The sequence below is a fragment of the Paenibacillus sp. Dod16 genome, from assembly GCF_049893405.1.
Classification (GTDB): Bacteria; Bacillota; Bacilli; order Paenibacillales; family Paenibacillaceae; genus Paenibacillus_AQ.
Window position 1 is genome coordinate 1 of the sequence record NZ_JBNDYG010000009.1, and the last position, 57,671, is coordinate 57,671.

Below are 57,671 nucleotides of genomic sequence, written 5' to 3' on the forward strand. Positions count from 1 at the left end.
TTTTCCGAGATCATCAACTCGCCACGCTTCAGCATTTCTTCGGTAACCGTTTCGCCTTCTTTTTCCGAGATCATCAACTCGCCACGCTTCAGCATTTCTTCGGTAACCGTTTCGCCTTCTATTCTGCGAAGGATCGACCGGATACGCGCGGCCAGTTCCCGGAGGGAGAAAGGCTTGGTCATGTAATCGTCTGCTCCTACCTCCAGCCCGATCAGCTTATCGGTTTCCTCAACTCGGGCGGTAACCATAATGATGCCGACCCGGCTTGATTTTCTGAGCTCCCGGCATACTTCAATGCCGCTTAATTCCGGCAGCATCCAATCCAATACGACCAGCGACGGTTTAAAGTCCCTCACTTTGGCCAAAGCCTCCGTGCCTGTCGCAGCGGTAATGATGTGAAATCCCTCCTGCCGGAGGAACGGCTCCATAAACTCAATGACTTTTCGTTCATCGTCCACAAGAAGCAAGGTATGTGCCATGCAAGGATCCTGCCTTTCCATTTGATTCGTTAGGTTCAGCCGTAAATCCACCCCATTATATACGGTTTCCAGCCGCAATTGGAAAATTTCACGGAATCCGCAAGCCATCATCACAAGATCGCAACATTTCGGTGATAGGATGATTTCGTAAAGATATTTGAATCAAGAGAGGGATGTCGACATGACGCAACAAGCTGTAGGAAAAACACCGCTGGTCGTATGGATATCGTTAGGGCTGGCATGGATATTTGTTGTTTGTATTGCCATTCAGACGCTGTTTGCCGGCATGGCGCTGTTTGACGATGGATCGATGTGGAGAAGCCATACCCTGTTTGTCCATTTTTTTGAAATCGTGCCGGTCCTCATGCTGATTTTTGGTATTGCAGGCAAACTGCCTGCCCCGTATAAATGGAAATCGCTGGTTCTGTTGTTATTGGTCTTCAGCCAATACCTCACCGCCAACCTGCCTGGCGCCGGGGACTTGCATCCGGTCATCGCCATCGGATTGTTCTGGCTTGCGGTGGATACGGCGCGTGGTGTCCTCCCGTCCGATCGACGGGAACAAAAGGGGTAGCACGAACATGAGAAGCCTTGCCGCGGTGGTTATGGCTTTAATTGGAGGTTTTGCAGGCGGGGTCGTTCTGAATGCAGCGATTGCCGTTATGTCGCACATCATATATGGAGGAGACGAGAGCGGGTTGAAGGGTCTCAAGTACCTGCCGTTTGTTACCTCGGCATGGTACGCCGCTACTTTAATGATCTGGCGGCGCCCGGAATATAAACCATAGCGCTTCGTTCCGCCTTTACCCTTCAACCGCCAGCGATACCCAAACGAACAGGAGATAGAATAGAATGGGAATCATCACTCCCATGGAAAGCAGCAGCCATACAAGCGGCGTCCGGATCATATCCTTAACAATTATGATCGGGCTGCGGACATATCGCCCCTTCTTGAGGCGGCACACCATCCGCTTGAGAATCGCAGCTTGTTCATGGGGCTCATAGCGGCTCAGCTCTGCGATCAGCTCGACTTCCAGCTGCCTGATTGGCGGTGCAGGTTCAGACTCCCTTGTGCCAGGCATGTAAATCCTCCTCTCGTTAGTACGCGTTATATGTATAACAACGATAAAGCTCCCTCGGTTATGCATATTTTATGTACAGAAGATCAAAAGTAATGAGGAATTGGGGTTTGCAGATGTGATATGGTTCCTATATGATGAGGAAAGATTAGACTAGAATCAGATTATATGGAGCGAAGGGAAGGACCAAATTGGAAAATACAGCAACGTTGATCAAGCCGGAAGCGATGATATTTGACATGGATGGAACGCTGTTTCAGACGGAGACCCTGCTGCTGCCCGCCTATCACAAATTGTTCGATATTTTGCGTGAAGAGGGGCACTATGAAGGGGAAACGCCGGATGAGGAGCTCATGCTTGGATGTCTGGGAATGCTGCTCGAAGACATTTGGAAGATTGTCATACCGAATGGAACGCCGGCAGCCCATCGACGTGCAGACGAGCTGCTGCTGCAGCTTGAGCTCGAAGGCTTAAGCAATGAAGCAGCCGTATTGTATCCTGAGGTGAAGGAGACGCTGGAGGAGCTTCATCGTCGGGGCGTCCGATTGTTTGTTGCCAGCAACGGCCTGGAGCATTATGTGAAAGGCATAGCTGAAGCGAGAGGGATCATGTCGCTCTTTGAAGGAGTCTACAGTGCCGGAGAGCATGGAACGGCTTCCAAGGTGGATTTGGTTAGGCTGCTGCTGGATGATCACGATATCCGGGACGCCTGGATGGTAGGGGACCGGTCATCGGATGTGGAGGCGGGCAAAGAGAACGGACAAACCGTCATTGGCTGCCGCTATGCAGGCTTTGGCGGGGAGCAGGAGCTTAAGGGATCAGATGTCGTTATTCATTCTTTTTCACACCTGCTGAGGCTTCACGATCAAGCCGAATAGATAGATAGGAGTCACAAAGGCTGTTTCCAAGGGTAGCAAGCAACCCTCTTGGAAACAGCCTTTGCGCGTTTTTTGGATTCTTTAATTACGGTTTTCTACGAATTAACTTAAGCATTTTTCGCGGATTTTTTCTGGCTGTACACCCACAGTGCATATTCTAAAGGCCTTACCATCGATTCACGGTATGCAGCCATATCGCCGATTTGAGAGAAGACTTCCCTTGATGGCTTCGGATTCACCTCGAGAAGAAGAACTCTTCCGGTTTTATCCACGGCCAGATCCAGGGCAATCTCGCACAAGCCTCCATACTGTCCGTCAAGAAATTGGGCCACATCCACACCGAGGGAGTCGGCTTCCTCGCGGATGCTGGCGCGCTTTGCCGGATCTGCGATCCATTTGCTTAACAATTCTTCCATCATGGTCGCACGCCCGCCGCCATGCAGGTTGGAGGTCACGCTTTTCGGCGCTCCGACGCGTCCAACGCAGCCGGTCACCTGCCATTGACCGGATCCATTTTTCTGTACGAGCATCCGGTAATCATGCACTCTTCCATCCGGCAGCTCCAGCTGGATCCCCTCTTGAACCAGATATCGATCTCTATTGCCCCAGCCCGACAGATATTGCGCCAAATGGCCTGAAGGCATTCGCTTCGGTCTGATGATGCTCCGGTTGGAATTGCGTCCCCGGATTTCATACGTGCCCGCAACACCAGGTACCTTCGTAATCCGCAGAATTCCGCGTCCGCCCGTTCCGTTAATCGGTTTAAAATAGACGGTAGGATGAACGTTGAGCATCCGGTGGATGTCGCTTGTGCTGGTTACGATCCGAGTATCCGGCAGATGGGGACGGAAGCGTTTCTTGGTGGATAATACTTGATGAATCGTCCATTTGTTGCGTAAAGGTCTGTTCAGAAACAGTAAATGCCGATAGCGTGAACGAAAGCGCAGCAGCTGTTGAAAGCGAGGGCTCTTTTGAATGCGGCAGCGATCAAAGATCATATTGGGAAACGAGCGCCATCTGCGGCCCCATCTCCGGCGATCCGGATCGTATTCCATGGCGTTGATCAGGCCTTGCGCACTGTTAACGTCAGCGGGGGTGAAGACGTAAACGTCAAGGCCCATCGCTTTTCCTTCCCTGATCATATGCTCGTAGATATGCCGCTCCTCCAGCGTTTTCCGTTCATCCAAGTATAACGTCATAATACCTAAGACGGGTTTTGACACAGAAGTTCACCTTCTTGAACAGAGTCAGCACGAGATGCTGAAGAACTGTGGAATGGGTGCAGGGGAAGGGTTCCGCTCATAACGAGCGTAGGTTTGCCCGTCGGACCTTGCTCAAGCGCTATGGCCTGTAGCCCTGCATGAAAGCACATTTGCAAACTTGCCGAATGATCGGCGGCTACTTTGCATCGCAGCCGCCCGAATTTGGATAATTGTGAGCGGATCAGGGAAGAACCGATATGCCGGTTGCGGTATAGAGGGTGTACAGCAACCATGCAGGCACCTTCCCCATAATCCGCCGCAAAGCACATCCCCACAGGTATGCGGCCGACATCGCTTCGAACCGTAGCGGCCATGATCGAGGTACCGGGCTGCAGCAGCTCGTCATAGGATAGCAAGGCCAGGCGCTGGTAACCTTCGCGGGTTAGGCGTTTGTTGCTGTACCGCCGGAAGAATTCGCTGCACTGCTGTCTGGCATGCGGCCATTCTTCCGGGCTTGAGAGAGCTAGACATGAGATTTCCACACGATCCCCTCCTTTCATGTCTTTCTTAACCGTTGCTCTGGCTGATGCAGGGCCTACCTTTGATTGATCAGGTATTCGGAATATTGAAAAATCCGCTCCAGTGACTTTTTCCGGATCGCGGGTTCGTCAAATTTCATGGGTCTTGAATTGGCTTCGAAGAACCAGAGAACGCCTTCGCTATCAATTCCGAGGTCCATGGACATTTCGCCATGGATCTGACCAGAGCTCTTCTCAATCTGCCGTGCCATATGCACGGCTGCTTTTTTAACTTCGCTAAGGATGGCGTCAGACCGTTCCTGACCGAACACGATCGGCAGCAGCTTCTCCGGATCCTCAATCGTTCCTCCGCGAGGAACATGTGTGGTGATGCTTTTGGCGCCTGCCATTCGAGCTCCAATGCCTGTAACTGCCCAGGAGCCGTACTCGTTCTTTTGCACAAGTATGCGGAGGTCGAAGGCGCGACCGTGGACTTGGGCCAGCTCGATTCCTTGCTGGATCAGGTATGAGCTTCCTTTAGTCTCCTGATAAACACGGTTCCAAAGCCGCTCTAAGGAGGCTGCTTTGTAGGTGGTGCTGTTTTTGTTGTTCTGTATTTGTATGCGGTAGGGGAGCGATTTGTTTTTCTGATACCGCACCCTCATGATTCCTTGCCCGGCCTTGCCGTCCTCTGGTTTAAGATACAGGTAGGGCTTCCGCTTGATCATTTCATATAAAGTAGGGTAACCCTTCAATCGCTTTGTCAAGGGTGCCCACTTTTTGGTTAACCGTGATTTGTTCAGCCAAGCAAAGAGACGCCACTTATTGAAGAAGTGTGGGTTATAGATATCGATATGGGGATGTTTTTGGCATTCCTTGATTTTGCGTCGGACCCAGGGAAGGGCTTCATCCTCTCGGTAAGGGATCCGGTTATATATAACCTGGGGCAGAGGGCATAGCCTCTGCTCCCAGGAATGGTCGCTGTTCAGGATATAGCCTTTGACAGTACCGGTATCAAGCTTCAGATCACGTACGGTGACCACATAGACGATAAAGCCCATATCCTTTCCCGTTTTGATGATTTCCTGAAAGTTTTGCCGGTTGCCTCTGAACATCGTATGCGAGTCGTGCATGGTCAGGATGGCTACAACCGGTCTTCCATCACTCTCCACTCGGTTATTCACGAGTCATTCCCCCTGTGGAAGCCGCTGAGATACATACTGTGTTCAAATATATGCTCCACCGATGCTTTTCCTTCCCCTTTAAGAGAAGGGTGGTTGAATATCGATCGGCCCGGCTTCGAATTCGCTTCAAACATCCATATCCTCTCGTTATCATCTATTCCTATATCGAACCCGATTTCTCCTAACAGATGCGGATGATGATTCTCGATGGCCTCCGACATCGCGATGGCGGCGTCCTTGGCACGCTCCAGCACATCCCGAGCTTTGGAGCCGAAGGCCCGGCTGAGCGCCTGCTCCGGCGTCATCAAGGAGCCCCCGTTCTTGATATGCGTTGTGACGCTGCCCCGACCGGCTTTTTTGGCGCCGATACCAACCACGGACCACCGGTTTTTGCTGTTCTTATGCATATGAAATCTGAAGTCGATAGGGCAGCCATCGATTTCAATGAGGCGGATTCCTTGCTGGATAACATAGTTACGCAGCTTGGAGCCATGCTTGGCCTGTAGCATACGCATCAGACTGTTAAAGCTTGGGAACTTGAGAAGGGTGTTACCCCCGTTTCCGTGATATCGCGCAAAGTATCCTTTTTTGGGAAGATAGGTTAACCGGTAAATCCCGAGGCCTAAGCTTCCGGCTGAGGGCTTATAATATACAAAGTTATGGCGCTCCATCATATCCTTAATCCGCTCGGGACTAGGATTGTTATGCGTTTCCGGCAAATATTTGCCTGCCTGCACGTCGCCGTCCAGCTGGGAGTACACATCGGATTTATTGAAGAAGGCCCAGTTGAAAAATTTAATGTTGCGCTTCAGAAACCGATCTCTCAGTTGATTGGTAAAAGGGGAGAAGTCGGTTTTTCGGCTAGGCAGGCGATTATAGACGACATTAGGGAGCGGAACGGTTTTGCGGACAAAACCGCCGCCGGAACCGAGCATATAGGCATGCACCGTTTCGCGCTGCCAGTTGATATCCCGGGGGGCAAAGGCATATACAAACATTTTTTTGTTGCCCTCACGAAGAAGCTGACGAATATACGAGGTTCGGGCTCCAAAGGGGCTGGATGGATTATGCGGTCCGTCGGAGAGAACCCCAACCACGGGCCCCAGCTCGATTTCTCCTTCACGGGGGGAATGGATATAGACAGGGCCCTGTCTGGGAACGTGGATACCGTTGCGGACACCGTTGCTTAAATAGATGTGTTTCCCCGATCGATCGATCGGTTTTACAGCAGCGGACACCGTGTTGGTCCCGATGCGTAGCTTAATCGATTTCCTGCTTGATAGCCCCAGGCTCTTTAGAAGCGAACCGGATAAAAAGACGACTTTTTCGGGCTGCTGCGAGAAATGAATATTTCCGAAATTCAAACTCATGTATTTACCCTCCTAAGTTGTCGAAGCAATAAATAACGGGCGTATTGAATCGGATGTTCGACGGACAGCCGGGCTGCGTGACCATCTCCCGTTAGTGTAAATGCGCGGCGGCCCGGTTTGGAATTAACCTCCAGGATCCAGACCCGTCCCTTTGTATCCACGCCAAAATCGATTCCCAGCTCGCCAAGTCGGCCGAATCCTTCTTCGAGCAGAGATGGAAGCTGAGCGGACAGATCTCGGATGGTCTGAATGATCTTCATGGCCTTTTCTTCTCCGAAATCGGCCGTTAGATAGGGAAGGGCCGGAAATGCGGTGCCTCCCCCGTGAAGGTTCGAGGTCAGTCCTTGGCTTACGCCTTGCCGTGCAGCGATTCCTGTGATGGACCATCTGCCGCGGTCATTCTTTTGAACCAATGACCGAATATCAAACGGATCTCCGTTACGGTTATGAAGCTCCAGATAGGGTTGAATGATAAACCGGCGTCGACCGGTAAATCGACTCACCCATTCGTTCATCTCTTGTGCGGGAATAGTCTGCTGGAACATGCGATTGCTCCGGTTCCTTCCTTGCAGTCTGACACGCTGTTGATCTGTCAAAGCGAGGTACAAAGTATGACGACCCTGAGAGCCTCCGCTAGGCTTCATGAAAAGTCCGCTGCCAAAAGCCAGCAGGGCCCTGCTCAGTGATTCCGCTCCGGTATAACTTAAGGTTGCCGGCAGATATGGCCTTAAGGCGGAGGAGCGCTTTAATAGTTGATGCACTTTCTGCTTGCCGGGCAGACCGCGTGCCCACAGTCTTACGCCCTGCTGCAGCATTCGGTTCAGATACGCACCGGCGGCAGCCGTTTCCTCACCGTTTCGGTGCAGACATCGGTCATAGATGACGTCTGGAGGAGGAAAGGTGCCGAAACTCCAGCCTTTTCCAGGATTGAATTGATATCCTTGTATCCTGTCTATGGAGCTTTCAACACCAGAAGCAGGAGAGGCATCATCCGGACAAAAAACAAATACCTGCATGCCGAGTCCCTTGGCCTTCGAGCTAAGTTCACGGAGGAATTCCTTCTCTGCGAAGGGAGGGAAGCCCGGTTTGCGGCATACCATGACACCCAGGGTGCCTATCTTGTTTGACGACATAATGTTCTCCTTTTTTAGAACCCCGTCAAGTATTGACAGTACTGAACGAGCCGGACGGCTGACGGTCTTACTTTGGAGTCGGCATTCAGCGGTGCATTTTCACCTTTGGACGGCTTGGAGTTGACCTCCAGGAGCCAAATGCGGCCAGCCGTATCAATTGCCAAGTCAATGCCGAGCTCCCCGAAATGATAGGGAATGGCAGCCTCCAGTCCATGAGCAATATCGAGCGCCGCTTGATTCATTCGGGCGGGGGCTGTTTGTTTGGAGCTTAACGGAATACTGCTCATGGCAAGTGCGTCCTTGACGGAAGATAGCGTACCGCCTCTGGCAAGATTGGAAACAAAATGGTTTCCGCCGGCAATACGGGCCACGACCGAAGTCACTGCCCACTTGCCGTTTTTGTCTTTATGAACAAGCGCGCGAAAATCAACGTTTCGCCGGTTGATGCGGATCAAATCCAGCCCTTGCTGAATTTGATAACGCGTTTTTTTTATTTTCCCAGATAAGCTGCTGAACAGCTTTGGAAGTGAGGAGTAGGTATTCTTCTTGCTTCCTTCAAGAGAGGTGGTCATCGTTTGATATTTGCCGTTCTCTTGGCGGGATATCCGGATGATCCCTTTCCCCAGACTACCCCGCACCGGTTTCAGGAAGACCGTCCGATAAGTGGCGCACATTTTTTTGAGCGTCGGATAACCGCTGAGCAAATAGGATTCGGGCAAATATTTCTGCAGTTTCACATCAGGCCCGAGTGCCTCGAAGACATCCGATTTATCGAGAAATTTCTCGTTAAAGATTTGGGTGCCGAATCGCGATTTTACTTCTCTCATAAAATGCTGTACGCTAGGACTATTCTCCAGTTTGCGGGTAGACAGCCGGTTATTAATGACGTCCGGAGCTGGAACGCTGAGCTTTTTCCATCCCGCGTCATAAGCAATGGCTTCAAGTGTCGACGGGTTCGAACCGATCATGTCAGGTGTGAAAAAATATACATATGCGCCCTGTTTTTTGGCCGCGTTGACCATTTCCAGGCAGAAAGCTGAGATTGATCCGAAAGGTTTATCAGGTTCATCCGGTTGATATCGGCTGACCATGATCCCGATAAGCGGACCGAGCTTCAGCGTTCTTTCCGTTGGATAATATTTGACATTCATGACGGTACGAGGAAGAAGTCCCGAATGGCTGAATACCGAAGGGCTTAGGGCCAGCGAATTCGATTTTCCTCCTGAGATAACGCGGACTTCCTGCTTGAAGGAGCCAAAGGCAAGCTGTACCTTCGAATCTGTCGGGATACGGAGCTGTCTGATGAGCCGGTCACCAAGCTTGATATCGTTATCCGAAAGCTGGGCTGAGCGGATTAATTGAGTCGATATCTTGGATTTGGTGTTGGATTTGATCTTGGATTTGCGCATGATGGATCTCCTTCCGACAACAACTGGATACTTAAGTGAACAGACAAAAGACTTCATCTGATCATTGCATGTAATGCATCATATGAGGACATATATCCCTTGGTGATTGTACTGCTCGGGAAAAAGGAGTGCTGAAAATGCAGAACTGGCTGTTTATTTTGGTGAACGTGTGCGTTGCTGCTTTTGTTGGCGGCATCACGAACCACTTTGCAATAAAAATGCTGTTTCATCCCCGTGAAGAAAAAATCATCCTGGGCCGCCGCGTACCCTTCACGCCAGGGCTCATTCCAAAGCGCAAGGACGAAATAGCCGAGTCGTTGGGACGTGTGGTCTCGGATTACCTGGTGACAAGCGAGGGCTTGCAGGAGCTTATTCGAAAGCCGGTGTTTCGGGGTAAGATAGAGGACAGCCTCTATCGGAAGCTGGAGGAATGGAGCCAGTCGGAGCTGAGCTTCGGAGACTTGGCGCTTAAGGTATGGAGTTCCGAACAGTGGGAGCAATTGAAGGTCCGTGCCGAACAATCGGCCCGCCAGCTCACAGCCCGGGGTGCCGCAGCAGTATGGCACGGATACGGATTGGAGGCAAAGCCGCTGAAGGAGCTTGTTCCCGGTTGGTCCGAGGAAACGATCCAGGGCTGGAGCGGGGCTGCCGCCGATATTGTGCTGAAGGAGCTGAGGAGCACGCTGTTGTCCGCGAAGGGGCAGCTTATGCTATCGGATGTGGCTTCTTCACTCATCGATAAGGCAGGCGGATTTTTGGGGACGATGGCTTCGATCTTTGTGGATGAGGATAAACTGGTCCAGAAGCTGACGCCCATGCTGATTCAGCAGTTGGAGGGTGAGAAGATCCGCAAGACCATCACGGATATTATCTCAGGAAAGCTGTCGTATTACGGTGAGATGCCGCTGGGGAATATCATCGAACATGCCGCTGGTGAGCCGGGCCTCGCTTGGATCTCCCGCACATTGGATGACAAGCTTCCTTGGTCCAAGTGGATGAAGCAAATCGAGTCTCTTCGCGTAGGCGAGCTGATTGGACCGCGAATGCCTGCCATCGAAGCAGCTCTGCCTGGACTGCTCGATAAGGGACTGGGCTTCCTTGAGCGAAGCATCCCGGCGGCCATGAAGGCTGTAAACTTACCGCAGCTCGTTCAGGAGCAGGTGGAGAAGTTCCCGATTGAGCGGCTGGAAGAGATCATCCTGAGTGTGTCCGGCCGCGAATTCAGGGCCATCACCTGGCTTGGGGTGCTGCTGGGCGGAGTGATCGGATTGTTCCAATCCATGCTGACCATACTGTGGAGATAACAATTTTGATGGAGTAAGGATTAAGGCAAGAGGCGAATTCAAATACGGCGTTTAAGCCGAATATATTGGAGGAATTACGAATGAACATTTATGACAAGGCACATGATTTGGCAAAAGCGATGAAGGAAAGCAAGGAGGTAGAAGAAATTACCTCTGCTATGAAACTCGTGGATGCAGATCCGGAGAGCAGACGCATGCTGGATGACTTCCGACAGCGCCAGATGGAACTTCAACAGCGCATGATGTCCGGCGATATGCCGGCACAGGACGAAATGGAGAAGATGGAGAAGCAGTTTGAGGTGCTGAGCCTGAACCTGAACATCCGCCGCTTGTTCGACGCTGAGCGCCGTCTGAGTGTCATCATCGAAGACGTGAACAAGATTATATCGGATAGTCTTCAGCATCTGTATGGTCCAGCCCAACCCTAGACGTTCCCTTTTTTAAGGCTGCGGACAATAAACATCAACACAAATTCGGTACATTTTTAAAAACTTGTCTCATAAATTGCGCAAGCTCCTCATAGAGTAGAAATATAGATTTCAGAGAGTAGAGGAGCTGCGTTTACAATGAAAAAAAAGAAGAACAAGTTTAAACACACCGCTTACTTATTGGTTGCACTCGGCATGTTGATATACGCCCTTCCCAGCATTTCTTTCTCTGGCGGGTTCTCATGGGTTTCGCTGTTCGGTGCAGTCTGGGCAGGATTTGCCCTGCTTGTGATCGGTTCGCATCTCTATTACCTTATCGGTGTAGATGAAGCGAAACAGAAAGCGCTCGATGAGATCCGCAAGGAGAAATTGCGTCAATGGGAATTGAAATGGCCGGAGGAACAGAAGAGCCAAGAAGCCAATTAAGCGTTGGATCACAGCGAGAGCTGTGACGAACAAAAACCTCCCTTTAAGGGGTACGGTTGGATCGCCCATCCGTTAACCTTCAGGGGAGGTTTTTTTGTGTCTGACGGGTATGGGAGCTTCATAGGACGTGATATAATAGATACAGTATGGTACAGATAGTGTTCTGGGGGTGTAACAGTTGGACGTTCGAGATGATACGATTACCAAACACGAGCAATTGGTTCAGCATATTGAAAGTTTGAAGGTTGGAAGCAAAATCTCGGTACGACGGTTGGCCAAAGAGATGGGCGTCAGCGAGGGAACCGCTTATCGGGCGGTAAAGGAAGCGGAAAGCCTGGGCATCGTGGTCACGAAGGAACGGATCGGCACGGTTCGTGTGGAACGGAAGCCGCGTAACATATCCGAGCAGCTTACGTTTGCCGATGTCGTTGAAATTGTGGAAGGGCATGTGCTTGGCGGTGCGGAAGGGCTTAATAAAAGCCTGCATAAATACGTGATTGGCGCCATGAAAGTGGAGGCGATGATTCGATATATCGATGCCGGAAGCCTCATGATTGTCGGTAACCGCGAAGATGCCCATTCCCTGGCACTCGAGCAGGGGGCGGGCGTGTTGATTACGGGCGGTTTCGGAACCAGCCGGGAAGTGAAACAGCTGGCAGACCAGCTGCATCTGCCCATTATATCGTCCAGGCATGACACGTTTACCGTCGCCTCCATGATTAACCGCGCCATTTTTGACCGATTAATCAAGAAGAAAATTATGCTGGTGGAGGATATCGCTCATGATAAGCCGAAGAATCACCAGTTGAAAAACTCCGTCACCGTTCGGGAATTCAAACGGATTTCACAGGCGACCGGGCAAATCCGGTATCCGGTAACAGACGAATGGAACCGGGTCATCGGCATCGTCGGGGTTCGGGATGTGGAAGGGCTCGCCGAAACTCAGCCGATCGAGAAAGCGATGACCCGCAATCCGGTAACGGCAAGCATGAAAACGTCGCTCGCATCTGCGGCGCAGATTATGATGTGGGAAGGGATCGATTTTCTTCCGATTGTGGATCGGAACCGCAAGCTGCTTGCAACGGTTACTCGTAAAGAAGTGTTAGGAGCACTGCGGGATGCGCGAAACCAGCCTCAGCTTGGCGAGACGTTTGATCAGCTGATCTGGAATGGGATTGCAGAGGATCGGGATGAGGAAGGGCGTTTGTTCTTTCACGGTTTTATCACGCCCCAAATGGCTTCAGAACTTGGAACGATTTCGCAAGGGGTGCTCACGACCGTCATGAGCCAAGCTGCGGTTAAAGCGGCCAAGGATATTAGCGGCTGGGATCATGTGCTGGACCATCTGTCGACGTATTTCATCCGGCCCGTGCAGATCGAGGATCCGATCGTCATTATGCCAAAATTGCTGGAGATCAGCCGCCGTACCTGCAAGATGGAGATCGAGATCCAGCATCAGACAAACCTGATTGCAAAAGCGGTCATGACGATGCAGGCGATCGATCACGGCTAACGTTAAACTCCGGACAAAATAAAGGGGCATCCCGCAGGTCTTCATGGACCTTGCGGGATGCCCCTGTTCCGTTCAATTTATTTTAGCTGGCCGTTCTTGAATTCTTCAGTCTGCTGTAATAGGTGCGGCTTCTTATGCCGGCAAATATATTAAATGCGCCAAGCACCAAGAACACGGCTTCTACAATGACAGCCGGCGTGGAGCCGCTGAACAGAAACATGCAGACCAGCGAAAGGGAAACCAGCATAATGCCCATACAGAGGTTCATCATGGACATATAGATGCCGCGGTCCGCGGGATCCGCTACTCGGCGTGCGCGAATGCTATAGAGCGCGGCAGCTACGACGGACAGGACGAGGATAATGTACAGGATATAGTGGATGACGGTTATCATGGAATGGAAGGCTCCTTCATATTCGGTAACATGCTCGCAATGTGGTGTTCATGTGCTGCTTCGTGATCTAAAGATGACTTTTTGAACAAACTCTAAAAGCATGTTAGATTCGATCATTTACAATAGTATGTATTGTATCATGATCCGGTTGACTTTGCATCCACATGATCAACGCTAACCCAGATTTGCAGCACGCCTTCCATGACGAGCATGGTCTTGATTTGGACCTTGTAATCTTTCTCGCGGACGGTATAAATTTTGTCGCTGAGGAGTGAGCGCGTCAGCTTGCTGTCTGCGTCGATATCAAACACGTTGCGGCCGCGAAGGGCAGCCAGATCTTCGCTCATAAGCCTGACGAGCTCTTTGATGATGACGGGATCCAGCGGAACCCTGTCGTTTTGTTCGCTGCGGATCTTGATTTCCTTGATGACCGTGGATTGTTTATTGTATTTTTTTAACGACTCGATATCTTCTTCGTATTGCGTTATTTTGAGCTGCTGCTCCTGATTCGTTAACCATAATTTATTGTAGGCTGCATGATAAACCGAATTGTAGACGATGCTGCCGACAACCATTCCCAGCACGAAGATGGATGCGATCTGATAGAAGGGGCGGAAGCGGTGGGCTGGAGGTACGCGCATCATTCAGCTCCGGCTGAAGCACACCCATTTGACCAGCTCGCTGCCCATATGTGCTCCAAGAAATGCAAAACCCAGATATAAAACCTGCTTGATGGCAGGGGATAAATTCCCGTCAAGCACGTTGCTTTCAATGACCCGCATCGGATCAATGGTGCCCCCGATCGCGGCCGCAAGAGCCCATATTTTAATCCGGTCGGCCACTTCAACCATGGTCAGGGTCGGGGGCTGCAGGGACAGCACGGCGCCCACGCCTCCCACCATGGCTCCCCCCAGCACGATGCCGAAGGCTATAAAAAAGTCCAGGATCGCTTTGGATAAAAAAACGCTCATGCCCTCATGTCTCCTTTCTACTCTCGGTGGATGTTATGGCAAACGCCTGTCCACGTACTCCCTAGTTTCATTCTATGGGCGGGCCTAGCGGGATTATGATAAAATGGTATAAAGACTTTTTCAGATATTTCTGGATGGATTTCAAATATACATGTACCGGCGAAAGGAAGGCGTTACGATGAGCTCTTTCGTGCATTTGCACGTGCATAGTGAATACAGTTTGCTCGATGGAGCGGCACGTATCGGTGACCTGGTGCGGGAAGCGGCGGCGCTTGGCATGAAATCGCTGGCCCTGACGGATCATGGCGTGATGTATGGTGCCATTCCGTTCTATAAAGCCTGCCTGGCGCAAGGCATCAAACCGATTATCGGCTGCGAGGCCTATATCACGGCAGGCTCCCGCAAGGAGCGGGGAAGCCGCAAGGACCAGCCGATCTATCATTTGATTCTGCTTGCCAAGAATGAGACCGGCTATCGCAATTTGATGAAGCTGTGCTCGATCGGGCATTTGGAGGGGTACCATTACAGACCCCGAATCGATATGGAGGCGCTGGCCGCCCATCATGAAGGCATCATATGTCTCAGCGCTTGCTTGGGCGGCGAGGTTCCCCAGCATCTGCTTCACGGACGCGAAGCGGAAGCGAAAGCTGCCGCGCTTCGTTATCAGGCGATTTTTGGAGAAGACTACTATCTGGAGCTGCAGGATCACGGAATTCCGGAGCAGAAACGCGTGAATCCCCAGCTGATTCAGCTTAGCCGTGAGACCGGCATTCCGCTGGTTGCGACCAACGATGTGCATTATCTGACCGAGAGCGATGCCGAGGTACAGGACGTCCTGATCTGCATCGGCACGGGAAAGACGGTCGAAGATGAGGATAGGCTGCAGATCCAGACGAATCAGCTCTATTTGAAGAGCGGCAGCGACATGGAGCGATTATACCCCCATGTGCCTGAAGCTATATTGAATACGGCTAAGATTGCGGACCAATGCAACCTGGAGCTGGAATTCGGCAAGTCGATTTTGCCGGAATACAGCTCGCTCCCGGAAGGGAAGAATGCAGCCGAATACCTGCGGGAGCTCTGTTTGAACGGTCTGCAAGAACGTTACGGGAATACGGAGCGGTGGCAGGATGAAGCAGAGCGCAGCGAGCTGGAGCAGCGACTGAACTATGAGCTCGGCGTCATCGAGAACATGGGCTTCAGCGATTATTTCCTGATCGTATGGGACTTTATCGCCTATGCCCACCGGCAAGGCATCGCGGTTGGACCGGGCCGGGGTTCATCGGCGGGCAGCCTGGTGGCCTACACCCTTCAGATTACGAATGTGGACCCGATGAAATATAAATTGTTGTTTGAACGCTTCCTGAATCCGGAGCGGATAACGATGCCGGATATTGATATCGACTTCAGTGACGAGCGCCGGGAAGAGGTCATTGATTATGTGGTGGATAAATACGGGAAAGAGCATGTCGCCCAGATTATTACGTTCGGTACGATGGCGGCAAGGGCGGCCGTCCGAGATGTTGGACGTGCGCTGAATGTGCCGTTCGGGGATGTGGACAAGGCGGCCAAGCTGATCCCTAACCATCTGGGCATCAGCATCGCGGGAGCGATGGAGCAAAGCCCGCAGCTGAAGGAGCAGTACGAGACGAAGCCGAAGGTGCGCGAGCTGATCGATATGGCGATGAAGGTTGAGGGCATGCCCCGTCATGCTTCGACGCATGCAGCAGGCATTGTCATTTCCCGCGATCCGCTGACGGATGCGGTTCCGCTGCAGGAAGGGAGCGAGAAGACGGCGCTGACGCAGTATTCCATGGAGAATCTGGAGAGCGTGGGCCTGCTCAAGATGGATTTTTTGGGTCTGCGGACGTTATCCATCATAGAGCGTACCCTGAGATGGATTCAAGAATTGACCGGCAGAACACTCGATTTCGAACAAGTGCCGGATGACGATCATCTGACGTATGAGATGCTGGGACGCGGCGATACCACGGGCGTATTTCAGCTTGAATCCGCGGGCATCCGGCGGGTGCTGAAGGATCTGAAACCTTCGGTGTTTGAGGATATCGTATCCGTGAATGCCTTGTACCGTCCGGGTCCCATGGAGTTTATTCCGAAGTTCATTCAAGCCAAGCACGGCCGGATTGAGCCGGAGTATCCCCATTCGGACCTGATCCCGATATTAGGCGATACGTACGGCATTATCGTCTATCAGGAGCAGATCATGCAGATCGCTTCGACGATGGCCGGCTTCTCGCTCGGGGAAGCGGATTTGCTGCGAAGAGCGGTGTCGAAGAAGAAGCGCGAAGTACTGGACCGGGAGCGGAGCCATTTCGTTTCAGGCAGTCTCAAGCTCGGTTATAGCGAGGATGAGGCCAACCGCGTGTACGATATGATCGTCCGGTTCGCGAACTACGGATTTCCCCGTGCGCATGCCGCCGCTTACGGCGTGCTGGCCTTCCAGACGGCTTATCTTAAGGCGCACTATCCGGTTCCGTTCATGGCTTCCATGCTGACGGCCGTTATGGGCAGCCACCGGAAGGTGGCCGAATACGTGCTGGAGGCACGGCGCCTCGACATCGAGGTCATGCCGCCGGACGTCAACGAAAGCGGAACGTATTTTACCCCGGTCATGAGCGGTTCTGCTGCCGAGGGCGGTGATGATGAAGGCCAACGTCCGGCCGGAGGCGGAATCCGATTCGGGCTAGCCGCGATCAAGAACGTAGGCACGCAGGCAGTGGAGAATATCGTCGAGATCAGGCGTGAAAAGCCGTTTGAAAGCCTGCTCGATTTTTGCCGCCGGGTAGACCTCCGCGTATGCAACAAGCGCGTGATCGAGTCGCTTATCCAGGCAGGGGCTTTTGATTCCTTGCAGGGACACCGTTCCCAGCTGGTTGCCATGCTGGACGAAACGGTCGAAGCGGCCGTGAAGTGGAGAAAGGAACGGGATGATCTCCAGATTCAGCTCTTCGACTTCGTGGAAACCACGAATTGGGACATCGAATATCCGGACATCCCGCCATATACCACAAGTCAGCAGCTCGAATTCGAACGCGAGCTGCTGGGCATGTATTTGTCCGGCCATCCGCTGGACGGCTTCGAAGATGCGCTGACGGAGTCCGGAGCTGATCGGTTAATGGATCTCCATGAATCGGAAGATGAATCGATGGCTACGGTTGCCGGTATGGTGGTTACACTGAAGACCATTACGACGAAACAGGGAAAGGCGATGGCCTTCATGGAGTGCGAGGATCAAATTGAGCGCTGTGAGGTCGTTCTCTTTCCTGAAGTGTGGAAGCGAAGCGCGCATCTGATTGAAAAAGGCGCGCTGCTGGCGATCCGCGCGAAGGTTCAGCTGCAGGACGAAGGCTTTAAGCTGCTGGCCGAAGAAATCGCGCCGCTTGAGCCGCAAACCTTGAGTCAACTGGTTCACCGGAGCAAGGTTCGGGGAGCAGCGGGCGGCAGAGGAAGATCCGGCGGAGAGAATACCGGCCGTAGTGGTAAATCGGGCGCCGGCATCCAGCCGGTTTCGGCCGGTAATCCATCGACAGTCCAGACTCCGGAGCGGCTTGCCGCCCGGAGTGGACAGGATTCGACCTCTATCCGAAACGAGGCGTCGGGTGGCAGCCTATCGCCCGAGAAGGAATCTCGTACCGTCGTATCGAATCATAAGGCTGAGCAGCGTGTGTTTGTGAAAATAACGGCCGATGCGGAGCAATCGGAGCTGCTGGTGAAGCTGAAAGAGCTCCTGCAGCAGCATCCGGGGCATGTGCAAACGGTGCTGTTTTATGAGCGAAGCCAGAAGGTGCTTGCGCTTAGCGAAGCCTATCGAATCAAGCCTTCCACAGAGCTTTTTGCCGAAATGGAAAGCATGCTGGGCAAGGACACCGTTAAAGTGAAGTAACATGAAAATTTAAGAACGTTTCGCATCCCTCCCGCATACAATTAGGACACTACAGGTAATGTTGGCCGAGTACTCGCATGAAGAAGGCTCTTTCATGATAGAGAAGGATTGAAAGAGCGCGGCCAAAGACGCGGGGGGGATTTGTGATGTCAATGGACTTGGCAGAGAGCATGCTCAGCCGCAGAGGAGTCAGCGTAAGCTCCATCGCGGATATTGTGTTGAAGCTTCAACAGCGTTATCATCCGAAGTTAACCATCGAGCAGTGTGAAGAAAGCGTCCGGGCCGTTCTCGGCAAGCGCGAAGTGCAGTATACGCTGTATACAGGCATTGCGCTGGATGAGTTGGCCGAGAAGAAGCTGCTGCCGGAGCCGCTGCAATCGATTATGGAGCAAGACGAACCGCTTTACGGAGTGGATGAGACCATGGCGCTTGGCGTCACGAGCATTTATGGCATGATAGGACTGACCAGTTTCGGTTACCTGGACAAGGAAAAAATGGGTGTAATCGAGATATTAAATGAAAAGTCGGACGGGATCCATGTGTTTCTGGATGATCTCGTTGCAGGCATCGCCGCTGCCGCTTCCTCGCGCATCGCGCATAACAATCCTGATGCGGCGCATTATACCGCGGGTTCTGACTGATTTGCGCGAGCGGTGTCGAATGGCTGCCTGAAGGTATAGATTTGGCTTTCAGCCCCCTGCTCTCTTTGTTGAGGTAAAAACTGAAGTATGTTATCATTATCCATTATATCGGCTCAGGATATGCCTGTGGGACGAGATTAGGGGGATCTGAAAGGCATGTGGACGGTAATCTATATTGCGCCAACTGCAAAGGTGGCGGAAATGATCAAGACCAGGCTAACGGAAGAAGGTTTTTTGGTTCAAAGCCGTCCTGTGAATCTTTCCAAACAGCAGTTTGAGATTTTGGTACCCTCCGGAGAGCTAGAGGAAGTACAGGAAGTGTTGAATTCGATATTGCACCCCTAGTTTCATCTGGGTTACATAGCGAAGCTTAGCGTACGGATCGGCGATGTGCTATTGCGGCGGCCATTCAAATTTACGGCTGGAGAGGTGTAGTTGTGTTTAAAGACTTGTTTCAGAAAAAAAGGAAATACGCAACGATCCCATCGGAACGACTTGGGACAGCAGGGCAGCCTCAGGAAGGCGAACGCCCGAAACGGGAAATTCCGGAAGGTCTGATGAATAAGTGTGCTAAGTGCGGCACCATTCAATACAGCAAAGAGCTTGAGAAGAATCTGAAAGTGTGTCAGGAATGCGGACATCATATGCGCCTGAACGCGGTAGAACGGATTGCCATGACGCTGGATGAGACAGGCTTTGAAGAGTTTGATGCGGATATGATCTCGGTGGATCCGCTCAAGTTTCCGGGATATGCGGCCAAGCTCGAGCAGCAGAAGATGAAATCCGGTCTTCATGATGCGGTTATTACCGGTCAAGGGTCGATTCTCGGCCAGCCTGTTGTAGTAGCTGTCATGAGTTTTGATTTCTTCACGGGAAGCATGGGCTCCGTCGTCGGGGAAAAAATTACCCGAGCGATCGAGTTTGCGACGGACAAGCGTTTACCGCTCATTATTTTCTCCACCTCCGGCGGCGCCCGGATGCAGGAGAGCATTCTCAGTTTGATGCAGATGGCCAAAACAAGCGCAGCCTTGTCCAGGTTTAACGAGCTCGGCGGCCTCTATATTTCAGTGATAACGGATCCGACGACCGGCGGTGTATCCGCCAGCTTTGCGACGCTTGGCGATATCAATATTGCCGAGCCGGGAGCCGTATTCGGTTTTGCGGGCCGTATCGTTATTGAACAGACCATTCGCCAGAAGCTGCCGGATGATTTCCAGACAGCGGAGTTCAACTTGGCGCATGGTCAGCTTGACATGGTTATTCATCGGAAAGATATGCGCTCCATGCTTGGTAAGCTGCTGGAGATGCATACCGTGAAAGGGGGATTCTGATGTCAGGCGAATTGCCTTTTGAAATGCCACTTGCCGAAATGCGCAAGAAGATCGATGAATTGAAACAATTCGGACAGGAAAAAGGGATCGATTTCACGGATGAAATCGCCCGCCTGGAAGAACGATATAGTCGCTTGGAGGAAGAAATCTATTCTTCGATTTCGCCTTCCCAGAAAATGCATCTGGCCCGTCATCAGCAGCGACCGACGTCGCTTGATTTGATCCAGCTGATCTTTACGGATTTTATCGAGCTGCATGGAGATCGTCTCTACGGGGACGATCTTGCCGTTGTCGGTGGCTTGGCCAAACTTGACGGTGTTCCCGTCACGGTGGTCGGTCAGCAGCGCGGTAAGGATACGAAAGACAATATTGCGCGTTTCTTCGGAAGTCCGCATCCGGAAGGCTTCCGTAAAGCCCTGCGGCTTATGCAGCAGGCGAACAAGTTCAAGCGTCCTATTATCACGTTTATTGATACAAAAGGCGCATATCCGGGTAATACAGCAGAAGAAAGAGGTCAGTCCGAGGCGATTGCTCGTAATCTACGGGAAATGTCGTCCCTTGGGGTGCCTATTGTTTGTGTGGTCATCGGCGAAGGTGGAAGCGGCGGTGCTCTTGCGATGGCTGTAGGCAATCGTGTCCTGATGCTTGAGCATGCTATCTACTCTGCCATTTCACCGAACGGCGCCGCATCCATTCTGTGGAAGGACGCATCCAAAGCGGATCAGGCTGCGGAAGCCATGAAGATCACTGCTAAGGACCTGCTCGAGATGGAAGTCATTGAGGAAATTATACCGGAGCCTAAGGGCGGTGCGCACCGAAACTATGAAGAGACGGCCGCCGCGATTCAAAGCGCACTGATCAGCCAGCTGAAAGAACTATCCGTTATGGATGCCTGCGAGCTGAAGGAAGACCGGTACCGCAAATTCCGCAAGATCGGCGAATTCGATTTTGCGAAAGCGGAACAGGAAGACGTGATTATGTAAAAGTTCTGATGAGTATGTGACGATATGACAAAGTTCCTATACAAATTAGACTTTTTGTAGTAGATTTAGTTGTTGGAAAAAGAGATATAGAGAACCCTTTAATAAACGGAGGAAACCCAAATGCGCAAAACAAAAATTGTATGTACCATCGGTCCTTCCAGTGAATCGTTGGAAAACACCAAGAAGCTCATTATGGCCGGCATGAACGTGGCTCGTCTGAACTTCTCTCACGGCGACTTCGAGGAGCATGGCAACCGGATCAAGAACATCCGCCAAGCTTGCGAAGAGTTGAACAAAACGGTAGCGATCCTGCTTGACACCAAAGGACCGGAAATCCGTACAGGTAAACTTGAAGTGGAACCGATTGAGCTTGTACAAGATGAATATATCACCCTTACTACCGAGGAAATCCTTGGTGATAAGAATCGTTTGTCCATTACTTATAAAGAGTTGCCGCAAGATGTTCAAGTCGGATCCACGATCTTGATCGATGACGGTCTGATCGGTCTGACCGTGGTGGAGATTCAAGGCACCGAAATCAGATGCCGCATCGTCAATGGCGGAACCATTAAGAGCAAAAAAGGTGTAAACGTACCGGGAGTCGCGATTTCTCTCCCAGGCATTACGGAAAAAGACGCCAACGATATCATTTTCGGGATCGAACAGGGCATCGATTTTATTGCCGCTTCCTTCGTTCGTAAAGCAAGTGACGTGCTTGAAATTCGCGAATTGCTGAAGAAGCATAATGGCGAGCACATCCAAATCATCTCCAAAATCGAGAACCAGCAGGGCGTTGACAACCTGGATGAAATCCTCGAAGTATCCGACGGCTTGATGGTAGCCCGTGGCGACCTCGGCGTAGAGATTCCAGCAGAGGAAGTTCCATTGGTTCAAAAACGCATGATCGAAAAATGTAACCTGGCTGGCAAACCGGTCATTACGGCTACGCAAATGCTGGATTCCATGCAGCGCAACCCACGTCCTACCCGTGCGGAAGCAAGTGACGTTGCCAATGCGATTTTTGACGGTACCGATGCCATCATGCTGTCCGGCGAAACGGCTGCAGGTAAATACCCTGTAGAATCCGTATTGACTATGTCCCGTATCGCAGAGAAAGCGGAATCCGCGCTGAACTACCGTGAAATGTTCTTGAAGCAGCGTATTGCTCAAGATACCAGCGTTACCGAAGCAATCAGCCAATCCGTTGCGATCTCGGCACTTGACCTGAATGCCAAAGCCATCATTTCGTCCACGGAATCCGGTCAAACGGCTCGCATGGTATCCAAATACCGTCCAGAGGCTCCTATCGTCGCCGTCACGACTCAAGACAGAACGTTGAGACGTTTGGCACTGACTTGGGGCGTAACGCCGGTTAAAGGCGAACAGGCTTCTTCTACGGACGAGATGTTTGATTACGCGCTGCAAGGCGGCGTGAAGTCCGGACTCGTGAAAGAAGGCGATCTTGTTGTGATTACAGCAGGTGTGCCACTGGGCCGTTCCGGTTCGACCAACCTCCTGAAAGTGGATCAAATTCCACAGGAGAAGTAATACAACCGTCAAGAATCCGTTGGATTCTGAATATAGCAGCATATAAGCAATGGACGATGATTCTGTCGACCATTGCTTTTTGCATAGATAAGGGGTGATGTTGATGCCTAAACCATCCGTACCGACACTAAGCCGCTGGTTCTGGACGTCGTTTCGGGTGCGTTACCAGGAAAGCGATCAAATGGGTGTCGTATACCACGCGAACTATTTAAACTGGTTCGAGATCGGACGTACCCAAATGATCCGTGAAATGGGATTTACGTATCGCGGAATGGAAGAAGAAGGTGTCCTCCTCCCGGTGGTTGATCTTGATATCAAGTACCGCCAGCCTGCGCGGTATGATGATCTTGTAACGGTCTTTACCAGAATGACTGCTTTCTCCCCGCTTCGAATACACTATGAATATGAGGTCCGTTTGCTGAGCGAACAGGAGCAGGCAGATTTGGAGGCGATGGATCTGTCTCCCGAATCCGAGCTTCCCGGTGCCTTGTTAACGGCCGGCGCGACCCGCCATGTATGGCTGAATAGAGAGTGGAAGCCGGCCCGACTGGATAAATGCGCGCCAAAGCTGTATGATGCATTGAGGGACACCCTTTGGGGGAGGAAGGAGTAGCTTCATGTTCAAATGGTTGCTGGCAGCGATGATCTTCGTGCCTGCTATTGAAATATTCGGCTTTCAGTTTGTTGCGGATCGCGTGGGCGGCATGAATACCTTGCTATTGACACTGCTGACCTCTGCGGTTGGCGTGGCCATGATGAGGTTCGAAGGTCGCAAAGCGATGGAAGATGCCAAGCAGAGAATGAACTCAGGCATGGTTCCGGGTGCTTCCATGGCCGATGGCCTATGTATATTTGCGGGTGGAGTGCTACTTATTCTGCCGGGCTTTGTAACTGACATAATCGGATTTACGCTGATATTTCCGCTGACTCGCCCGCTGTATCGGATATTGCTGTTGAAATGGATGAAGAAAAATATGAAAAACGGCAAGATTACGATCTTTCGCAGATAATACAAGCAGGATCACCCATAAGACCGGCCCATCATGGGCCGGTCTATTTATTTATGGAGTACGAGGAAATATCAGGAATCGGCAATTCCCATGAGTTCGTCCGACTGCTATCTGAACCTGCCTCCGATAATATAATTCCTTAGGTCCTTGAATACGTGGGCCCGGTGAAAGGCATCCAGGATGACAAGCGACACTGGACCTATAATCAGTCCCAGAATGCCGAACAGTTTGAGCCCGACGAACATGCCCAGCAGGGCGGCGAGCGGGTCCAGTCCCACACTGCTGGCGAGCACCTTGGGCTCCATAATCTGTCTGACGATCAGGATGATGCTGTACAGGACGGTTAGTCCGATGCCAAGCGTCAGGTCGCCCGACATAAAGGCATACAGCGACCAGGGGATCAGAACGATGCCGACGCCCAAGTAGGGGAGGAGATCCACCAAGCCGATCAGAAGACCGATGGAGAAGGCGGAATCGACCCCGAGCGCATAAAGCGTGATCATGACGATCAGGGCTGTGATGGAGATCAGAATCAGCTGGGCCCTCGCGAATCCGAACAACGCTTTTTTTAGATCCGTGAAAATATAGATCATGGGTTTGCGAATGACTTCGGGCAGGATGCGGATAAGCGCGCGATTATGGCGCTCCCAGCTGTTGCTGAGAAAGAACGTGGACAGTAAAACCACAATGAGAATCGTGCCCAAGTTGGGCAGGTAATAAATAATTTGCAGAATTCCGTTAAAAATACCGGTAACGAGGTCGGTCACGGCCGTGCCAATCGTTTGCGTCGTGCGGGTAATGTTCTGATTGATGGTATCGTGATAATTCGGGTTGTTCTGATAGAACCGGCTAATCTCATTGATGATATTCTGGAAGCTATCATTCTGGGTCCATGCGGTCAGCCATTCCATCCAGGCATCAATATGAAGATTGAAGGACTGGGACAGGATAATAAGCTCCTTGACCAGTCTCGTGACAGCCGCCGTGAGAATCAGCAGAGCCGCTCCGAAATACAGCAGCAGGGACAACATGACAGCGAGCCACCGCGGCAGCTTCAAACTCCGCTGAAGCAGGCGGACGCAAGGATTCATGGCATAAGCGATGATCCAGGCCAGGAGGAAGGGGTAAAGCAGCGGCAGCAGTACATATATCAAATAGGCGATCACGAAGATGGAAGACAGCACCCACACTCCCCGGCCAAAACGCTTGAGCATCAATCGTTCCAAACCATCACACTCCTTTGCAGCACTTCAGGGACGAGCAGAAACGCTCATTCCTATACGTATGCAAGGAGATTCAATATAAGGATAAAGAGTTGGAAAAGGCTTGTCTTCATGATTCGACAATGAGAATTATCACAGGTATAATGGAATTGTAAGTGATTTCAAAAAAATGTTTATGGTGTCGATAAAACAATTTGATGCGGCGAATGTCGCTGCTCATGTTCACATATCAGACAAAATCCAGTATGATATGAGAAGGTTTGTGACTAGGACCATAGCAATTTTTTTCGCGTTTTTCTTTTTTATCCGACTTCATGAAAATGTTTTCATGAATGTCAAAATAGTTCAGTTTATCCCGATCATAAAGGAGAGATGTTGCATGACAGCTACCAAGGGTTTGGAAGGCATTGTAGCTACCACCTCCGCGATTAGTTCGATCGTCGATGGCGTTCTGACTTACCGTGGATATGATATTGACGATCTCGCAGAACATGCAAGTTTTGAAGAGGTAGCCTATCTGCTCTGGTTCGGAAAGCTTCCAAATGCCGAAGAGCTTAAGGCCCTTCAACAAGATTTGAGCGACTATGCTGCCATTCCGGATGAGCTTATCCAGCAGATCAAATTGTATCCGAAGGATACCAATACGATGGCTGCGCTTCGCTCGGCTGTATCCGCGCTTGCTCTGTATGACGCCGAAGGCGACGATATGAGCCGTGAATCGAATGAGAAGAAAGCGGTTAAACTTCAAGCTCAGCTTCCAACGATCATTGCTGCCATCGCCCGTGTTCGTCAGGGCAAAGAGCCGGTGGCTCCGAAAGCCGGCGTCTCCATCGCGGAGAATTTCCTGTATATGCTCAGAGGCGAAGATCCTGATCAGACTTCAATCAAGGCTCTGGACCAGGCACTGGTATTGCACGCGGATCACGAGCTTAACGCATCCACGTTTGCTGCTCGTGTAACCGTAGCCACGCTGTCCGACATATATTCCGGTGTTACTTCCGCTATTGGCGCGCTTAAAGGTCCTCTGCACGGCGGCGCGAATGAAGCCGTCATGAAGATGCTGAACGAAGTCGGTTCGATTGATCGGGCCCAGGCTTACATTCAGGAGAAGCTGGACAACCGTGAAAAAATAATGGGCTTTGGACACCGCGTATACAAAAACGGCGATCCGCGCGCGAAGCATCTCCAAAAAATGTCGCGCGAGCTTGGTGAAATGAAGGGCGACACCACGCTGTACGACATGTCGGTGCTGATCGACGAAACGGTTACCAACCAAAAAGGACTGAAGCCGAACGTTGATTTCTATTCTGCATCGGTTTATACGCAGCTCGGCATTGAGCATGAACTGTTTACGCCGATTTTTGCCATCAGCCGTGTATCCGGATGGACCGCGCATATTCTTGAGCAGTATGAAGGCAACCGTATCATCCGCCCGCGCGCAGAGTATACAGGGATGACCGACCAAAAATATGTGCCGATAGAACTTCGCTAAGTGGCTGGCAATCATGTACAATAGGCTAGAGAACCGCTCAAACGTGAGTGAATCGCGGGTGGCGGGTTTCTCTGTGCCTATTCACGCGAGTATTTTGGAAATGGCTAGAGACAAGAACCATATTCGAAGGAGGAACTCATACTCATGAAATTGGAAAAATTCGCATTACCAACTGAAGGCGAGAAAATCACGATTGATAACGGAACCCTGCAGGTGCCTAACAACCCTGTCATTCCTTTTATTGAAGGCGACGGCACAGGCCGTGACATCTGGAAAGCTTCCAAGCGCGTCCTGGATGCAGCAGTAGAAAAAGCATATAACGGTTCCAAGAAAATTGCCTGGTATGAAGTATTTGCCGGTGAGAAGGCATACAATACATACGGTGAATGGCTCCCGAACGATACGCTTGAAGCGATTCGCGAGTACATCGTTGCTATCAAAGGACCACTTACAACGCCAATCGGCGGCGGTATCCGTTCCCTGAACGTTGCCCTTCGCCAAGAGCTGGACCTGTACACTTGCCTGCGCCCTGTTCGTTACTTCAACGGCGTACCGTCTCCGGTAAAACGCCCTGAGCTGGTTGACATGGTTATTTTCCGTGAGAACACGGAAGACATCTACGCAGGTATTGAGTATAAAGAAGGCTCCGAAGAAGTGAAGAAAATGATCAAGTTCCTTCAAGACGAAATGGGCGCCAACAAAATCCGCTTCCCTGAAACGTCCGGCATCGGGATTAAGCCTGTATCCTCCGAAGGTTCCAAGCGTCTTGTACGTGCAGCGGTTGAGTACGCGATCAAACATGGCCGCAAATCCGTGACACTGGTTCACAAAGGCAACATCATGAAATTTACAGAAGGTGCCTTCAAAAACTGGGGTTACGAAGTGGCTGAAGCTGAATTCGGCGATAAAGTGTTCACTTGGGCACAATACGATATCATCAAGGAGAAAGACGGCGTAGATGCAGCTAATGCGGCTCAAAAAGCGGCTGAAGAAGCTGGCAAAATCATCGTTAAAGATGCGATTGCCGACATCGCGCTGCAGCAAGTTCTGACTCGTCCAACCGACTTTGATGTCATTGCGACGTTGAACCTGAACGGGGACTACCTGTCTGACGCGCTGGCTGCACAAGTTGGCGGTATCGGTATCGCTCCGGGCGCTAACATCAACTATGTAACAGGACATGCAATTTTCGAAGCGACTCATGGTACGGCTCCGAAATATGCAGACAAAGACGTAGTAAACCCTGGTTCCGTTATCCTCTCTGGCGTTATGCTGCTTGAGCACCTCGGATGGCAGGAAGCGGCTGACCTGATCTACAAAGGCATGGAAACGTCCATCAACAACAAAACCGTAACGTATGACTTCGCACGCCTGATGGAAGGCGCTACGGAAGTGAAATGCTCCGAGTTCGCAGACGAAATCATTAAAAACCTGTAAGGAGGAGATTCATCGTGGCAATTACTCGTAAAAAGATTACGGTAGTAGGTGCTGGCTTCACAGGTGCGACTACCGCCCTGATGCTTGCTCAAAAAGAATTGGGTGATGTGGTGCTGCTGGATATCCCGCAGCTCGAGAACCCAACAAAAGGTAAAGCGCTGGATATGCTCGAAGCAAGTCCCGTTCAAGGATTTGACAGCAACATAGTCGGTACATCCAACTATGAGGATGCAGCTAATTCCGATATCGTAATCATTACAGCAGGTGTAGCCCGCAAGCCGGGCATGAGCCGCGATGACCTCGTTAATACCAATGCAGGGATCGTGAAATCCGTATGCGAGAATGTGAAGAGTCACGCACCGAACGCCACGGTCATCATTCTGAGCAACCCGGTGGATGCCATGACCTATGTGGCATACAACACGCTCGGATTTCCCAAGAACCGCGTTATCGGCCAATCCGGCGTACTGGATACGGCCCGCTATTGCACTTTCATCGCACAAGAGCTGAACGTATCCGTTGAGGATGTCCGCGGATTCGTACTTGGTGGCCATGGCGACGACATGGTTCCGCTCGTTCGCTACTCCAGCGTGGGTGGCATTCCGATCGACACGCTGATTCCGGCTGAGCGCATTGAAGCGATTGTGCAGCGTACCCGGGTTGGCGGCGGCGAAATCGTGAACCTGCTGGGTAACGGCAGCGCATACTATGCGCCGGCTGCTTCCCTCGTACAAATGACGGAAGCGATTCTGAAGGACAAAAAACGGATCATTCCGGTTATTGCTCTGCTGGAGGGCGAGTACGGTTATGACAATCTGTTCATGGGCGTACCGGCCATTCTGGGCGGAGACGGCATTGAGCGAATTTTCGAGCTTGAGCTGACGGCCGAAGAGAAAGCGGCGCTCGATAAGTCTGCGGAATCCGTACGTAATGTAACCTCGGTCGTGACCCTGTAATTGAATCAGGATTCACAAAATCGTCTAATAAAGCAATCCCGTCCCGTGATTCGGGGCGGGATTGCTTTTCTTTGGATGATCTCTCCAGTATAATAAGAGACGATGAACTTAATGTAATAAAAATCACACTAACGACTTTGGAGGAATTATTTATGTGGAACGTGACATTTTTTCTGCATATGGTCGGTACGGCGGCGCTAGGATTTTACTTGATTCTGCCGTTTGTTGTTGGCGGTATTCAGAAGCTGTCCCTCGGGGCTCAAGAAGGAGCTGTTAATACGATTCGAGTAGCGAACCGTTTTGCTCAGTACGGCTTGGTTATTCAGTTGTTGACTGGCGGATACATGATGTCCCAAGGCGAGTATTCGGTTCCTTGGATGATCATTGTAACGGTATTGCTGCTGGCGATGTTTGCTATTGGAGGCATCATGAGCAAGCCATTGAAGAATGCGCTTGCAGGGATCCGCGAGAAGCGTGAAGTGAAGGAAGAAACAAGCAAGCTGGGTACGCTTAGCGCACTTCTTGCCTTGCTGCTCTTGGTTATGATCTTCTTCATGGTATTCAACCATATCATCTAAGAATAGCTACATACGAAAGAGAAGTCGTTCCGTTCATCGGGCGGCTTTTTTTTTGACATTTAGAATTGTTAAATGACCGGGGGCCCGCCAAGGATCTGAACGGACCTCGGAGCAAGGCCCCGCTTCGGGGACTTTTTTGTTGGGCGAAAAGAGCTTCACTTTCGTTTGATCTCGTACAATCTGGGTAAAAACAATAGCGAAGGGCTTTTTATGAGAATAAGAAGCCGCGTCGAACGCATCCTATGAGAGGTAGTTTGAGATACTGACCTGAAAGGAGAAATGTTCATATGCCACAAGATCAACCGAAACAAACCTTGCCGCCCCAGCATCAGGATCACAGACCCGGAACCGAATCGGAGATGCACCCGAAGCCGGAGTTTGAGAGTAACGAATACAAAGCAGCCGGTAAGCTAAAAGGAAAGGTAGCGCTGATTACCGGAGGCGACAGCGGGATCGGCCGTGCGGTTGCGGTCTACTATGCCAAGGAAGGCGCGGACGTATCCATTGTGTACCTGAATGAGCATAAGGATGCGGAAGAGACCAAACGACAGGTGGAGCAGGAAGGCCGAAAATGTCTGTTGATCGCCGGTGACGTCGGTGATGATGCTTTTTGCCGCGATGCGGTTACCGAAACCGTGGAGAAGCTCGGAAGACTCGATATTCTCGTTAACAACGCAGCCGAACAGCATCCGCAGAAGAAGATTGAGGATATTACCAAAGAACAATTGGAGCGGACCTTCCGTACGAATATATTCGGCATGTTCTACCTGACGCAGGCGGCGATGCCGCATCTGTCCAAGGGCAGCTCCATTATTAATACGACCTCCATCACGGCTTACCGGGGAAGCCCGCAGCTGCTGGATTATGCATCGACGAAGGGGGCCATCGTTGCCTTTACACGCTCGTTATCGATGAATGTGGTCGGTCAAGGGATTCGGGTAAATGCCGTTGCCCCGGGACCGATCTGGACGCCGCTGATTCCATCAACATTCCCGCCGGATCAGGTGGCCGAGTTTGGGGCGACCCAGCCGATGAAACGCCCGGGTCAACCGGAAGAGCTGGCCCCAGCCTATGTATACCTAGCTTCAACGGACTCTTCCTATGTGAGTGGTCAAGTCATTCACGTGAATGGCGGCGAAGTAATTAATGGGTAAAGCCCTTTGAGGGAACAACAGGGTCATCCTTGCACGAAAAAAACAGCGGACATTCGGGACTTCTGCCCGAATGTCCGCTGTTTCAATATGGGGGCAGCTTGCGCAGAATCAGATGCTTCTAAAACCGGAAGGCAGCACGCCTGCATCCCGGATCGCTCTGATCTGGGCGAGCGTCAAACGGCGGTTGGTGCTGATGATGGATTCAGGTTCTTCATCGCCGCTGATGATATCGCCAAGGTCGGCGATGTTGGTGTTTCCGCGGAATACTCTGAATACACCTCGGAAATTCGTTTCCGAGAACAGGACCAGGGTTGCATTGGAGTTGGTGGAGAAGAATCTCAAGCTTTCAATGTCACCGAAAGTTCTCTCGAGATTACGAATCCCCACGTTTCCGCGAACCACAAATCGGCGTCCTCTGTAAAACTCGTTTCTAAACAGGGCAAGTCTTGGAAAAACCACCTGGGAGATCGAAACTTTCATTATAGGAATCACCTCCTTTTCTTAATCAATATATGCGAGATTTATAGAGAGGTATGGTCGATAAAACGGGGAAGATCAACACATTTTCTCTACTCTTTCATTTTTTGAAGTAAACCCTTTCATGTGCGAAATGATATGATATGATAACAATATTGGCAGTTTATAATGATTCTTATTTTGCTATCATGTCTGGGTTATGAAAGAGAGGAGTTTACCAACGCTATGAAATTATTTGAAGAGAGTATGTATCGACTGATTGTAGAAACCTCCACGAATTTGCCCGGGGATGTGCGAAGAGCAGTCAACCGCGGCCGAGCGTCTGAGGATGCGGCAACGCGAGCGGGGCTGGCACTGGCAACGATCGCTCAAAATATTGAGATGGCCGAGCAGGAAGTATCGCCGATCTGCCAGGATACCGGCATGCCAACATTCATCGTACATACGCCTGTGGGTGCGAACCAAATCGAGATGAAGAAGGCGATTTACTCTGCGGTGATTCGCGCCACGAAGGATGGCAAGCTGCGTCCAAACTCGGTGGATTCGTTGACTGGCGCTAACAGCGGGGATAATCTCGGCCCTGGCACGCCCGTCATCCATTTCGAGCAGTGGGAGCAGGATAAGGTGGACGTCCGTCTCATCCTGAAAGGGGGCGGCTGCGAGAACAAAAACATTCAGTACAGCCTTCCTGCAGAGCTTGAAGGGCTCGGGAAAGCGGGCCGTGATTTGGACGGGATTCGCAAATGCATCATGCATGCCGTGTACCAAGCTCAAGGCCAAGGCTGCAGCGCTGGATTTATCGGCGTAGGCATCGGCGGCGACCGGACGACAGGTTATGAGCTTGCGAAACATCAGCTGTTCCGTCATGTCGAAGATGTGAACCCGAATGAAGATTTGGCGAAGCTCGAAGATTACATATTGGAAAATGCAAATAAACTGGGGATCGGCACGATGGGCTTTGGCGGAGAAGTCACGCTGCTCGGCTGCAAAATCGGTGCGATGAACCGTCTGCCGGCAAGCTTTTTTGTATCGGTTGCCTATAATTGCTGGGCGTTCCGCCGTCAGGGCGTAATGGTTGAGCCGGAAACGGGGGAAATCACGGAATGGCTGTATGAAGCAGGCAGTGAGGTGCAGATGAACGCCAATTCCGAAACGGCCGTTTCCCAAGCCGAAGACTCCGGTCCAAGTGAGCCCAAGGGCCGCGAAGTGGTGCTGCAGACGCCAATCAGCGAGGAGCAAATTCGTTCCCTGCGCGTTGGGGATGTGGTGGTGATCCGAGGCGAGATGCATACCGGACGGGATGCGCTTCATAAATATCTGATGGATCACGATGCCCCTATCGACCTGAACGGGTCCGTCATTTACCACTGCGGTCCGGTTATGATGCAGGATGAAGAGGGATGGCATGTCAAGGCGGCAGGTCCGACAACCAGCATTCGAGAAGAACCTTACCAGGGCGATATTTTGAAAAAATTCGGCATTCGCGCGGTTATCGGAAAGGGCGGCATGGGTCCCAAGACGCTTCAAGCCCTGCAGGAGCATGGCGGCGTATATCTGAATGCGATTGGCGGGGCCGCCCAGTATTATGCGAGATGCATCAAAAAAGTAAACGGCGTGGATTTCATGGAGTTTGGCATTCCGGAAGCGATGTGGCATTTGGAGGTTGACGGCTTTGCCGCGATCGTCACGATGGATTCGCACGGAAACAGCCTGCATGCCGACGTGAGCAAGGATTCGGCAGAGAAGCTGGCCATGTTTAAAGAGCCGGTGTTCTCCTAATCCGGAGCATCTGAAGAAGCATCGATTGGCCCTCATGTGCCAGTCGATGCTTTTTTGTTGAATACGGGAATGGGGCCCTTATTTCGAATTTTCGTTGCGGTTTTCGGACACTCCGGTTTATGATGAAAGTCAAATACGTCAATTCAGTCATAGGAGGAAACAGGTGAGAAGTTTTGGACTAGCCTTTGCATCTTGGTTTGAAAAGTACACCTTTCTCTTGATTCCAGGCTCGCTGGTGCTAGGCTGGCTGCTCTCGGATGTTTTGGTGGACTTTGTTCACTGGATTCCTTATCTATTCGGTTATATTACACTGGTGATGGCACTTGGCTGTGGGATCCGTCATCTGCAAGGGGTTCTGAAGCGCCCCTTTGCTGTTATATTAACGCTCTTTCTAGCCCATGCGGCCGCTCCGGTGCTTGCCTATGGACTGGGCTCGGCCGTGTTTGGTGCGCACTCGGATTATACGATTGGCTTGCTGCTGTTCGCGATCATTCCCCTGGGGATATCCTCGGTGATGTGGGTCGGAAGCTCCGGCGGCAGCGTTCCGTTCATCCTGGCGGTAGTTGTGCTGGATACCATACTCAGTCCCTTAGTCGTACCGGCTCTAATGGATATGTTTATCGGGGATGCACTGGTTACATGGAATGCGTCTGAGCTGATTCTCGATTTGCTGACCATGGTGGTATTGCCCACTCTGATCGGGGTGATGCTGTATGAAGGTTCCAAAGGACGGATCAAGGACTGGTCGGCTCCTGTAGCCCAGCCCATATCGAAGCTGTTTTTTATGCTCGTGGTGATGCTGAACGCGGCAGCCATCGCTCCCCATGCAGCAGGCATGAAGGAGGAGATGCTGGTAGTGATCCCGGTTGTCGTTACGCTGATTGTGATCTGCTATTTGCTTGGCTATTTTGGCTCCTATGCGATGCTCGGACCGACACAGGAAATGCAAATTACATTTACATACGCGTCCGGAATGCGTAATATATCACTCGGGATGGTGTTGGCTACAACGTATTTCTCACCCCAGGCTTCCATCCCGGTGGTGCTGGGCATTATGTTCCAGCAGCCGGCGGCAACCATCATTCATGCGTTATTCCACCGAAGACGCACACGAGCGGTAAGTTATCCAAAATGATCACGCGGCAGAAAGAGGAGAGACCATGAGGCAGTATCGCAATCGTTTGACTCTGATTATGCTTACTTTAATTGGGTTATCTATGCTCGCGGCAGGACTGGCTATGGTGACGGTATTCAAGCAGTCCCATATTCAGCTGCTGGAGGACAATATGGTCCGGGAGATTCGGCTTCTGCAGACCATGATGGAGTTTCCGGATACGGACAKCGCGGATGCTCTTTCGTATTATACCGAAAGATCCTTGCAGCTTGAAGAACTGTCTGATGCGAGAGTGACCTTTATATTGAAGGATGGTAAGGTTATCGGGGATTCGGAGAGTGATCCGTTAACCATGGATAACCACGCTTATCGTGAAGAGATGCTTCAAGCGGTAAAAGCGGGGCGCGGGAGTACCATTCGTCGGAGTGATACGCTTGGGCAGGACATGCTGTACGTCGCACTTCCGGTCAAGGCCGGAGAGAATTTCGACGGATTCGTCCGCTTGTCCGTCAGTCTCAAGGAAGTGGACCAGGGAGTCAAACAAGGCTGGACCGTGATGGGGATCGGCCTGCTGGTGCTGTTCCTGCTAGCTGCCTTGGTGAGTTATCGTGTCGCCAAGGGCTTGACCTCGCCGCTTGAGAAAATCACGCGCGTAGCCAGACGGATATCGCGTCTTGAATATGATGCGAGGGTAAAGATTCACCGTAAAGACGAGATCGGTCAATTGGCGCACGCCATTAATGGAATGGCTGACAGCCTGCAAACCCAGCTGCGGACGATACGGGATAATGAAGATTTGCTGCAAAGCGTTCTAAACAATATGACAGGCGGTATTGTCATGGTGAGCGGGGCAGGCCAGATCATTCTTGTGAACCGTGCTGCCGAGAGAATGCTCGGCATTAATGCTGAAGTGATAACAGGCAAATCGTACCGTGAGCTTAAGCAGCATTATGAATTGACCAAACTGATGGAGGAAGGCCTTGAGAGCAAGGAGGACTTCCATGAAGAGCGCAACATTTATTATCCGGTGGAATCGATCATCCGCCTGGATGGGGTTGCGATGATGCAGGAGGAAGAGCAGGAGTCCTATCGCGGGATGCTGTTCCTGCTGCAGGATGTAAGTGATATCCGCAGACTTGAACGCATGCGGAGCGAATTCGTGGCCAATGTATCTCACGAGCTGAAGACTCCGCTCGCTGCGGTGAAAGGGTTTGCCGAAACGCTGCTTGGCGGCGGGGTGACCGATGAGAAGACATCGCGCTCCTTCCTCCAGATTATTTATGACGAATCCGAACGGCTAAACCGTCTGATCGGTGACATTCTGGAGCTGTCCAAAATCGAATCCAAGCGGATTCAGATGGATTACTCGCCGATTCATTTGTCGGCATTCTTTGATACAATATCCGAAATGATGCGCACGGTGGCGGAGAAGAAGCGGATCAGCCTGGAGCTTGACATTCCGGAAGAGCTGTTTATGGAGGGGGACGAGGACAAGCTCCGCCAGATTTTTATGAATCTGCTCTCGAATGCGATCAATTACACGCAAGAAGGCGGACGAGTAAAATTAACGGCTCGTGAAAAGCATAGTAACAGGAACGCCGAGGATATTGTGGAGTTCCTTGTTAAGGATTCCGGGATTGGCATTCCGAAGGAAGATCTTCCCCGTATATTTGAACGTTTCTATCGGGTGGATAAAGCGCGTTCGCGAGGATCAGGCGGAACGGGGCTTGGACTGTCGATCGTGAAGCATCTGGTGGATCTTCATCACGGAACGATTAAGGTGGAGAGCGAGCTGGGAATCGGCAGCTCCTTCATCATTGAGCTTCCGATCCTGCAGGAAACGCACGATACAGGAAGTTAACACACCGTTAACATTCTGTTGATATACTTGCATAAGCAGTCCAATTATCAAGATAAGGGCGGGGGTAACATTGACGCAACGCATGCTTGTTATTGAAGATGAGCCGACACTTTCGCGGCTGTTGTCCTACAATCTGACGCAGGAAGGTTTTCAAGTCGAGGTAGAGGAACACGGTACCGCAGGTTACGAGAAAGCGTCGAATCATGAATATGATCTGATCCTGCTGGATGTCATGCTGCCTGGCATGAACGGCTTTCAGATTTTAGAGAAGCTTCGAAGTAACGGAATTACCACGCCGATCATTATTCTGACCGCGAAGAACGCCGAAGAGGAAGTTGTTCAAGGTCTGAAGATGGGGGCGGATGACTATATTACCAAGCCATTTGGCGTATCTGAGCTGCTGGCCCGTGTATCAGCCGTCATGCGCCGGGTTTCCGGTCACGCCGATGAAGCAAAGACGACAGACCACCAGGGAAACGTCATTTCGCTTGGAGAATTGGAAATCTATCCTGAGAAATACGAGGTCCGGCTTGGCGGTCAGAGCATTAATCTCCGGCCGAAAGAATTTGAGGTGCTGCTCTACCTGGCCAAAAAACCGGGCGTTGTGTTAACGAGGGATGATCTGATGAACGTGGTCTGGGGTTTCGATTATATCGGCGGTCAGCGAACCGTGGACGTTCATGTGAGTTCCCTGCGCAAGAAGCTTGAGCTCGATCCTGAATCTGTACACATTGACTCCATTCGCGGGGTTGGTTATAAACTTGTAGTGAATCCGAAAAAAGGCTCCCATCATTCCGTTTGAAATGATGAGGAGTCTTTTTTTTGGGCCTTTGGTCAGATCCTGACATGTCTAATGTCTCATTTCCGCGCCATTATCCTTCCGCAGTTTACACTCCCTTAATCATTCGAGTATATTCCCATAATACTTGTCCGGTAAGATGCGTCTAAAGGACCAGATGAAGAAGGGGTGAAGGCGCATGACACTGCTTCAAACCATACCGAATCAGACAGAGAGAATGAAGGTGGAGGTAGAGCCGGTACTTGATGGACATGCAGCAAACGAGCCTGAAGCAGGCGCATTATATCGGCAATACATAAGAAGGGTCCCTGTTATAACAAAATCTGAATCCTGCCTCGATGTGCTGAATGTGTTTGCGAAGGATCAGCGTATCCCGTGTGTTATTTATTGCGATGAGGCAGATACACCAGCAGGACTGATTATGCGGGATGTGTTTTACCAGCGAATGATGGGCAGGTTTGCCGTGGACCTGTATTATTCCAAGCCCGCCTACCAGTTTGCGGACCATCAACCGACGCGTGTCGATATATTCGAGAAGGTCGGAACGTTGCTGGAATTGTCCCTGCAGCGCCCGGATTCCAAATTTTATGATTGTGTCCTGATCACGGATGAAGGACGACTGCTAGGCGTGCTTACCGTCAGGGATCTGATGAGTCTGTCCAGTATGCTCCAAGCGGAAGCGGAAGAGAAGCGGGAACTGATCCTGCAGGAAAGCTACCGGCATACCCGGAACATTCAATCCTCTTTAACCGAGGTCCGAACGGCAGCAGCGAGAACAAACTCGGAATGTATACGGATGAGGGAGTGGTCACAAACCGGGAAGGAGAAACTGGATCTTGTCCGAACCTCGTACCTTGGTCTTGTAGAGGATATGACGAAGCGTGAAGGCCAGGCCTCCGAGCTCGCAGCCGATGCCAGCCGCATATTTTCCATCACCGGCATGATTACCGAGCTTGCGAACCAAAGCAGTCTGCTGGCCATGAATGCCTCGATTGAAGCAGCGCATGCCGGAGAGCATGGGCGTGGATTTCAAGTGGTTGCGGCAGAGGTACAATCGCTAGCAAAACAAACGCGCAAGCTGTCAGGGGATATATCGCAGCTGCTCGAGCAAATCCAGGGGCTGGCAGCAGATACAGCCAAGGGGGCTGTATCGTCGCTGAAGGAAATCCAATCCTGCGAGGGGTATGTAACGGAAGGTGCCCAAATGTTTAATGAAATGGACAATGCCGTTCAAGAGGTTCAGAAGTCCGGTAATCAGGTTTATCAACTGGCCGAGGAAACCGTGAAGCGTGTGAAGCGGGTGAAGGATGAGCTTGCCGGAATGAACACCGGTGAAGCTTCGATCATGGAAGATAGGTCGAATCTATAAGCCTACTTTTCATTAAATATTTTACACAGAGTTTACATTTCTCCGAAACTGCTATTACATTCCGGGATTAATATCAATATTGTAAGTAGGAAGTAGAGACAACAACCATTTTGAAGGAGTGGATTCGTTTGTTTAAAAAAAGGGGTCGTAAACCAGCAGGTATTCTCGTACTGGTATTAATGCTGAGCACGCTTTTGGCGGCATGCGGTGGAGGAACAACTTCCGGCGGTGCTTCCGGAGAAAATACAGACAACGGTTCAGCACAGCAAAACGAAGGAAGTACAACAACAGCTTTGTCGGGAACGATTGAAATTGACGGTTCCAGTACATTGCATCCGTTAACTGAAGCCATTGCTGAAGAGTTCGGCGCAGCGAACCCGGATGTCCGCATTCCGATTGGAACAGGCGGAACAGGTGGCGGTTTCAAACGCTTCAATAATGGAGAAATTCCAATTTCCAATGCATCCCGTCCAATTAAAGACAGTGAAGCTGAAGAAGCAAAATCCAAGGGCATTACCTATCATGAGGTTCTGGTAGCTTATGACGGACTATCCGTTGTAGTTAACCCGAGCAATGAATTCGTAGATAAATTAACGGTAGATGAGCTGAAGAAAATTTACGAGCCGAACAGCACTGTAAAAACATGGGCTGACGTTCGCGAAGGATGGCCGGCTGAGGAAATCAAAATTTACTCTCCTGGTACAGACCACGGAACATTCGACTACTTCACAGAAGCGATTAACGGTGAAGCGCAAGCAAGCAGAAACGATAGCCAAATCACGTTCAGTGCCGATACAAACGCAGTCGTACAAGGGGTTGCTGGCGACAAGAACTCCATCGGATACTTCGGATTCTCCTTCTATGAAGAGAACCAAGACAAATTGAAGCTGGTTCCGATCGATAACGGTACGGCTACAGTAGCTCCAAGCATGGAAACGATCAAGGATAACAGTTATGCTCCATTGTCCCGTCCGCTGCTGCTCTATGTAAACGATAAGGAGCTTGAGCGTCCGGAAGTGAATGCATTCATGAACTTCTACCTTGATAATGCCGCTAGTCTTGCTGGCGAAGTTGGTTTCGTACCGCTTCAAGATGAACAGTATCAAGAAGAAAAAGACAAGTTGGCAAAATAATTAAAGACTTCATGCCCGAAGGGAATCCTTCGGGCAACCCATAGAAAGGGAAGAGGAGAATGAACAAAACTTCACCCGTGGCGGCAAACACTAAAAGCATGACATTCCGTCGAAGCAAAACACGCATCTCAGACAAAATCGTTCCAATCCTGCTCGGCTTGTGTGCCATGCTTTCGGTGTTTACCACCATCGGTATTGTATATACGCTTCTACAGGAATCCGTGATCTTCTTCAAGGAAGTGCCGGTATGGTCCTTCTTGACCGGAACGACATGGAGTCCAATTCTCCCTCCAAAAGAATTCGGCGTGCTGCCCTTGCTGGGCGGCACATTGCTGATTACAGGCATTGCGATCATTTTCGCAGTGCCTATCGGCTTGGCATGCGCTATTTATCTCAATGAATACGCTCCTGCCCGGGTTCGGGGGGTTGTAAAGCCAGTGCTTGAAGTGTTGGCTGGTGTACCAACGATTGTTTACGGATATTTTGCGCTTGAAACGGTAACGCCATTCCTTCAAAAGATTTTTCCCGACATGGGGATATTCAATGCGCTTAGTGCGGGTCTCGTGGTCGGCATCATGGTCCTGCCGATGATCTCGTCTTTAAGTGAAGACGCGATGCGTGCGGTGCCTAAGAGCCTTCGTCACGGAGCATACGCGCTGGGTGCTACCCGATTTGAGGTTGCACTGAAAATTGTACTGCCTGCCGCTTTATCGGGGGTTGTATCGTCCTTCGTATTGGCATTCTCGCGCGCGATTGGCGAGACGATGATCGTTACGGTGGCTGCAGGTGCTACGCCGCAGCTGACACTGAATCCTCTGGAAAGCATTCAGACGATGACTTCTTATATTGTTCAGGTAAGCATGGGAGACGTTCCGCGAGGAACGATTGAATACGGCACGATTTTTGCGGTAGGTCTGACCTTGTTTGTCATCACCTTCTTGCTTAATATATTGGCGCAGTGGGTCGCTCGCCGCTTCAGGGAGGAATACTAGATGAAACAATTGAATCTGGGGGATAGCAAAGGAATCAACCGGAGACGTCTGGGTGACCAAACGCTGCATATGATATTCCTGGCTTGTACCAGTATCGGTATTCTAGCCTTGATGGCTTTGATTGTTACGATCGTGATGGATGGCGTTCACAGACTCTCACCCGATCTGTTCACGAACTTTCCGTCACGTATCGCGGATAAAGCAGGCCTGAAATCGCCGATTGTCGGCACGATTTATCTGCTCCTGCTCATGGCCCCGCTGTCTTTTGTATTAGGCGTGGGCGCGGCAATCTTTCTTGAAGAGTATGCGGGCCGCAGCCGCTGGGTTCGGCTGATCCAGCTGAATATCAGTACGCTTGCAGGGGTTCCTTCTATTATATATGGTATCCTGGGACTGGCGATTTTCGTGCGCGGCATGAATCTTGGCCGCAGCCTGTTGTCCGGGGTATTAACGATGACGCTGCTGGTGCTGCCAATTATTATCGTTGCCGCTCAGGAGGCGCTTCGCGCCGTGCCTAAAAACCGGCGCGATGCTTCTTATGCGCTGGGCGCAACGAAATGGCAAACGGTGTCCAGCGCCGTGCTGCCATCAGCGATTCCTGGAATTATGACCGGGGTTATCCTGGCCTTGTCTCGTGCGATCGGCGAAACCGCACCGCTGATCATGATCGGTGCTTTAACGTACGTGGCCTTCTTGCCGGAAAATCTGCTCGATTCGTTTACTGTCATGCCGATCCAGATCTTTAACTGGGTATCAAGACCAAGTGAGGCTTTCCACGAGCTGGCGGCTTCGGGTATTATTCTGTTGCTCATCATGCTGTTCATCATGAACATTGCAGCCGTGTGGATCCGGAACAAGTATTCGAAGAACATCTAAGAGACGCATAAAGCAGATCTAATCGTGAAAAAGGAGACATGAATAAGATATGGAATCCATCATACAGATTAAGAAATTAAATCTTTACTACGACACGTACCATGCGCTTAAAAACGTGGACCTGGACATTCCGGAGAAAACGGTGACGGCGTTCATCGGACCGTCGGGCTGCGGTAAGTCTACGCTGCTGCGCACGCTGAATCGCATGAATGACATGATTCCTTCCACTCGGATTGAAGGCAGCGTGCAAATCGGAGGAACCGAAATCTACAGCGAGGAAGTCCACGTTGAAGCCTTGCGCAAGCAGGTAGGGATGGTATTCCAGCAGCCGAATCCGTTTCCTAAATCGATTTATGACAACATCGCGTACGGGCCGCGACTCCACGGTATCCGCAATAAAGCGGAGCTGGACCAAATCGTGGAACAGAGCTTGAAACAAGCCGTGCTGTGGGATGAAGTCAAGGATTATCTCAAGCGGTCCGCGCTGAGCTTGTCCGGCGGCCAACAGCAGCGCCTATGCATTGCCCGGGCACTTGCCGTACAGCCGGATATCCTGCTGATGGACGAAGCAACTTCCGCGCTGGACCCGATCTCGACTTTGAAAATCGAAGAGCTGGTGCAGGAGCTGAAGAGCAAATACACCATCGTCATGGTTACGCACAACATGCATCAGGCAGCACGCGTATCCGGGCAGACCGTATTTTTCCTGAATGGCGAAGTGGTTGAATCTGCAAACACCGATACGCTGTTCTCGACGCCGTCGGATGCACGTACCGAGGATTATATCTCGGGCCGGTTCGGTTAAGCCATTATCACGACAATGATCTTTCTTAAAAGTAGATAGGAGGAGCATCACACATGATCCGGAGAATTGAGTTTGATCAGCAGCTTGATGAGCTGAGAAGTTTGCTGCAGGATATGGGCAAGCATATGGAGGAGGCACTGGCAAACAGCGTGGAGTCCCTTCAGACCTTGGATGCGGAGAAAGCGCAGGCGGTTATCAAGAACGATGTGCAGTTAAACAACATGGAAGAGCAAATCATGGACATCGGCTCCCGTCTGATCGTGACCCAGCAGCCTGTGGCAAAGGATTTGCGCCGGATTTTAGTGGCTTTCCGGATTGCAAGCGATTTGGAGCGTATGGGTGACTTGGCGCGGGATGTCGCTAAAGTGACGATCCGTCTGCAAGGCCAGAAGCTGATCAAGCCACTGGTGGATCTTCCGCGGATGTCGGATTTGGTGCGCGCGATGGTTTCGGAATCGATCGAATCCTATCTGACGGAAAATACGGATCTTGCCTATAAAATGGCCCAGGACGATGATCAGATCGATCATTTGTACAGCGTGATTTTGCAGGACCTGTATGCGCATCTGACCTCCGATCCGGATTCGGCCAATCAGGCGATGCTGCTGATCATGGTGGGACGTTACATCGAACGGATCGCCGACCATGCAACCAACATTGGCGAGAGCACGGTGTACCTCGTAACGGGTCATCGTCCCGACCTCAATCAATAGCATAATGATAAGTCAAACGCTGGCGAAAGCTAGCGTTTTTTTGCGAGAATTTAGAAAGCTCCAACGAAGCGGAAGCAATTCTTTAATCGCATTTATATATTGGGGGCCCCCGCAAAGTATTTGGAATAAGCATCGAAGCGCAGGCTCCACTTTGTGGGGATATTTTGCGTATTCTTAGGAATTCACCGTTAATCGAACGGATTGTTCGGAATTGGCGGTAACCTATGTTATCATGTGGAAAGGAAGTAATATTGGTGCGAGGTGTTCTATGGACAAGCTGATTTTAATTGATGGAAATAATATCATTTACCGGGCATTCTTCGCGATGCCGCCGCTGACCAATGCCAGCGGACAGCAGACGAATGCGGTTTACGGCTTTACGACGATGCTGCTTCGCTTGATTGAGGAACACAAACCGACCCATATGATGGTCGCATTCGATGCAGGCAAGGAAACATTTCGGCATGCGGATTTTCAGGATTACAAGGGTGGCCGCCAGAAAACGCCTCCCGAGCTCTCCGGACAATTCCCGCTGCTGAAAGAGCTGTTGAAAGGCCTTGGCGTCTCCCAATTTGAAATCGGCGGTTATGAGGCCGATGACATTATCGGGACCATTACCCGTCAGGCTGATGAAGCTGGTCGGAAGGTGATGGTTGTATCCGGGGATAAGGATATGCTGCAGCTGGCTTCGGAGCATACCACGATCGCCATGGTCCGCAAGGGCGTTACCGACATCGAGTATTACGGACCGGAACAGATTAAGGAGCGATATGACCTGACGCCTGATCAAATTATCGACCTCAAGGGACTGATGGGCGATGCTTCCGATAACATCCCCGGCGTTCCAGGAGTGGGTGAGAAGACGGCTCTGAAGCTGCTTCATGAATTTGGATCCGTTGAAGCCGTGGTGTCACGCACCGACGAGCTGAAAGGCAAGATGAAAGAGAAAATTGAAGAGCATGCGGATTCCGCCATACTCAGCAAGAAGCTGGCTACGATCTTTCGCGAAGTTCCGCTGGAGCAGTCGCTGGATGACATGGCGTTTACAGGCTTGAATGAAGAGACGGCAGGGCCCGCACTGGCGAAGCTGGAGTTTAAATCGCTCATTGAACGGTTAAACCTGAGCACAAGCGGAGTGGGCGGGGATGCGGCTGAGTCGAAGCCCGAAGCGAAGATTGAAGTGACCCTTGTAGACACGAAGGGGCTTAAGGAGGTTGCGGATAACCTGGCCCACGTCACCATACTCCATGTAGAGACGCATGGGGACAATCCCCATCATGCCGAGGTGATCGGGCTCGCACTCGCTACGGAGGAACGGCAGTACTTCATTCCGTTTGAGGTTCTGAAGTCGGAAGAGGCCGAGCCTGTTCGAGCTTGGCTTGCCGATAGCGGGATCCCTAAACGCGGATATGATCTGCACCGCATTGATCTGGCCCTCCACTGGCAGGGCATTGCTTTTGCCGGCGCGGCATTTGACGTTCATCTGGCTGCCTACCTGCTGGACCCGACCGAATCGAATCAAAGTCTTAGCGGTCTGGCCTCCAAATACGGGCTTGCGTATCTTCAAGCCGATGAGGATGTTTTCGGTAAAGGGGCAAAGTACAAGGTTCCCGATATGGAGAAGCTCAGCGAGCACATGGCCAGAAAATGCCTGGCTGTATCCGAACTGGTTCCCGTTCAGGAGAAGGAGCTGGCTGCCAATGAAATGCTGCCGCTGTTCCATGAGCTGGAGATGCCGCTGTCCCGCATTCTGGCCGATATGGAGAAGCAGGGAATTGCCGTGAATGCGGAGGATTTGAAGGAGCTGGGTCGCGAGTTTGAAGGACAGATCGAGAAGCTAGTTCATGAGATATATGAGATCGCCGGAACGGAATTCAATCTTAATTCGCCTAAACAGCTGGGCGAGATTCTGTTTGTGAAGCTGGAGCTTCCGGTCATCAAGAAGACCAAAACCGGTTATTCCACCGATGCCGAGGTGCTCGAGAAGCTGGCGCCTTATCACGATATTGTCCGCTTGATTCTGAAGTATCGTACCTTGGCCAAGCTGCAATCCACATATGTGGAAGGTCTTCTGAAGGAGATTTCGTCACAAACGGGCAAAGTGCACACGTACTATCGTCAGACGATTGCCGCGACGGGTCGTCTGAGCAGCCAATATCCGAATTTGCAGAACATTCCGATCCGTCTGGAGGAGGGCCGCAAGCTCCGCAAGGTCTTCGTTCCGTCCGAGCCGGGCTGGAGCATTTTGGCGGCGGACTACTCCCAGATCGAGCTGCGCGTGCTTGCGCATATCTCGGATGATGAACGGCTGAAGGAAGCCTTCGTCCACGATATGGATATCCACACGAAGACCGCGATGGACGTGTTCGGAGTCGGCGTGGATGAGGTGGACTCCAATATGCGCCGATCCGCCAAGGCGGTTAACTTCGGCATTGTGTATGGAATCAGCGACTATGGCTTGTCCCAGAACCTGAATATTACCCGGAAGGAAGCTGCGGCCTTCATTGACCAGTATTTCGAGGTGTTCCAGGGCGTCCGGCGTTATATGGACGTGATCGTCAAGCAGGCGAAGCAAGACGGCTATGTGAAGACATTGCTTGAACGCAGACGTTACCTGCCGGAAATTAACGCCAGCAACTTCAACCTGCGGTCTTTTGCCGAGCGGACAGCAATGAATACGCCGATTCAGGGAACCGCGGCGGACATTATCAAGCTGGCCATGGTTCATATGGACAAGGCGCTGCATGATCGTCAATTGAAGAGCCGCATGCTGCTTCAGGTGCACGATGAATTGGTGTTCGAGGTGCCGGAGGATGAGCTGGAGATCATGAAGGAATTGGTGCCGGAAGTGATGAGTCAGGCGCTGAAGCTGTCGGTACCGCTGAAATCGGAAGTCAGCTATGGCGAGAACTGGTACGAAGCGAAGTAAAGTTATACAATATGTTAACCGATAGAGAATCGTTTATAGGGATCATGGCGTGAAGAGGGGCGCATTATGCACCATACCTTTCCACAAAACCATGGTCCCGCTCTGTCCTAACTTCCGGTATAATGGGAGATGAGGTGAAGTCATTATGCCGGAATTGCCGGAAGTAGAAACGGTGAAACGAACACTTAACCAATTGATTAAAGGTAAGCATATAGATCATGTATCCGTACATCTGCCGCGGATTATTCAGCGTCCCGATGATATTGAGGCATTTGCGTTTATGTTGAAGGATCATACCGTGGAAGGTGTAGAGCGCCGCGGGAAATTTTTAAGGATATTGCTGGACGGACTGGTGCTCGTCTCGCATCTTCGGATGGAAGGGCGTTACGGGTTGTACTCTGCCGGGGAGCCGGTGGAGAAGCACACCCATGTTATTTTCCATTTCTCGGACGGGACGGAACTGCGTTATAAGGACGTACGCCAATTCGGAACGATGCATCTCTTTGCAACGGGGGAAGAGTTTCAGCATGCTCCTCTTGCCAAGCTGGGGTATGAGCCGCTGGATGACACGTTTACATTCGGAACCTTCAAGGAAGTTGTCGGCAGCAAAAAAACGAAGATTAAAGCGGTGCTGCTGAATCAGGCATATGTGGTCGGCATCGGCAATATATATGTCGATGAGGCATTGTTTCGAGCCAAGATTCATCCGGAGCGTAACGCCAACAGCCTGAAGGATGCCGAGCTCAAGCGATTGTATCATGCCATTGTGGATACACTGTCCGAAGCCGTAGAAGCGGGTGGTTCCTCCATTAAATCCTATGTCAATGGACAGGGTGAAATGGGGATGTTCCAGCATAGTCATCAGATTTACGGACGGAAGGACAAGCCTTGTCATACATGCGGTGGACCGATTCATAAGATCGTGGTTGGCGGACGGGGGACCCACTTCTGCCCGAAGTGTCAGCCGGTTAAGAAGTAATCCAATAGGCGTGCACCCATTCCTATCCCTACACATATAATGTGGAACATATGTGGAGCGCATGGAGCTGCTCTTCTTCATGAATGAGCCGCTTGATGTGGAGCTTACGAGGAGGGAAAAGGGTGCTCAGTCATATTTTCTCGTCTGCGCTGCTGGCCATGGCATTAAGCCTGGACGGATTCGGTGCGGGGGTTACATACGGTCTGCGCAAAACAAGGATACCGCTGCTGTCTGTATTGATCATCTCGCTATGTTCCGGCTTGGTGCTTGGCGCCTCCATGCAGGCGGGCGAGCTGTTACAGCGGTTCTTATCCCCGTCCGTGGCGTCCGTGATCGGAGCCGCCATTTTGATTCTGCTGGGCTTATGGTCTCTATATCAGCAAGTTCGCAGAAAGAACGAGTCAGATATGCAGCCGATTTCCAGTAAGGATATTTCGAAGTCCCTTATGGAAACGAAGGCATCTGACCATCAAGTGAAATCAAGACGTGAGGTTAACACGGCAGGTCAAGTGCATCTTCAGCGGGCGGTATTCTCTCTTGAGATTCCGAAGGCCGGGGTTGTCATTCAAATTCTCCGCAGTCCCTCGAAGGCGGATCTGGACGACTCCGGCAGCATCTCCCCGTGGGAGGCGATGTGGCTCGGGATCGCGTTATCGCTCGATGCGTTCGGCGCAGGGCTTGGCGCCGCCATGCTGGGCTTCTCACCGTTAGGTACCGCGGCTGTTGTTTCCTTGTTTAGCGGGATATTCCTGGTGCTGGGCATGAGGGTTGGTTTACGTTTTGCATCCAAGGGCGGCATGCGTTTTATCTCTTATTTGCCTGCTTTTTTGTTAATCGTCATGGGTATAATGAAGCTGTTATGAGGTGAAGTCATGAATATCGGTTTAACCGGAGGAATTGCAACTGGCAAGAGCACCGTGTCCTCCATGTTGGCCATGAAGGGAGCACTTCTCGTCGATGCGGATCTCATCGCCCGGGAAGTCATGCTCCCGGGTCATCCGGTGCTGGGTAAAGTGACCGAACATTTTGGACAAGCGATCCTGTTTGAGGACGGTACGCTGAATCGAAAAAAACTCGGGGAAGTGATCTTCCATCATCCCGAGCAGAGAACGGTATTGAATGAGATCACGCATCCGGCGATCCGGCAGGAAATCCGGGAACGGACGGAAGTGTATGAGCGGCAGTATCCCGACCGGCTCGTCGTAGCGGATATTCCGCTGCTGCTTGAGGCCAAGGAGCATTATTCTTATCTTGACCAGATCGCTGTTGTTTATGTACCGCGAGAGCTGCAGCTTGAGCGTCTGATGGTACGCGATGATCTTAACAGGGAAGCGGCAGAAGCGCGTTTAAACAGTCAGATGGATATCGAGGAGAAGAAGCGTCTGGCGGATATCCTCATCGATAACAGCGGAACATTGGCCGAAACACAGCAGCAGGTGGACAACCTGTGGGGCAGGTTGGTTAGTCTATGAAGTGGCTCCGTAAAAAAAGAGTGCTGCTTCTGCTGTTTGTCTCTTTTGTAGCGCTTCTGTATCTGAGCTCGAACTGGATGACCTTGCTGTATCCGATTCATTATAAAGATGAAATACGGAAGCATGCCGCTTACTATGAGGTCGATCCGTTCCTGGTGGCATCCATCATTCGTGTGGAAACGAACTTCAAGCCGGGTAAGGAGTCCAAGAAAGGCGCCCTGGGCATTATGCAGCTGATGCCGGATACGGCGAATTGGGCGATGGAAATGGCCAAGCTGCCATCGGTAAACCTGCTGAACGTAAAGAATGAAGTGGATGCGAATATCCAGCTGGGCACCTGGTATATTCAGAACCTGCACAAGGAAATGGACGGCAACCCGATTGCCGCCATCGCCGCCTATAATGCAGGCCCCGGGAACGTCAAGAATTGGATCAACAAGGGCATGTGGGATGGAACCTACGAGAATGTGAAGAGTATTCCCATCGGGRAAACCCGCCACTATGTACAGCGCGTGATTTATTATTATAATCAATATACGGATGTGTATAAGGACGGCTTTTAACGAAAAAAGAGCGCTGGACAGGCTCTTACATCGAGCCGTCCAACACTCCTTTTTTAAGGAAGAATCAATTATTGACCGGAGAATTGACCAGCCAATTGTTGCTCGGCCAGGGTTACAAGACGCTTTGTGATGTATCCCCCGATCGAACCGTTCTCGTAGGAAGTCATGTTACCTTGGTATCCGTCTTGTGGAATGGAGATACCAAGTTCTTGAGCTACCTCGTACTTCAATTGCTCAAGAGCAGCGTTTGCGCGAGGAACAACCAGGTTGTTGGAGTTGTTGTTGCTTTGTGCCATGTTAAGTTCACCTCCTTGGGTTGGTAAAAGTATTATGTCTCGGGTTTCGCATTTTCATAACATAAAAGAAAAAAGTTTTGCTGGTAAATTTTTCATTAGGGCCATTAAGGCTAAAATACGCTGAAAACAAAGGAAGTGAAGATAACTTTATGAAGTGTCCATATTGCAGTTATGCCGGAACGAAAGTGCTGGATTCCAGGCCTGCCAACGAGAATAAATCCATCCGCCGCCGCAGGGAATGCGAGCAGTGCAGCAAGAGATTCACAACCTTTGAGATGGTGGAGGAAACGCCGCTGATTGTTGTGAAGAAGGATGGAAGCCGAGAAGAATTCAGCCGGGAGAAGGTACTCCGCGGTTTGATCCGGGCATGCGAGAAGCGTCCGGTATCCGTGGATCAGCTGGATATGATCGTATCGGATGTCGAGAAGGCACTGCGCAATACCGCAGCAGCAGAGGTGGAGAGCCGCCAGATCGGGGAGCTTCTGATGGAACGGCTGTATCCGGTCGATGAGGTAGCGTACGTCCGGTTTGCGTCCGTGTATCGGCAGTTCAAGGATATCAATATGTTTATGAAGGAACTGAAAAGCCTACTGTCCAAGGATACGGACGGTCAGGAGCTGTAAGAGCACCAGGGTTCTGCGTGATCCAGGTGCTCTTCCGGTGCTCTCAAGGAGCCCATCCTCATCATCGATAAGTGACATTATATAGAGAAGTAAAAGGGATACAGCACGTCATCAAAAAATGTGAAAAACCTGTTGACATGCCTGCTGATTTTTTATATGATATAGAAGTCGCTTACGGGGCCTTAGCTCAGCTGGGAGAGCGCATCGCTGGCAGCGATGAGGTCAGGGGTTCGATCCCCCTAGGCTCCATAATAAGAAAACCCTTGATGGTATATCATCAAGGGTTTTTGCTTTTTTAATTACCTCTTTAGTACTGTCCATAAATGGTCTTGGGGACGAATTGGGGACGAATATTGAACATAATGAAAATGGACAATCATTTTATGTCATGAGAACCTACAGCGTTGGGGTTCGAGGCGCTGTTTTTTGACTCGTTCGAATGGACTGATCTGGGGTTCAGTAAGGCTGCACCGTTCGAAAGTTGTATCGTAACAGAACAATAAAACTGTTATGCCAATTTCGAATAACAGCGGGCTCAACGGGCTAGTAGCGATCTCCCCGGTTACAGGCGAGAAGCCAGTTCTTGAGGTCTAAAATATCAGAAACTTTATCCGGGGAGAATTTATCCGGCAATAAAAAGAAAAAGCGTCCCACAAGTCTTTGAGTCTGACCCCATAGCGTGAGACAAATTAAAAACACCTTCAAGAGAATGCAACCATTTCGTAAGATATGGAGACAACCTTGGAGGTGTTTTTGCGTTGGCAGCAAGAGTCAGCTATCCAGTAGAAGTGAAGAAGAAAGCCATTGAAATGAAGTTGGATAGCATTCCAGTGAAAGAAGTCATGGGCCAACTGACATACGAAATAAGACACAAGTTGAGACCTGGATGAGATGGTATTGTAAAGGCCAGTAACCGGTTGGAGCAGCCTGTCGGTAAACAATACAATTTCGGCCAAGGGCCTGAATATACATGAAAGCTCGAGAAGGTACAGGGGCGGAAAATCAGTTGAACGAGCTGTTGGAAGACACGGAAATCTATGTAGTCGATGAACATACGTTGTTGGCATTGCGGGATGTCTGAAAATTCAAAGTGTTTGAGCGCATGGAATAAATGGATGGACCATAAGCGCCCCCGGGGTCTGGAAACAGATCCGGTGGCGCTTTTTTTACAAATATCGACATAATCCATCTCGTAATTTGTCGATCGAAAGAGCCGATTTTCCTATTTAGCTGTCTACATAGCATACCGATATTTATAAGATGTCCCAGGTAGTGGAAGGGGGTACGGAAAATTCCTGCGACGAATTCATGATATGGTTAGAGGAGGCAAAGAATGTGAGGTCTAAGAAAAACCGAATGATTCCATGGCTGTTGGTATTTGCTTTATGTCTGAATGGATGGAATCCATTCATGGCATCAGTTGAGGGAGTTCAGCAGCAACCTAACGAAGAAGAGATGATACCGGAAGTAATGGTACCGCCCAGCGTTACAGATGCTGTATATCATAATTCCAATGTAGAATTGCTTGCAGATAAAAGAGAGGTAACTTTATATCCAGGTGAATCCTACAGATTCTATAATACATCTACTTCGACGAGGCTAATCTCAAGTAACGGATCTTCCTCAAGTGGTGTTGTATATGACTATGTAACCTTTAATGCAGATGGCAGAATTACTGGCGAGGATCTGAATCACGGCGGAAATGTTTCTCAGACTAAGGGGGCATCCACCATCATTACGGTCTCGGGCATGTTCCCGGTTACGTTCTCCATTTTTCCTGAAGTGACGTATTCCTTATCCTCAACACCAGCACTCCATCGTATAACGCTTCATCAGGGAGAAAGCTATATTTTTACGAATGAAGGGAATCAGTCCCTTAATCTGCAAAGCGATGCTTCCAGCAGCCAAGAGAAGCGTTACGATTATGCTGAATATGCCCCCGACGGCACATTAGACAGTTCAGACTTTAACAGTGTCTCAAAGCCGGCGGTAGGTCAAGGAAATGAAATCATTATTACCGGGGCTACGACCAACCCGGTAACCGTAGGGTTTCCATACGATATGTTTAACGGTGAGTATAGTGCGGAACCAGCGTATACGAGGATCATCATGAATCAAGGACAAAGCTATCAGTTTATGAATGTGAGCACGAAGACGGACACGCTGGAAAGTGACGGCAAGTCCAGTGACCGTTTCGATTATGTGGTTTATTTACCGGATGGAACTGAGTACTCAAGAGGAACGAATACGTCAAATAAACCTAGTGTTGCAGCAGGACGTACCGCAGTACTAACGATGGTTACGGCGAACCCTGTTACATTCGGCGTCCCATACCGAACGTTTGATGTACGGCCCACAGGGGGCAGTGCCATTAGCCGGATAACGGTTTATCCGGGAGATACGTATGTTTTTTATAATAATGGATCGCTTACAAATCCCATCCGGAATGATGCCAGCAACGTTGGCGGTTTATTTGACTACGTTATTTATAGACCCGACGATACCATATACAGAAGCGGATTTAATCAAAAGGGCAGCCCAAGCATTCCTTCATTGGGATATGCCATTGTCACGAACATAGGAAATATGCCCATCGTGTTTGACTATACCGATGATTTTGCGGTTGAAGGCAGTGCGGAGCCCGCATTTGAGAGGGTGACTTTATATCGAGGGGAAAGTTACGAGTTTACGAATATTAGTAGCAGTCTCGAATATTTGGACAGCGACGCTTCCTCTTCGTCCGGTAGGTTATTTGATTATGTTACTTATTACGAAGATGGGACTGAACGTTCGCGAGGACAAGCGACAAGCGTTGAACCTAAAGTCTATCCGAATAACAAGGCGGTAGTAACTGCAGTGTCGGATAACCCGGTGACTTTTGGTGCCATCTATACCGTGTTCCAAGGCGGTGGAAGGCCAAATGAGGCTATCAGTCAGATTACCGTCAATCCGGGGGAGTCTTATATATTCCGTAACCATGGGACACTGTCTAATCCCATTATGAATAATGCCAGTAAAGTAAACGGGATATTTGATTACGTCATGTATAAAGCTGATGGAAGTCGATCTTCGGACGCCTTTAACCGGAGCTCCAGTCCCCAGGTACCGAAACAAGGCTATGCCAACGTCACTGTAGCCGGTACCCAGCCTATCGTGTTTGATTATACGGACGATTTTACGGTGGAGCCAAGTACAGAGCCTGCTTATCTGCGCGTAACCTTGTCCAAGGGAGAAAGCTTCTCGTTCACCAATGTCAGCACGGAAAGCGAGTATTTGGACAGTACAGCTTCCTTGGCGGGTGGTCGTACCTTTGATTACATCATCTATGATGCAACGGGAGCAGAACAGTCACGAAGAACGGGGGTAACGGTGGAGCCTAAGGTGCCTTCAGGCTTTAAAGCAGTCGTAACGACGGCTTCAGACGAACCTGTCAGTTTCGGTGGTCTATACCGTGTATTCCGAGGACAAGATGATCCGGGCGAGGTAGTCGAACATCTCACAATCTATCCAAATGAATCCTATGTTCTTTATAACAATGGACCTGATGTTGAGCTTCGTCACAATGCGGATATCGTGGGCGGTTCTATGGATTATGCCCTGTATCGTTCTAATGGAACGCTTTTCTCGGACGGATTTAACATTTCCTCGAAACTTGAAGTCACGTCTCAGTCTTATATCGTGATCACGAATCCTTCTTCTGTTCCGATTCTTTATGAGTATTCAGGCGATGTTACCGTCGAAGCAAGCACAGAACCCGCATTCCACAGAGCTACACTGAATCAGGGACAGAGCTATCAATTTACGAATATCAGTACGATCGACAAGGCAATCGTGAGTAAGGCTGTAAATGGTGGTCGTACGTTCGATTATGTTCTCTATGATGGATCCGGCGTGGAAATCGATCGTCGAACAGGTACCAGCATTGAGCCTGTCCTTGCGCCTGGAAATAAGGTGATCGTGACCGTTTCTTCGGACAGTCAAGTTTTGTTTGGGGCCGTATATCGACTATTCCAGGCAGAACCTGCTAAGGAGCCGGTGGGAGAAAAGATAACCGTAAGACAGCATGAGAGTGTGATTTTTACCAATCCGGAAACCACAAGTCAGATGATTAAATCGAACGCTCTTGAAGGAAAGAGCTTTTACGATTATGTAGTATACAGCCCGGGGAATAAACCGGAACAAGCTCAAATCAATTCCGTTGATCAGGAGATTATCATTCCTGGGGGCGGTGTGGTTGTGATAACTGTAACCTCAGCGGAGTCCATTATCTATGAGTATTCGATACCAGTTACTGCAGAGGCCAGCGATGAGAAGGCGTTACTTAAGAAGGAACTGGCTGCTGGAGAGCTGGGAAGCTTTACGAATACGGGCCAATTTGAGGCGAAGCTGCTGACGGATGCATCTGTTGTCTCAGACCGGTATTATGATTATCGGCTGCTGGACGCGAGCGGAAACGTTCTGAGGGAGGCAACCGGAACGGATGAGGAACAAGTCGTGCCTAATGGTGCAAGTCTGGAAGTGACCGTGTCTTCACCTCAAGGCGTACTTTTTGCAGGACCATCCAGAAGCTTTATTTTTACTGAAATGACGGACAAGTTCATCGACTTGGTGGAACGGAGAGCAGAGGACATCGATCTAAAAGAGAAGCAAGAGAACTACTATCGATTTAAACCGGAGGCGGATGGATTATACCGATTTGTTGTCAAGGAGAGCAAGAATTTCGAGAAGGAGCCTCAAGTGACATTGTACGCTGATGCTGGACTGACTGATGAACTGGCTACGACTGTTGATCAGGTGAGAGAGCATGGTTGGGATTACACCGTCTTGGAATGGGAGCTCAAAGCGGGCCAGGTTTACTATTTAAAGCTAATAGAGAAAGATGGAACCGCTCTTGAAGGGGTGATCAATTCTGCTCTAATGATTCTAGCCGCGGAAAACAAGTATCACTATGGCTCAAATAACCGTCTTTCTAAAGTGATTCTCCGTACGGGAGATGAGATTCTATATGAATACGACAACAATGGCAACGTAACGAAGCGAAGCAAAAAGGTATTTCCATTCTAATGCGAGATCAGATGCGATAGAGGTGACGATGTGTTCAAAAGAGGATTTATAACTGTTTTATGTATAAGTTTACTATTGGGAAATATGGGCTCTCTGGTATATGGAGACAGCGGCAAGGTAACAGCCAAGTCAAGAGAGATTTCTTCACCTGCGATTACGATTCCGATGTTGGCTCAGCAGTATGGTGTAGACACCGCTTGGGTTCAAGAAAAGATCGCGGATGGATATACCTTGTATCAGATATACTCATCTCTAGGCGGCAAGAAGAGCTCAAAAGCAGCCGATACCGTTCTGGCCAATATACAGGTACCGGATGCTGTGCAATATGATGAGAAGGCTGTGATGTCATTATCAAAAACGTTGGCCGGAGATTCAAACGGCGTGGACGAAGCAGCACTTGATCAGGTACGAATCCATGACGACTCGTCGGCCTACTTCAACAGCTACGGTCAAGATTCGGTCTCCATGGCTACCGGTGATTTGAATTATGCGACCGTGGATTTGGAGCTTCCGGGTATGATCCCGTTCTCATTAACACGGGTATACGACAGCTCGAAGGCGAACGAAGAGATCGGAATCCGTCAGGATGAGGTAACTGGACAGGCCGTGAATGACACTAGCATGCGAAGAGAGGAGACATCTTACGGCATTGGTCGGGGCTGGAGATGGGATCTTCCCCATATTCAATTGCATGGTGGTAAACGTTATTTGTATTTTCCTGGAGCGGGCTCCTACGCCTTGTCCGATTCATTAGACATTGTAGGGTATAACTGGAATGATATGGATCTGGTAACGGATCAAAGTGTAACTGTAAATAGACAACCAAGTGAATACAAACTAACGGTTCTCAATGATTATGTTTATTACTTTGATGCTCAAGGTTATCTGCTACAAATCAAAGACCACTATAACAACACGGTGAGCTTTTTATATGATCAGACGCCCGAGGGGCTTGTATTAAAGCAGATTTCGAATAGCGAAGGAAATACTCTCCAATTCAGACATCATACATTGAGTCTTTCTGTGATTTTGGAGGGAACGGACCAAAGCATGGAATATCGCAAGGTTCAGAAGGAAGGCTATACGCTTCTGGCAGAGGTTATTGACTCCGTGTCGCGAAGTACGACTTATGTGTACAACCATCCGGTGTCGAGTTTTAATTTCCTATCCGGGCTGGTGGGCCAGCCAGAACAGCATGAAGCAGACGGGACGGTTCTGTTGACTCGTATCGTATACCCGACATCCCGGATCACCGATATTCAATATGAAGCGTCATTGAAACAGATTGGGGATTTTGCAACCAGGCATGTATTTAAGGTCAGCTCCCGCAAGGATACATTCAGTTCGACATCTGGAGAAAAAATACTGGGTTCCCGCAGCTTCGAGTATACGGGTGAAGACTTGAATCGTTATGGCCAAGATGTGAACTGGACCACGACCGTAAGCAGCAGCAAGTGGGACGAAACGTACAAGCTGAGTAGTTCCTTTGAAGGAAGCTCTAGTCCGGCGCTTCATTACTTGCAGGAGTATCGCCAATCGGGAGATTCGGTTAGTTATATCGAAGAGTATACCTATGATGAAACGAACAAACGAAATGCACCGCAGCAGATCCAAGAACGATATATTCAAAATGGTGCAGCTTCCGAGCCTGTTTCCACGTCGTATACTTATGATGAATATGGTCTAATTACATCGGAGAGATCAAGCACCGGCCAGGAAACAAGCTATGAATACCAGCATACGACGGGTACAGCAGAGTGGAAGGAACCTTCCAAGGTAACCGTCAAAATGAACGATACACAGTCTCAGGTTACACAGCTTGAATATGACGGGCAGGGCAGTGTAACGAAAGAGGTCGTGTCCCAAGGAACGGGTGGAACACCGCTTGCTCAATCCGAGTATGAGTATGACATTTACGGCAACCGGACAAAAACCAAAGTCAGGGATGATTCACGATTTATTGAACAGACGTACAAGTACGAGTCCGAGTATGGACGTCATCTGCTGACAAACCAAAGCATGGTCGTGAAGGACGCTGCCTCACAGTCATCCGTAATTACGACGGACTATTCATATTGGCCGACAGGACAGCTCAAAAGCCAGAGAAATAGCGACGGAAACGTGCAAACGTACACTTATGATAAATGGGGTAGAATCACCCAACTTGAATACAGTGACGGCACGCTTTCGACCATTCGTTACGATGACGCATTGAATCGCGTCACTCAGACAGCACCGGACAGCGTGATTACGACGGAGCAGTATGATCCGTTTGGGCTGCTGGTGCAGGAAAAAACGCATGATGCGTTATACGAGTATGAATATGATGATGAAGGCAACATGACGGAAGTGACCGATGCCGAAGGCAACACAACGAGCTTGACGTATGATGCTTTTGGGAGAAACACGAAAACGGTATACGCTGATGGAACCAGCAGCAGCACGGATTATCAGGTCGTGGAACGGACAACCACGTATAGCGACGCTGCTGGAAACAAACAGCGTGAAACCTATGATGTACTGGGAAGAACAATATCAACGCAAGAGTGGAAAAATGGAGGGTTTACGCCGCTTCAGCATCTGGAATACGATCTGCTCGGTCAGGTGACGGCATCCATTGACGGCAATCAGCAGCGTACCGAGTATACGTACGACGTGCTGGGCCGCGTGACCTCGGTGAAGGATCCGAAGGGAGAAGCTACTCGCTATACTTATAGTCTGGCTGGTGATTTGGTTCAGGTTGTGCTGCCGGACCAACAGAAAGTAACAAAGATGTATGACGAGATGGGTCGCCTGATCAGCCAGACCGATATGGCCAATCAAACCACGGTCTACCAGTACGACAACCGAAGCAACGTAACGCAAGTGGTGGACCGCAAGAACCAGATCTTTAACTTCGGTTATGACTCCGAGAATCAGCTTATTTCAAAGAGCGGACCGGATTTCACGGTGAATTACGCCTATGATGATGCAGGCCGACGGACCAGTATGACCGATCCTACCGGTAAGACGACGTATTCTTACAATCCTGAGGATGGAACGCTGAAGGAACTGGAGTTTCCAGACGGAACTAGGGTGTCGTATGAATATAATACGCAGTCGAAAATCGGATATATCCTGACAGACGCTGCCGGAGCATCCATTCGCATATCTTCTAAGCTTGATGAAATGAATCGGGTCTCGGCGATGGATATCAGCACCGGAAGCAGTGGACCTTCCTTGATGTCAGCTTCTCCGCTGGATCGAATGACCTTTGAATATGGGGCTAACAGTTTGCTGGAG

The 57,671-nt window shown here is 50.5% G+C and carries 52 protein-coding genes, 1 tRNA gene and 1 pseudogene (1 of these 54 running past the window's edge); 40 read left to right on the forward strand and 14 right to left on the reverse strand.

Annotated elements, in window-relative coordinates; all coding sequences use genetic code 11:
• A partial coding sequence (locus ACPV3A_RS09510; protein ID WP_426199220.1) for a response regulator transcription factor occupies positions 1-479 on the reverse strand: 479 nt, incomplete at its 3' end.
• Positions 480-660: 181 nt separating this feature from the next.
• Here ACPV3A_RS09510 and ACPV3A_RS09515 point away from each other — a divergent pair.
• Positions 661-1,053 carry a DUF6220 domain-containing protein gene (locus tag ACPV3A_RS09515; RefSeq protein ID WP_426199222.1) on the forward strand — a complete coding sequence of 131 codons (393 nt, stop codon included), beginning with the start codon at positions 661-663 and terminating at the stop codon, positions 1,051-1,053.
• A 7-nt stretch (positions 1,054-1,060) separates the two neighbouring features.
• Positions 1,061-1,267, forward strand: a complete 207-nt coding sequence (locus ACPV3A_RS09520; protein WP_071218045.1) for a DUF5957 family protein — start codon at positions 1,061-1,063, stop codon at positions 1,265-1,267.
• Positions 1,268-1,282: 15 nt separating this feature from the next.
• On the opposite strand, the gene ACPV3A_RS09525 is transcribed toward ACPV3A_RS09520, so the two are convergent.
• Entirely contained in the window at positions 1,283-1,561 is a 279-nt protein-coding gene (locus ACPV3A_RS09525) for a hypothetical protein (protein ID WP_426199224.1), read from the reverse strand.
• Between the two features lie 188 nt (positions 1,562-1,749).
• Here ACPV3A_RS09525 and ACPV3A_RS09530 point away from each other — a divergent pair, with 188 nt between their 5' ends.
• Positions 1,750-2,436: an HAD family hydrolase gene (locus ACPV3A_RS09530; RefSeq protein ID WP_426199226.1), complete on the forward strand. Its 687-nt coding sequence runs from the start codon at positions 1,750-1,752 to the stop codon at positions 2,434-2,436.
• 107 nt (positions 2,437-2,543) lie between these two features.
• On the opposite strand, the gene ACPV3A_RS09535 is transcribed toward ACPV3A_RS09530, so the two are convergent.
• The 6 genes from ACPV3A_RS09535 to ACPV3A_RS09560 are packed head-to-tail and all read right to left on the reverse strand — an operon-like array spanning position 2,544 to position 9,252.
• Positions 2,544-3,659, reverse strand: coding sequence for a YheC/YheD family protein (locus ACPV3A_RS09535; RefSeq protein ID WP_194544207.1), 1,116 nt, complete (start codon positions 3,657-3,659; stop codon positions 2,544-2,546).
• The gene (locus ACPV3A_RS09540; protein ID WP_194544206.1) at positions 3,641-4,180 is read right to left on the reverse strand and encodes a GNAT family N-acetyltransferase; all 540 of its coding nucleotides are present in this window, start codon (positions 4,178-4,180) and stop codon (positions 3,641-3,643) included. The genes ACPV3A_RS09535 and ACPV3A_RS09540 overlap by 19 nt, the downstream gene beginning before the upstream one ends.
• 53 nt (positions 4,181-4,233) lie before the next feature.
• Positions 4,234-5,340 carry a YheC/YheD family protein gene (locus tag ACPV3A_RS09545; RefSeq protein ID WP_194544205.1) on the reverse strand — a complete coding sequence of 369 codons (1,107 nt, stop codon included), beginning with the start codon at positions 5,338-5,340 and terminating at the stop codon, positions 4,234-4,236.
• On the reverse strand, positions 5,337-6,710 hold the full coding sequence (locus ACPV3A_RS09550; RefSeq protein ID WP_071218051.1) for a YheC/YheD family protein: 1,374 nt from the start codon (positions 6,708-6,710) through the stop codon (positions 5,337-5,339). The genes ACPV3A_RS09545 and ACPV3A_RS09550 overlap by 4 nt, the downstream gene beginning before the upstream one ends.
• Positions 6,707-7,843, reverse strand: a complete 1,137-nt coding sequence (locus ACPV3A_RS09555; RefSeq protein WP_426199229.1) for a YheC/YheD family protein — start codon at positions 7,841-7,843, stop codon at positions 6,707-6,709. The genes ACPV3A_RS09550 and ACPV3A_RS09555 overlap by 4 nt, the downstream gene beginning before the upstream one ends.
• Positions 7,844-7,857: 14 nt before the next feature.
• Positions 7,858-9,252, reverse strand: a complete 1,395-nt coding sequence (locus ACPV3A_RS09560) for a YheC/YheD family protein (RefSeq protein WP_194544203.1) — start codon at positions 9,250-9,252, stop codon at positions 7,858-7,860.
• A gap of 137 nt (positions 9,253-9,389) precedes the next feature.
• Between ACPV3A_RS09560 and ACPV3A_RS09565 the strand changes: the two genes are divergently transcribed.
• From ACPV3A_RS09565 to ACPV3A_RS09580, 4 genes are all read left to right on the forward strand, one after another.
• Entirely contained in the window at positions 9,390-10,556 is a 1,167-nt protein-coding gene (locus ACPV3A_RS09565) for a DUF445 domain-containing protein (protein WP_220684123.1), read from the forward strand.
• A gap of 80 nt (positions 10,557-10,636) precedes the next feature.
• Complete coding sequence (locus ACPV3A_RS09570; RefSeq protein WP_071218055.1) at positions 10,637-10,984, forward strand: YlbF family regulator; 348 nt, start codon at positions 10,637-10,639, stop codon at positions 10,982-10,984.
• Positions 10,985-11,122: 138 nt separating this feature from the next.
• Entirely contained in the window at positions 11,123-11,410 is a 288-nt protein-coding gene (locus ACPV3A_RS09575; RefSeq protein WP_076324342.1) for a hypothetical protein, read from the forward strand.
• A gap of 178 nt (positions 11,411-11,588) precedes the next feature.
• Positions 11,589-12,923 carry a DRTGG domain-containing protein gene (locus tag ACPV3A_RS09580; RefSeq protein ID WP_426199234.1) on the forward strand — a complete coding sequence of 445 codons (1,335 nt, stop codon included), beginning with the start codon at positions 11,589-11,591 and terminating at the stop codon, positions 12,921-12,923.
• A gap of 82 nt (positions 12,924-13,005) precedes the next feature.
• On the opposite strand, the gene ACPV3A_RS09585 is transcribed toward ACPV3A_RS09580, so the two are convergent.
• From ACPV3A_RS09585 to ACPV3A_RS09595, 3 genes are all read right to left on the reverse strand, one after another.
• Complete coding sequence (locus ACPV3A_RS09585) at positions 13,006-13,317, reverse strand: YtpI family protein (protein ID WP_194544200.1); 312 nt, start codon at positions 13,315-13,317, stop codon at positions 13,006-13,008.
• A 137-nt stretch (positions 13,318-13,454) separates the two neighbouring features.
• Positions 13,455-13,958 (reverse strand): hypothetical protein, encoded by a 504-nt coding sequence (locus tag ACPV3A_RS09590; protein WP_113057501.1) that lies wholly within the window; start codon positions 13,956-13,958, stop codon positions 13,455-13,457.
• 3 nt (positions 13,959-13,961) lie between these two features.
• Entirely contained in the window at positions 13,962-14,288 is a 327-nt protein-coding gene (locus ACPV3A_RS09595; RefSeq protein ID WP_071218060.1) for a YtrH family sporulation protein, read from the reverse strand.
• A gap of 178 nt (positions 14,289-14,466) precedes the next feature.
• On the opposite strand from ACPV3A_RS09595, the gene ACPV3A_RS09600 reads away from it, so the two are divergent.
• The 8 genes from ACPV3A_RS09600 to ACPV3A_RS09635 all read left to right on the forward strand — a co-directional run bounded on the left by ACPV3A_RS09600 (position 14,467) and on the right by ACPV3A_RS09635 (position 23,705).
• Positions 14,467-18,192, forward strand: coding sequence for a DNA polymerase III subunit alpha (locus ACPV3A_RS09600; protein ID WP_426199238.1), 3,726 nt, complete (start codon positions 14,467-14,469; stop codon positions 18,190-18,192).
• Between the two features lie 146 nt (positions 18,193-18,338).
• A complete protein-coding gene (locus tag ACPV3A_RS09605) occupies positions 18,339-18,833 on the forward strand; it encodes a phosphatidylglycerophosphatase A family protein (RefSeq protein WP_194544198.1) in 495 nt (164 codons plus the stop codon).
• A gap of 156 nt (positions 18,834-18,989) precedes the next feature.
• On the forward strand, positions 18,990-19,178 hold the full coding sequence (locus ACPV3A_RS09610; protein ID WP_006212044.1) for a hypothetical protein: 189 nt from the start codon (positions 18,990-18,992) through the stop codon (positions 19,176-19,178).
• Positions 19,179-19,270: 92 nt separating this feature from the next.
• Positions 19,271-20,164: an acetyl-CoA carboxylase, carboxyltransferase subunit beta gene (gene accD / locus ACPV3A_RS09615; protein WP_071218063.1), complete on the forward strand. Its 894-nt coding sequence runs from the start codon at positions 19,271-19,273 to the stop codon at positions 20,162-20,164.
• The gene (locus ACPV3A_RS09620) at positions 20,164-21,147 is read left to right on the forward strand and encodes an acetyl-CoA carboxylase carboxyltransferase subunit alpha (protein ID WP_194544197.1); all 984 of its coding nucleotides are present in this window, start codon (positions 20,164-20,166) and stop codon (positions 21,145-21,147) included. The genes accD and ACPV3A_RS09620 overlap by 1 nt, the downstream gene beginning before the upstream one ends.
• A gap of 120 nt (positions 21,148-21,267) precedes the next feature.
• Positions 21,268-22,695 carry a pyruvate kinase gene (gene pyk, locus ACPV3A_RS09625; protein ID WP_071218065.1) on the forward strand — a complete coding sequence of 476 codons (1,428 nt, stop codon included), beginning with the start codon at positions 21,268-21,270 and terminating at the stop codon, positions 22,693-22,695.
• A gap of 103 nt (positions 22,696-22,798) precedes the next feature.
• Positions 22,799-23,308 carry a thioesterase family protein gene (locus tag ACPV3A_RS09630; RefSeq protein WP_339294707.1) on the forward strand — a complete coding sequence of 170 codons (510 nt, stop codon included), beginning with the start codon at positions 22,799-22,801 and terminating at the stop codon, positions 23,306-23,308.
• A gap of 4 nt (positions 23,309-23,312) precedes the next feature.
• The gene (locus ACPV3A_RS09635) at positions 23,313-23,705 is read left to right on the forward strand and encodes an FxsA family protein (protein ID WP_194544195.1); all 393 of its coding nucleotides are present in this window, start codon (positions 23,313-23,315) and stop codon (positions 23,703-23,705) included.
• 107 nt (positions 23,706-23,812) lie between these two features.
• Here the strand turns inward: ACPV3A_RS09635 and ytvI are convergent, their stop codons facing one another.
• Positions 23,813-24,931: a sporulation integral membrane protein YtvI gene (ytvI, locus tag ACPV3A_RS09640; protein ID WP_426199244.1), complete on the reverse strand. Its 1,119-nt coding sequence runs from the start codon at positions 24,929-24,931 to the stop codon at positions 23,813-23,815.
• A 376-nt stretch (positions 24,932-25,307) separates the two neighbouring features.
• On the opposite strand from ytvI, the gene citZ reads away from it, so the two are divergent.
• The 5 genes from citZ to ACPV3A_RS09665 all read left to right on the forward strand — a co-directional run bounded on the left by citZ (position 25,308) and on the right by ACPV3A_RS09665 (position 30,545).
• Positions 25,308-26,420 carry a citrate synthase gene (gene citZ / locus ACPV3A_RS09645; protein ID WP_194544193.1) on the forward strand — a complete coding sequence of 371 codons (1,113 nt, stop codon included), beginning with the start codon at positions 25,308-25,310 and terminating at the stop codon, positions 26,418-26,420.
• A gap of 144 nt (positions 26,421-26,564) precedes the next feature.
• Positions 26,565-27,857 carry an NADP-dependent isocitrate dehydrogenase gene (gene icd / locus ACPV3A_RS09650; protein ID WP_071218070.1) on the forward strand — a complete coding sequence of 431 codons (1,293 nt, stop codon included), beginning with the start codon at positions 26,565-26,567 and terminating at the stop codon, positions 27,855-27,857.
• A gap of 14 nt (positions 27,858-27,871) precedes the next feature.
• Positions 27,872-28,813, forward strand: a complete 942-nt coding sequence (gene mdh, locus ACPV3A_RS09655; protein ID WP_113057492.1) for a malate dehydrogenase — start codon at positions 27,872-27,874, stop codon at positions 28,811-28,813.
• 152 nt (positions 28,814-28,965) lie between these two features.
• A complete protein-coding gene (locus ACPV3A_RS09660; protein ID WP_009595065.1) occupies positions 28,966-29,391 on the forward strand; it encodes a hypothetical protein in 426 nt (141 codons plus the stop codon).
• 287 nt (positions 29,392-29,678) lie between these two features.
• Positions 29,679-30,545: an SDR family oxidoreductase gene (locus ACPV3A_RS09665; RefSeq protein WP_426199248.1), complete on the forward strand. Its 867-nt coding sequence runs from the start codon at positions 29,679-29,681 to the stop codon at positions 30,543-30,545.
• Positions 30,546-30,653: 108 nt separating this feature from the next.
• Here the strand turns inward: ACPV3A_RS09665 and ACPV3A_RS09670 are convergent, their stop codons facing one another.
• Entirely contained in the window at positions 30,654-31,025 is a 372-nt protein-coding gene (locus tag ACPV3A_RS09670) for a hypothetical protein (RefSeq protein WP_426199250.1), read from the reverse strand.
• A 222-nt stretch (positions 31,026-31,247) separates the two neighbouring features.
• Here ACPV3A_RS09670 and ACPV3A_RS09675 point away from each other — a divergent pair, with 222 nt between their 5' ends.
• The 15 genes from ACPV3A_RS09675 (at position 31,248) to ACPV3A_RS09745 (ending at position 48,406) form a co-directional block, all read left to right on the forward strand.
• Positions 31,248-32,801 carry a fumarate hydratase gene (locus ACPV3A_RS09675; protein ID WP_426199252.1) on the forward strand — a complete coding sequence of 518 codons (1,554 nt, stop codon included), beginning with the start codon at positions 31,248-31,250 and terminating at the stop codon, positions 32,799-32,801.
• Positions 32,802-32,964: 163 nt separating this feature from the next.
• On the forward strand, positions 32,965-33,936 hold the full coding sequence (locus tag ACPV3A_RS09680; RefSeq protein ID WP_194544189.1) for a bile acid:sodium symporter family protein: 972 nt from the start codon (positions 32,965-32,967) through the stop codon (positions 33,934-33,936).
• Between the two features lie 25 nt (positions 33,937-33,961).
• A complete protein-coding gene (gene pnpS, locus ACPV3A_RS09685) occupies positions 33,962-35,776 on the forward strand; it encodes a two-component system histidine kinase PnpS (protein WP_426199254.1) in 1,815 nt (604 codons plus the stop codon).
• Positions 35,777-35,846: 70 nt separating this feature from the next.
• Positions 35,847-36,578: a response regulator transcription factor gene (locus ACPV3A_RS09690; protein WP_071218077.1), complete on the forward strand. Its 732-nt coding sequence runs from the start codon at positions 35,847-35,849 to the stop codon at positions 36,576-36,578.
• Between the two features lie 175 nt (positions 36,579-36,753).
• A complete protein-coding gene (locus ACPV3A_RS09695) occupies positions 36,754-37,944 on the forward strand; it encodes a methyl-accepting chemotaxis protein (protein WP_194544187.1) in 1,191 nt (396 codons plus the stop codon).
• A 128-nt stretch (positions 37,945-38,072) separates the two neighbouring features.
• Positions 38,073-39,077, forward strand: a complete 1,005-nt coding sequence (locus ACPV3A_RS09700; protein WP_426199257.1) for a PstS family phosphate ABC transporter substrate-binding protein — start codon at positions 38,073-38,075, stop codon at positions 39,075-39,077.
• A gap of 98 nt (positions 39,078-39,175) precedes the next feature.
• Positions 39,176-40,069: a phosphate ABC transporter permease subunit PstC gene (pstC, locus tag ACPV3A_RS09705; RefSeq protein WP_411830682.1), complete on the forward strand. Its 894-nt coding sequence runs from the start codon at positions 39,176-39,178 to the stop codon at positions 40,067-40,069.
• Positions 40,070-40,945: a phosphate ABC transporter permease PstA gene (pstA, locus tag ACPV3A_RS09710; protein ID WP_071218081.1), complete on the forward strand. Its 876-nt coding sequence runs from the start codon at positions 40,070-40,072 to the stop codon at positions 40,943-40,945.
• Positions 40,946-40,994: 49 nt separating this feature from the next.
• On the forward strand, positions 40,995-41,750 hold the full coding sequence (pstB, locus tag ACPV3A_RS09715; protein WP_009594645.1) for a phosphate ABC transporter ATP-binding protein PstB: 756 nt from the start codon (positions 40,995-40,997) through the stop codon (positions 41,748-41,750).
• Positions 41,751-41,803: 53 nt separating this feature from the next.
• On the forward strand, positions 41,804-42,463 hold the full coding sequence (phoU, locus tag ACPV3A_RS09720; protein WP_194544185.1) for a phosphate signaling complex protein PhoU: 660 nt from the start codon (positions 41,804-41,806) through the stop codon (positions 42,461-42,463).
• Positions 42,464-42,731: 268 nt separating this feature from the next.
• On the forward strand, positions 42,732-45,392 hold the full coding sequence (gene polA / locus ACPV3A_RS09725; RefSeq protein ID WP_194544184.1) for a DNA polymerase I: 2,661 nt from the start codon (positions 42,732-42,734) through the stop codon (positions 45,390-45,392).
• Positions 45,393-45,537: 145 nt separating this feature from the next.
• The gene (mutM, locus tag ACPV3A_RS09730; protein WP_426199261.1) at positions 45,538-46,371 is read left to right on the forward strand and encodes a DNA-formamidopyrimidine glycosylase; all 834 of its coding nucleotides are present in this window, start codon (positions 45,538-45,540) and stop codon (positions 46,369-46,371) included.
• Between the two features lie 122 nt (positions 46,372-46,493).
• Positions 46,494-47,234 (forward strand): MntP/YtaF family protein, encoded by a 741-nt coding sequence (locus ACPV3A_RS09735; protein ID WP_426199263.1) that lies wholly within the window; start codon positions 46,494-46,496, stop codon positions 47,232-47,234.
• A gap of 9 nt (positions 47,235-47,243) precedes the next feature.
• The gene (gene coaE / locus ACPV3A_RS09740) at positions 47,244-47,843 is read left to right on the forward strand and encodes a dephospho-CoA kinase (protein ID WP_426199265.1); all 600 of its coding nucleotides are present in this window, start codon (positions 47,244-47,246) and stop codon (positions 47,841-47,843) included.
• The gene (locus tag ACPV3A_RS09745) at positions 47,840-48,406 is read left to right on the forward strand and encodes a lytic transglycosylase domain-containing protein (protein WP_426199267.1); all 567 of its coding nucleotides are present in this window, start codon (positions 47,840-47,842) and stop codon (positions 48,404-48,406) included. The genes coaE and ACPV3A_RS09745 overlap by 4 nt, the downstream gene beginning before the upstream one ends.
• A gap of 68 nt (positions 48,407-48,474) precedes the next feature.
• On the opposite strand, the gene ACPV3A_RS09750 is transcribed toward ACPV3A_RS09745, so the two are convergent.
• Positions 48,475-48,702, reverse strand: coding sequence for an alpha/beta-type small acid-soluble spore protein (locus tag ACPV3A_RS09750; RefSeq protein ID WP_053492022.1), 228 nt, complete (start codon positions 48,700-48,702; stop codon positions 48,475-48,477).
• Between the two features lie 149 nt (positions 48,703-48,851).
• Here ACPV3A_RS09750 and nrdR point away from each other — a divergent pair, with 149 nt between their 5' ends.
• The 5 genes and pseudogenes from nrdR to ACPV3A_RS09775 form a co-directional block, all read left to right on the forward strand.
• On the forward strand, positions 48,852-49,325 hold the full coding sequence (gene nrdR, locus ACPV3A_RS09755) for a transcriptional regulator NrdR (RefSeq protein ID WP_071218088.1): 474 nt from the start codon (positions 48,852-48,854) through the stop codon (positions 49,323-49,325).
• A gap of 176 nt (positions 49,326-49,501) precedes the next feature.
• Positions 49,502-49,574: transfer RNA gene (locus ACPV3A_RS09760), tRNA-Ala, on the forward strand.
• A 509-nt stretch (positions 49,575-50,083) separates the two neighbouring features.
• Positions 50,084-50,296 (forward strand): annotated as a pseudogene (locus tag ACPV3A_RS09765) (IS3 family transposase); the annotation flags it as partial.
• Between the two features lie 364 nt (positions 50,297-50,660).
• The gene (locus tag ACPV3A_RS09770) at positions 50,661-54,389 is read left to right on the forward strand and encodes a hypothetical protein (protein WP_426199270.1); all 3,729 of its coding nucleotides are present in this window, start codon (positions 50,661-50,663) and stop codon (positions 54,387-54,389) included.
• An 84-nt stretch (positions 54,390-54,473) separates the two neighbouring features.
• Positions 54,474-57,671 carry the 5' portion of an RHS repeat-associated core domain-containing protein gene (locus ACPV3A_RS09775; RefSeq protein WP_426199271.1) on the forward strand. 1,530 nt of this gene lie beyond the right edge of the window, so 3,198 of the gene's 4,728 nt are visible here — the first part of the coding sequence; its start codon is at positions 54,474-54,476; its stop codon lies beyond the right edge, outside the window.

Excerpts from the sequence above, each read along its gene's own strand:
- icd (WP_071218070.1), top strand. The coding sequence starts at position 26,565 with ATGAAATTGGAAAAATTCGCATTACCAACTGAAGGCGAGAAAATCACG.
- ACPV3A_RS09610 (WP_006212044.1), top strand. The coding sequence starts at position 18,990 with ATGTGGACGGTAATCTATATTGCGCCAACTGCAAAGGTGGCGGAAATG.
- ACPV3A_RS09550 (WP_071218051.1), bottom strand. The coding sequence starts at position 6,710 with ATGAGTTTGAATTTCGGAAATATTCATTTCTCGCAGCAGCCCGAAAAA.
- ACPV3A_RS09695 (WP_194544187.1), top strand. The coding sequence starts at position 36,754 with ATGACACTGCTTCAAACCATACCGAATCAGACAGAGAGAATGAAGGTG.
- ACPV3A_RS09515 (WP_426199222.1), top strand. The coding sequence starts at position 661 with ATGACGCAACAAGCTGTAGGAAAAACACCGCTGGTCGTATGGATATCG.
- ACPV3A_RS09620 (WP_194544197.1), top strand. The coding sequence starts at position 20,164 with ATGTCAGGCGAATTGCCTTTTGAAATGCCACTTGCCGAAATGCGCAAG.
- pstC (WP_411830682.1), top strand. The coding sequence starts at position 39,176 with ATGACATTCCGTCGAAGCAAAACACGCATCTCAGACAAAATCGTTCCA.
- pyk (WP_071218065.1), top strand. The coding sequence starts at position 21,268 with ATGCGCAAAACAAAAATTGTATGTACCATCGGTCCTTCCAGTGAATCG.
- ACPV3A_RS09670 (WP_426199250.1), bottom strand. The coding sequence starts at position 31,025 with ATGAAAGTTTCGATCTCCCAGGTGGTTTTTCCAAGACTTGCCCTGTTT.
- ACPV3A_RS09595 (WP_071218060.1), bottom strand. The coding sequence starts at position 14,288 with ATGAGCGTTTTTTTATCCAAAGCGATCCTGGACTTTTTTATAGCCTTC.
- ACPV3A_RS09635 (WP_194544195.1), top strand. The coding sequence starts at position 23,313 with ATGTTCAAATGGTTGCTGGCAGCGATGATCTTCGTGCCTGCTATTGAA.
- ACPV3A_RS09630 (WP_339294707.1), top strand. The coding sequence starts at position 22,799 with ATGCCTAAACCATCCGTACCGACACTAAGCCGCTGGTTCTGGACGTCG.
- ACPV3A_RS09520 (WP_071218045.1), top strand. The coding sequence starts at position 1,061 with ATGAGAAGCCTTGCCGCGGTGGTTATGGCTTTAATTGGAGGTTTTGCA.
- polA (WP_194544184.1), top strand. The coding sequence starts at position 42,732 with ATGGACAAGCTGATTTTAATTGATGGAAATAATATCATTTACCGGGCA.
- ACPV3A_RS09590 (WP_113057501.1), bottom strand. The coding sequence starts at position 13,958 with ATGCGCGTACCTCCAGCCCACCGCTTCCGCCCCTTCTATCAGATCGCA.
- ACPV3A_RS09575 (WP_076324342.1), top strand. The coding sequence starts at position 11,123 with ATGAAAAAAAAGAAGAACAAGTTTAAACACACCGCTTACTTATTGGTT.
- ACPV3A_RS09560 (WP_194544203.1), bottom strand. The coding sequence starts at position 9,252 with ATGCGCAAATCCAAGATCAAATCCAACACCAAATCCAAGATATCGACT.
- ACPV3A_RS09675 (WP_426199252.1), top strand. The coding sequence starts at position 31,248 with ATGAAATTATTTGAAGAGAGTATGTATCGACTGATTGTAGAAACCTCC.
- ACPV3A_RS09565 (WP_220684123.1), top strand. The coding sequence starts at position 9,390 with ATGCAGAACTGGCTGTTTATTTTGGTGAACGTGTGCGTTGCTGCTTTT.
- ACPV3A_RS09600 (WP_426199238.1), top strand. The coding sequence starts at position 14,467 with ATGAGCTCTTTCGTGCATTTGCACGTGCATAGTGAATACAGTTTGCTC.
- phoU (WP_194544185.1), top strand. The coding sequence starts at position 41,804 with ATGATCCGGAGAATTGAGTTTGATCAGCAGCTTGATGAGCTGAGAAGT.
- nrdR (WP_071218088.1), top strand. The coding sequence starts at position 48,852 with ATGAAGTGTCCATATTGCAGTTATGCCGGAACGAAAGTGCTGGATTCC.
- ACPV3A_RS09570 (WP_071218055.1), top strand. The coding sequence starts at position 10,637 with ATGAACATTTATGACAAGGCACATGATTTGGCAAAAGCGATGAAGGAA.
- ACPV3A_RS09665 (WP_426199248.1), top strand. The coding sequence starts at position 29,679 with ATGCCACAAGATCAACCGAAACAAACCTTGCCGCCCCAGCATCAGGAT.
- citZ (WP_194544193.1), top strand. The coding sequence starts at position 25,308 with ATGACAGCTACCAAGGGTTTGGAAGGCATTGTAGCTACCACCTCCGCG.
- pstA (WP_071218081.1), top strand. The coding sequence starts at position 40,070 with ATGAAACAATTGAATCTGGGGGATAGCAAAGGAATCAACCGGAGACGT.
- ACPV3A_RS09660 (WP_009595065.1), top strand. The coding sequence starts at position 28,966 with ATGTGGAACGTGACATTTTTTCTGCATATGGTCGGTACGGCGGCGCTA.
- ACPV3A_RS09525 (WP_426199224.1), bottom strand. The coding sequence starts at position 1,561 with ATGCCTGGCACAAGGGAGTCTGAACCTGCACCGCCAATCAGGCAGCTG.
- pstB (WP_009594645.1), top strand. The coding sequence starts at position 40,995 with ATGGAATCCATCATACAGATTAAGAAATTAAATCTTTACTACGACACG.
- ACPV3A_RS09605 (WP_194544198.1), top strand. The coding sequence starts at position 18,339 with ATGTCAATGGACTTGGCAGAGAGCATGCTCAGCCGCAGAGGAGTCAGC.
- mutM (WP_426199261.1), top strand. The coding sequence starts at position 45,538 with ATGCCGGAATTGCCGGAAGTAGAAACGGTGAAACGAACACTTAACCAA.
- ACPV3A_RS09555 (WP_426199229.1), bottom strand. The coding sequence starts at position 7,843 with ATGTCGTCAAACAAGATAGGCACCCTGGGTGTCATGGTATGCCGCAAA.
- ACPV3A_RS09750 (WP_053492022.1), bottom strand. The coding sequence starts at position 48,702 with ATGGCACAAAGCAACAACAACTCCAACAACCTGGTTGTTCCTCGCGCA.
- ACPV3A_RS09585 (WP_194544200.1), bottom strand. The coding sequence starts at position 13,317 with ATGATAACCGTCATCCACTATATCCTGTACATTATCCTCGTCCTGTCC.
- coaE (WP_426199265.1), top strand. The coding sequence starts at position 47,244 with ATGAATATCGGTTTAACCGGAGGAATTGCAACTGGCAAGAGCACCGTG.